This is a genomic window from Stenotrophomonas sp. MYb57 (assembly GCF_002966815.1).
Classification (GTDB): Bacteria; Pseudomonadota; Gammaproteobacteria; order Xanthomonadales; family Xanthomonadaceae; genus Stenotrophomonas; species Stenotrophomonas indicatrix.
Window position 1 is genome coordinate 4,460,527 of record NZ_CP023271.1, and the last position, 56,279, is coordinate 4,516,805.

Below are 56,279 nucleotides of genomic sequence, written 5' to 3' on the forward strand. Positions count from 1 at the left end.
CAGGCCGCGTTCGCCAACGCCATGACCCTGGACATCGCCATGGGCGGCTCGACCAATACCATCCTGCACCTGCTGGCCGCCGCGCAGGAAGGCGAGGTCGACTTCGACCTGACCCACATCGATGCACTGTCGCGGCGCGTGCCGCAGCTGTGCAAGGTGGCACCGAACACGCCGAAATATCACATCGAGGACGTGCACCGCGCCGGTGGTGTGTTCGGCATCCTCGGTGAACTGGATCGCGCCGGTCTGCTGGATACCTCGGTGCCGACCGTGCACAGCGCCACGCTCGGTGAAGCACTGGATCGCTGGGACGTGATGCGCAGCGACAACGACACCCTGCACACCTTCTTCAAGGCGGGTCCCGCCGGCATTCCCACCCAGGAGGCCTTCAGCCAGGCCACGCGCTGGCCGTCGCTGGACCAGGATCGCGCCGAAGGCTGCATCCGTGCGCTGGAACATGCCTATTCGCAGGAAGGCGGGCTGGCCGTGCTGCGCGGCAACCTTGCCGTCGACGGCTGCGTGGTGAAGACGGCAGGCGTAGACGAATCGATCCACGTGTTCGAAGGCAATGCGCGCGTGTTCGAAAGCCAGGACGCCGCCGTGGCCGGCATTCTTGCCGATGAAGTGAAGCCCGGCGACGTGGTGGTGATCCGCTACGAAGGCCCGAAGGGCGGCCCGGGCATGCAGGAGATGCTGTACCCGACCAGCTACCTGAAATCGAAAGGCCTGGGCAAGCAGTGCGCATTGCTGACCGACGGCCGATTCTCCGGTGGCACCTCGGGCCTGTCGATCGGCCACGTTTCGCCGGAAGCGGCCAGCGGCGGTGTGATCGGACTGGTGGAGGATGGTGACCGCATCCGCATCGACATCCCGGCGCGGCGCATCGACCTGCTGGTGGAGGAGGCGACGCTGGTCCAGCGCCGCGCCGACGCCGATGCACGGGGCTGGAAGCCGCGCGCACCGCGACCACGCAAGGTCACCAGCGCGCTGAAGGCCTATGCCCTGCTGGCCACCAGCGCCGACAAGGGCGCCGTACGCAACACCGCCCTGCTGGGCGACTGAAGACCGGTAGTGCCGGCCGCTGGCCGGCAGCTGCAGCGCACGTTGCCTGTCGTGCCGGCCAGTGGCCGGCACTGTCCATCCCAGGGGTGCATCATGTGCGGCCCCACACATGGACGTCCTGATGCGCCGTTTCCTCAGCCTGATATCGCTGGCACTGGCCACTGCGTCCACGCCGGCGTTCGCCGACGAATGCCGCTTCGACAATCGTGCCCAACTGCTGGCGATGTCTCCGGCAGCATTCGACCACGGCCCCGGCGAGGGTTGGGACGCGCTGGTCCGGCGCGCCGGCTGCCAGTTGGAACTGGCTGACCTGTTCGCCGCATACCGGCGCCAGGCCAAGGCAAGCGGCCACCCAGCGTTGGCCTGGCACGAGGCGCAACTGCGCGCCTACGCGGGGCAACGCGATCCGGCCAGCGCGCTGATGCGCTTGACGTACAAGCCGGCGGGCGCCGATCCGGAAGGATGGAACCTTTATGTGGATGCGACCATCGCCTTTCTCGACGACGACCTGCCGGCACTGCGACGTGCCCGCGCGCGGTTGGCGGCGCTGCCGCTGCCGCCGGGCGCCACGCTCAGCGACGGCATGGCCGGAATGCAGGCCAGGCAAGGCCCGCAGCGCGTCGCATGGCCGCCGCGGCTGCAGATCGTGGATGACCTGATCCGCTGCATGTACCAGCCCTACGCACTGGCATCCGAGTCGTGCCCGCAGTCGCAGGACTGAAAGGCGAAACGCCCTGCTCGCGCGGCCGGGTCAGAGCCCTTCCTGCGGAGGGGATCTGACCCCGCAGCTCAGCCGATGGTGCGCTTGAACGGCGGCAGCGCGTCGATGATGCGCTTGCCGTAACGGCGGGTCAGCAGGCGCGAGTCGAGGATGATCACCCGCCCGGTGTCGGTGGAGGTGCGGATCAGGCGGCCGGCGAACTGGGTCAGCGTGCGCAGCGCATGCGGGATCGCGATCAGGTTGAACGCATTGAGCCCACGCGCTTCCACCCATTCGCTCAGGGTGGCGGTCTGCGGATCGGTCGGCACCGCGAACGGCACCTGGGTGATCACCACCGTGGTGCAGGCCTCACCGGGAAGATCCAGACCTTCGCCGAACGAGTTCAGCCCGAACAGCACCGACCCCTCGCCGGCGTCGACACGGCGCAGGTGTTCGTCGATCATGCGCGTCTTCGACATCTCGCCCTGCACCAGCACCTGCTTGCGCTTGGCGGCCGGCATCAGGCCCGCCACCTTCTCCATCTTCCAGCGCGAGGTGAACAACACCATCGAGCCCTTCGTCCAGTCCAGTTCCTTGCCGATGTAGCGCGCCACTTCGCGCGGATGGCCTTCGCGGTCATCGGGCGTGACCGGGAACGGCGGCACGATCAGCTCGGCCTGGTTGGGCAGGTCGAACGGCGAGGACAGCGAGACCATCTCGGCGGTTTCGGGGATGCCGTTGTCGATCGCCAGCGCCTGGAAGTCGCCGCCACCGGTCAGCGTCGCCGAGGTCATCACCACCGAATCCACTTCATCCCACAACAGCTTGCGCAGCACGTGCGCGGCCGACACCGGCGAGCCATGCAGCACCAGGTCGCCATCGCGGGTGGCGGTCACCCAGCGTGCCATCGGTGGCGCGCCTTCCTTGTCTTCGCGGCGCCAGACCTGCCACAGGTTGTACTGCTGCTCGATCATCTCCAGGGCCATGCCGAGGTTGCGCTGCAGGCGCTCGCGCGCCGGATCGTCCGGCTTGCCCTTGGCGACCTGCGCGGTGGCCGCGTGCGCCCAGTTGTAAAGGCTGCGGGTATCGTCGGCCAGCGCCTCGATCGGCTCGCGCCAGGCCTCGGGCAGGCGTCCGTTGGCCGCGCGCCACATCGGCTCCTCGTCGGCCGGCGCCGGCATCCATACCGCCTCGACGTGGTCGCGGAACGCACGCAGGCCCTTGGCCACGTTGCTGGCCGCGTCGATGGCTTCGTTCAGCAGCAGGTTGCCGAGGCGATCCTTGTCGACCGCGCGGTAGGCACCGGCGATCAGGATCTGCAGGCGGCCGGTGCGCTTGGCCATTTCATCCAATGCCAGGCTGGCCGCGCCCTGGTCGATGGCCACGTTGCCCACGTGATGGCCTTCGTCGAGTACCAGCAGCATGTCCGACGGCGCGGCGATCATCGGCTGGCCGTTGTCGCTGTCACCAATGGACAGCGCCGACAGCAGCAGCGCGTGGTTGGTGACCACGATCTGCGCATCGCGCACGGTGTTGCGCGAGCGCAGTACCGCGCACTGCGCCGAGTACGCGCAGCGTCGCCCCGCGCAGCCTGAGGCCGGGGTGGTGATGCGGCTACGCAGGCCAGGGCTGATGGTTTCCGGTGCGTTGTCGATGTCGCCGTCCCAGCTGCCGCTGGTGAAGGCCACGGTGAGGCGCTTGGCGATGTCCATCTCGATCGGCGCCAGCGGGCGGTCGAACAGCGGCTGCTCGTCCTCGAACATGCCGTTCTGCGCGCCCTCGCCGTGCGCCTCGGCGGCGTTGCGCGTGCACAGGTAGCGGGTACGGCCCTTGGCCAGGGCAACGGTCGCCTCCAGGCCGGTGGCCTTGAGGAAGTTCGGAATATCGCGCTCGACCAGCTGCGACTGCAGCGCCACGGTACCGGTGCTGATCACCAGCTTCTTCTTGCTGGCCAGGGCAATCGGCACCCCGGCGGTCAGGTAGCCCAGGCTCTTGCCAACGCCGGTCGGTGCCTCGACCACGCCCACGCCACCGCTGGTGGACAGCGCACGCGACACCACGCCGATCATCTGGCTCTGCGAGCGGCGGGTGGAGAAGCCGGGGGTGTTGGCCTGCAGCGTCGTGTACGCCTTGCGGATCGCGTCCTTCAAGGTGTCATCGAGCTTGCGTGGAGCGGCGACGGTTTCGGTCACGCCAGAACTACCGTAGCGGGGTCAGGCCGGCCATTGTCGCATGGCCGGCCACGGGCTCCGAGGCGCGGGCGCTGAACAGGGTCAGCCGCGTCGCACGATGGCTGGATGCACGCCCCGCAACGCTACCGACGCGGCCAAGGCCGCCATCGGAGTCAGGGTGTAGCGGCGCGCAGCCGCAGCAACCGTACCAGCGCCCAGACCAGCAGGACCGTGCCGACGGCATCCAGCATCGCCAGGCCGAAGTGCACCACGCCCAGCACGGTGCTCAGCTGCGAGATCGCGCCGAAGTCACCGTTGCTGACCATCCACATCGGCACCAGGTTGGCCAGCAGGCTGCCCATGCTGGACGCCAGCAACAGCAGCAGGCCGGTCAGCGCGCCGGTGCGTGCCGGATCGCGCGGCGCGCCCATCACCCAGACCAGGCCGACGCACAGGGCAATCAGCACCGGCAGGCGTACGCCGACCATGGTCAGCAGGGAGACCATCAGAGCCTGGGTATCCATCGATCAGTCCTGCCCGGCGAAGGCGCCGGCACCGGCGCGCAGCTGCTGGTAGACCTCGTCGGTCTGCGGGCGTACGGCATGCCACTGCAGGAAGCTCTCCGCCGCCTGCTCGACCAGCATGCCCAGGCCATCGACCGTGTTGCGGCACTGCGCGGCGCGCGCCCAGGCCAGGAAGGCGATGGCGGCCTCGCCGTAGTTCAGGTCGACGGCCGTGGTCATCGAATTGACCAGCGACAGCGGCAGCTTGAACTCGGCGTCGCGATCGCGGCCGGCCGAGGTGGCGTTGAGGATCAGTTCGAAATCACCGAGGTCGCGCAGATCATCCCAGTAGCGGCTGAGCGCGCGGCCCGGCTCGCCCATGGCATCGATCAGTTCATCGGCACGTTCCGGCGTGCGGTTGACCACCACCAGTTCGGTGATGCCGGCATCCAGCAGCGCCGGAGCGACGCTGCGCGCCGAACCACCGGCGCCCAGCAGCAGCACGCGGCGGCCGCGCAGGTCCAGGCTGTGGCGGTCGGTGAGGTCGCGCACCAGGCCGATGCCATCGGTGGTGTCACCGTGCCAGCGGTCGCCCTTGCGCAGCAGGGTATTGACCGAGCCGGCGCGACGCGCGCGTGCGGTCAGCGTAGTGCACACCGAGAACGCCGCTTCCTTGTGCGGTGAGGTGACGTTGGCACCGACACCGCCTTCGGAGGCGAACGCCTCCAGCCCGGCCAGGAATGCATCCGGGGCGAGATCGATGCTGCGGTAGTCGAGGGAGATGCCTTCCTGGCGACCGAACGCCGCATGGATCTGCGGCGACTTCGAGTGGGCGACGGGGTGTCCGAAGACGGCGTAACGATCGGTCATGGAATCCTCAAGCTGGCTAGACTGGTGCTCTTTCGTGCATGGACCTGGATGATGCGTATCGCCCCGACCCTGCTGGTGCTCGCCGCCAGTCTACTCTCTGCCCCGGTGGCGATGGCGTTGAACGAGTACGGCATCGAAGGCATGGGCGTGGTCTCCACCCGTGCCGATGAAGGCCGGGCCACGATCAGCGCCGATGGCCAGCGCATCGTCTTCGCCCGCCGTGGCGAGGCCGGCTGGGGGCTGTGGCAGGCGAGCGTGGTCGACGGCCGCTGGCAGCAGGCGCAGGCGTTGCCGCTGGCGGTGTCCGGCGAGGTGCGCGATCCGTATTTCAGCCGCGATGGCCGCTGGCTGCTGTTCGCCGCAGGCCGCGAGGGCCGGTCGGGGCTGTACCGGGCGGCGATCGCCGCCGATGGCAGCGTGGGGGCGCCGCAAGCGCTGGCAGGCGATGGTGGCCGCCATGAAGAGCGCGGGCCGGCATTGAGCGCGGACGGGCGACAGCTGCTGTTTGCCCGCCAGCAGGGCCGTGGTGCCGGCTGGGACCTGTTCGTGGCCTCGTTGGACGCGCAGGGCGTGCGAGGCCCGGCGACGGCATTGCAGGCATTGAACAGCCCCGCCGATGAAGCCGATGGCGACTGGCTGGGCAGCGCTGGCGCGGTGGCCTTCAGCCGTGGCAGCGGTGACACCGCGCAGGTCTGGACCAGCGGTTGTGCATGGACGGGCGCTGCGCTGCAGCCGATCGGACTGTCGTTCAACCAGGCCAGCGGCTGGACCGGCGCGCCGGTGGTCGACAACGCCAAGCCGGGCGAAATGATGGTGGCCAGCAGCGCGGCGAAGTCGCCCCGCGCCGGTGGCGTGGATGTATACCGGCTGGCCGTGCCGAAGGTGGCGGCAGTGCCCGGGTGCATGCAGTAGATCCACGCCATGCGTGGATGAGCGTTTGGTGGATACCGACCGCCCCCCCGCTCCGGTAGGTGCCGACCTTGGTCGGCACAGAAACAAAACCGCCAACCAAGGTTGGCGGCTACCAGTAGATCCACGCCATGCGTGGATGACGCCTTCTGGCCGGTGCCAACATCGGCCGGCGCACGGAGCGCCAACCAAGGTTGGCGACTACCAGTAGATCCACGCCATGCGTGGATGACGCCTTCTAGCCGGTGCCGACATCGGTCGGCACACGGAGCGCCAACCAAGGTTGGCGACTACCAGTAGATCCACGCCATGCGTGGATGACGCCTTCTGGCCGGTGCCAACATCGGCCGGCGCACGGAGCGCCAACCAAGGTTGGCGACTACCAGTAGATCCACGCCATGCGTGGATGGCCCGGGTCCCGGGCCACGGCGCTCAGCGCGACAGCACCTTCGCGCGCTGCTGTTCGTACTCCGCTTCGCTGAGCTGGCCGTTGTCCTTGCGCCGGTTCAGTGCGGCCAGTTCGGCCTGCACGCTTTCCGGCACGGCCTGCTCGCGGGCAACCCGGGCCGCAGCGGAGAGCTGCTCCGGCGGGCGCCGCGCGGCGCGCCAGGCAGCAACGAACACGCCGACGATGATGGCCCCGAACACCAGCGTACCGGTGCCCCAGATCAACCATTGCATCCAACCCATTTCAGGTCCCATCGCGTGTTCCTCCGTCCGTCGTGGGCGCTATTGTCAGCGCTCGCGCAGCCAACGCGCCACCTGCGGCGCGAAATAGGTCAGCACGCCATCGGCGCCGGCACGCTTGAAGCCCAGCAGCGATTCCAGCACGCAGGCGCGCTCGTCCAGCCAGCCGTTGGCGAACGCCGCCTTCATCATCGCGTACTCGCCACTGACCTGGTAAGCGAAGGTCGGAACCCCGAAGGTTTCCTTCACCCGCCGCACCAGGTCCAGGTACGGCATGCCCGGCTTGACCATCACCATGTCCGCGCCCTCCTCCAGGTCCAGGGCGATCTCGCGCATCGCCTCGTCACCATTGGCCGGGTCCATCTGGTAGGTCTTCTTGTCGGCCTTGCCGAGGCTGGCCGCACTGCCCACCGCATCGCGGAACGGACCGTAGAACGCCGACGCGTACTTGGCCGAGTAGGCCATGATGCGCACGTTGAGGTGGTGGTCGGCGTCCAGCGCACGACGGATCGCACCGATGCGGCCATCCATCATGTCCGACGGCGAAATGATGTCCGCGCCTGCCTCGGCATGCGACAGCGACTGCTTGACCAGCGCTTCGACGGTGATGTCGTTGAGCACGTAGCCCTTGTCATCGATGATGCCGTCCTGGCCGTGCGTGGTGTACGGATCCAGGGCCACGTCGGTCATCACCCCCAGCTCCGGGAAGCGCGACTTCAGCGCGCGGATCGCACGCTGCGCCAGGCCGTCCTCGGCCCACGCCGCCGAGGCATCCAGCGACTTCTGCGAGGCATCCAGCACCGGGAACAGGTCGATCACCGGGATGCCCAGTTCCAGCGCTTCCTCGGCCACCTTCAGCAGCTCTTCGATCGACAGCCGCTCCACACCCGGCATCGACGGCACCGCCACGCGACCGGCCGGTTCGTGCACGAACACCGGATAGATCAGGTCGTCGGTGGTCAGCGTGTTCTCGCGCATCAGGCGGCGCGAGAATTCGTCATGGCGCATGCGCCGCGGGCGGTAATGGGGATGAGGCATGGCAGGCTCCGGGGAGTGGCTATTGCAACAGGTAGCCCTGCGGCAGCAGGGGTGCGGGCAACGGGCGTTCGCCGAGGGCGTCGAGCTGGTCGATCTCGATGGTGCGCACCAGCGCGTCCAGCGGCAGGTCGTTCGGCTCCAGGCCGAACGGGTCTTCCATTTCTTCACCCAGCTGGTCCAGTCCGAAGAAGGCGTAGGCCAGCACCGCCGACAGCACCGGCGTGGCCCAGCCCAGCGAGCTGGCCAGGCCGAACGGCAGCAGCACGCAGAACATCCACGCGCAGCGGTGCAGCAGCAGGGTGTAGGCGAACGGCAGCGGGGTGGTCAGGATGCGTTCGCAGCCAGCCTGGATCGAGGACATCGCGTGCAGGCGCTCTTCCAGCTGGACGTAAAGAATGGAATCGAGCGTGCCGGCGCGACGGGCCTGGGCCAGTTCGGCGGCGATCATCGCCAGCAACGCATCGGGCACGTTCTCGCGCTGGGCGAGCTGCCCGCGCTGTTCCTCGTCCAGCCATGGCACCGCCGCCAGCGCGACGTCGCGGGCGCGCAGGCGCGCGGCCAGTGCATGGGCGAAGGCGGTGGTCAGGTAGCCGATGCGCTGGCGGCGCGGTGCGTCATCGGCCAGCAGCACCTGTACCTGCCGCGCCAGCGAGCGCGATTCGAAGACCAGTTGGCCCCACAGCTTGCGGCCCTCCCACCAGCGGTCGTAGCAGGCGCTGTTGCGGAAGCTGAGGAAGATCGACAGGACCAGGCCGAGCAGGGTGAACGGGGTGACCGAGACGCGCTCGATGCCGATCGGCGGCGCCATTTCCACCACCGCGGCGACCGCGATGGACAGGACGAGGATGGCCAGCACCTTCGGCGCGATGGCCGGAACGATCGAGCCACGCAGGATGTACAGCAGTTGCCAGCCGTGGGGACGGGAACGAATGATCATGGGAGCAGCCGCGCAGGGCGCGGTTCGACAGGCACGCGGGGGGCTCGCGCAGCCGCCCATTCTACTCCCTGCCCGGCCGGCGGCCGTGTCCCTGCGACGCCCGGTCGCACCGGCCCGGCCGGCTCAGATCACGCCGCCGCCCAGCCCCAGGCGCAGGATGCCGACCACCACCACGATGCCGTTCAGGATCAGCCCGGTCCACGCCCGGCCGCGCTTGCTGGGGTGGGTGAACAGGATGCCGAGCGCGGCGATGATCGCGCCGACCGCGGCGAACGGGATCAGGAACCAGTTGCCCCAGCCCAGCAGCGGTATCAACGCCAGGATCATCCACAGCAGCGCCAGCACGCCCCACAACAGACTGATCACACCCATAGCGCCCTCCCGTGGTTGTTCATGCGCCAACCATAGCCGTTCCCGGCAGCGCCGCCTACCGCCGTTGCCGTCAGCCTCACCGGCCCCGTGCTAGCGTGCGGCCATGGGTCGAGCCCCGATGTTGGCGCCGATTCAGAGTGCCCGGCTGATGATCCGAACCAGTCCTACAGGGGTATACGCCATGAACATCCGTTGGGTCGCCTTGGCGGCCATGCTGCTGACCGTTGCCGGTTGCGCCAGTACCTCCAAGGTCATGCTGGGCCGCGCCCGCGCGCCGATCGATCCGTCCCAGGTGCAGATCTATTCGACGCCGCCCGCCGGTTCGCAGGAAATCGCCCAGCTGGAATCGTCTTCGGCGGTGGGCTTCGGCACGCAGGGCCAGACCGATGCCGCCGTGGCTCGCCTCAAGCGCGAAGCGGCTGCACTGGGTGCCAACGGCGTGATCCTGATGGGCGTGGGCAGCAGCGGCTCACCGGTCGGCATGTCGGTGGGTGCCGGCAGTTACGGTTCGCACGTGGGCGGCGGCGTGGGCATCGGCATACCGACGACGCAGAAGCGCGCCGCCGGCGTGGCGATCTGGGTACCGGATCCGGCGCCGCCGGCACGCCTGCCGACGCAGACGATCACCCCGCAGCGCTGACGTGGCGGTAGTGCCGGCCGCTGGCCGGCAACCGCAGGCAAAGGCAATGCCGGCCAGCGGCCGGCACTACCGGTCAGTTCTTCCTGTATTTCGGGACGAACTGCTGCTGCACGGCTTCGGCCAGCTGGTCCGGCGGCAACAGGCCCTGGTCGAGCAGGAAGTTGTTGAACGCCAGGCGGTCGAACTTCGCGCCCAGTGCCAGCTCGGTCTGCATGCGCAGTTCGAGGATGCGGGTGTAGCCGTAGAAGTAGCTGCCCGCCTGGCCCGGCATGCGCACCATGTAACGGTCCAGTTCCTGGGTGGCCATCGCCTTGGACAGACCCACCTGCTCGATCAGCACGCGCTCGCCGTTGGCACGGTCGGTCAGGCCGAGATTGAGCATCGGGTCCAGCATCGCGCGGGCGGCACGCAACAGGCGGAACTGCAGCGCGATCATCTGTCCGTCCAGCGGCTCGTACGGCACCATCTCCGCCTCGGCATACAGCGCCCAGCCTTCCACGTTCACCGAATTGAACGCGAACATGGTGCGCGCCAGCGACACGCCACGCTCGACCATCGCGGTGAACTGCAGCTCGTGGCCCGGGCGGCCTTCATGCGCGCTCAGCGTCCAGGCCGCCGAACCGAAGTTGAAGTCGTCGTACTGCGCACCCGCACCGGCGGCCGGGTTGCCCAGCGGCAGCACGAAGGTGCCCTGCTGCCCGGTGTTGTTGACCAGCGGCGCAGGCAGGAAGTGCGGTGCCGGGCTGGCAGCGCTTTCGGCGGCCGAGCCCAGGCGCATCTGCATCGCGCGCTGCGGCACGTCGACGATGCGGTGTTCGCGGATCAACGGATCGATGGCATCGATCACCTTGCGGTAGTGGCCTTCAAGCTGGTCATCGGCAATCTTCTCGCCCTTCAGCGCGCGGATCACCGCCACCGGGTCGCTCGGATCACTGACCTTCAGGCCCTTCTCTTTCACCACCAGCGGCGCCAGCTGGCGCATCGCCGAGCGGGTTTCCATGAACTCCAGCTGCGCGCGTTGCATCAGCAGCTTCGGGTCGATATCAATGCCGACCTGCTTGAGCTGGTAGGCGTACAGCGGAGCCGGCAGGCGCGCATCGGCACGTGCCTTCGGCAGCACCTCCTTGCGGGTCCATGCGGCGTAGTCCTTCATCTGTGCGGCAAGCGCCTTCATCGCCTCGTCGGCACCAGCGACCTGGTACTTCTTCAGCAGCGACTCGATGCCGGTGATGTAGGTCTCGACGTTGTCCAGCGACTGCTGCACTTCGATCTTCGTCGGCTGCAGCAGCGTGCTGTCCTTCAACCGCTCTTCGTAACGCTGGCGGGCCAGCGTGGTGAACGCGGTGCCGCCCGGCTGCAGGCCCGCATACGCCTTGAGGCGATCGACCGCCTTGGCCCGGCGCTCGGCCGGCACCTGGTCGGACAGCAGCAGGTTGAGGCCGCTGAACACGCTCTGCGGCGCATCACGCCACGGCAGCAGGTACTTCTGGTTGAGCCCGCTGCCTTCGATGCTCTGGTTGGCGGCGGCGATCATGATCTCCAGGTCCTGGCGGACGTTGGGATCCTTCTCGCTGGCCAGCTTGGCCTTCAGTTCGTCGCGGGCCTTGGCCATCGCGGCGCGGTAGCGCTGGTCGTTGTCCGGGCCGAGGTCGGCGACCTTGTCGTCATAGCCGGGCACGCCGAAGAAGCCGGTCTCCTCGGGCTGGAACGGCCCCTGCGCATCCAGCAGGATCTGCGCCAGCGCGTTGCTGCGCGCGACCCAGGCCGGGCTGGCCGGCGTGGAGGCCTTGGCGGCCGGTGCGGCCAGGGCCGGTGGGGCCGACAGCAGCGGGGCGGCGGTCAGGGCCAGGGCGATGGCAAGCGCGATCGGCTTCATGGAGCACTCCAGGACAGGGTTGCCCGCACCCTACGCGCTCACGGCGGTGGCGACAATCGGCCGGAGGTCACGCCATCTACAACGCTGCCGTCAGCGCGCATTCGCCACGATCGCGACAGGCCTGCAGTTCGCATTCGCCGGCCGCCTCGGCATCATCCAGCGCGCTCAGGTCGAAGGTCTGCTTGTCTTCGGCCAGCACGTACATCACCGGGTAATCCCACACGTCGTCGCTGCGGGTGCCCTTCACGAACAGGCGGCCGTGCGCATGCGGTCCTTCCAGCGCCACGGTCAGGCCAACGTCGCGCTCGCCGTTGATGGCGGTCTGCATGCTGCCCAGCGGCAGCGTGCCGGCCTGCAGCGGTTCCCCGAACACCTGCACCAGTTCGACGCTGCAGCCGGCGCGGCGCATGGCCTCGCGCATCGGCGCACTGTCGTGCGCGGCCTCGGTCCAGCGCAGCAGGCTCCAGGCGATGGCGCCGCCCAGTGCGGCCAGGAACAGCAGCACCGCCAACGGCATCGCCCAACGCCAATGCCGGCACCACCAGCCGGAAGCCAGGGTGGAGGGAGCAGGAATCGGCGGCGGCAGGGTCATGGGCGGGCTCCTTCCCGGATGATGATCAAGGTTTCAGGCAACGCCCCAGGAAAGCTTCGGCAACGCGGTAGCGATGCAGTGCGTCGGCACCGGACAGGCCGTGCTTGGCACCGGGGTAGGTCATCAGTTCAAACGGCTGGCCGCGCTTCTGCAGCGCGCTCATCAGGCTGGTCGAATTGGTGAACAGCACGTTGTCGTCGGCCATGCCGTGGATCAGCAGCAGCGGCGAGCGCAGGCCCTCGATGTGGGTCAGCACGCGTGCTTCGCGGTAACCGGCGTCGTTGCGCGACGGCAGGTCCATGTAGCGCTCGGTGTAGTGGCTGTCGTACAGGCCCCAATCGGTGACCGGTGCGCCGGCCACGCCACAGGCGTAGCTGTCCGACGCCTTGGCCAGCAGCATCAGGGTCATGTAGCCGCCGTTGGACCAGCCCTGCACGCCGATGCGCGCCGGGTCCACCCACGGCTGCTGCTTCAGCCAGGCCACGCCGCGCAGCTGGTCGGCCACTTCCACCGTGCCCTGCTTGCCATACAGCGCGCCACCGAAGTCACGGCCGCGGCGCGGGGTACCGCGGTTGTCCAGCGAAAACACCACATAGCCCTGCTGGGCCAGGTACTGGTTGAACAGATGGTCGCCACGGCCAGGCCAGCTGTCGGTGACGGTCTGGCTGGCCGGGCCGCCATACACGTACACAGCCACCGGATAGCGCTTGGCCGGGTCAAAGCCTGCCGGCTTGATCACGCTGTAGTTCAGCGGCGTCCTGCCGTCGGCCGCGGTGAGCGTGCCGAATTCGACCGGGCGCTGCGCGTCGCGGTAGCGTGCATACGGATGCTTGGGATCGGCCAGATCGTTCTCGACCAGGGTGGCGATCTTCTCGCCATTGGCGCGGAACAGTTCGATCTGCGGCGGCGTGCTGCTGTTGGACCAGCTGTCCACGTACACGCTGGCGTTGCGCGCGAAACTGGCGCTGTGCATGCCCGGTGCCTTCGACAGGCGCTGCGGCTGGCCGCCCTGCAGCGGCACGGCGTAGATCTGGCTTTCGCGCGCCGATTCGATGCCGGCACGGAAGTACGCCAGGCCGGCCTTTTCATCGACCGCCAGCAGTTCATCCACCGACCAGTTGCCGTGGGTCAGCGCGGTGGCCTTGCCCTTGCTGTCGATGCGGTACAGATGCTGGAAGCCAGTGCGCTCGGACGACCACAGCACGATGCCGTCGTCGAGGAAACGCAGGCTGTTGTGCAGCGGCACCCAGGTCGGGCTGGTCTCGTGGGCCAGCACGCGCTGCTGGTTCGAGGCCAGGGTGACTTCCACCAGGTCGAGCTTCTTCTGGTCGCGCGACTGGCGCTGGAAGCTCAGGTGCTGCGGATCGCGCCAATCGACGCGGGCCAGGTAGATGTCCTGTTCCTTGCCAAGGTCGATCCACTGCGTCTGCGCATGTTCGGCCGGCGAGATCACGCCCAGCTTCACCTGCACGTTGGCATCGCCGGCGGCCGGGTAGCGCTGTTCGATCACATCGGTGCGGTCGGCATAGACCTCGTAACGCTTCTGCACCGGCACCGGGCTTTCATCGATGCGGGCGTAGGCGATGGCCGAATCGTCGGGTGCCCACCAGTAACCGGTATGGCGATCCATCTCCTCGTCGGCGACGAATTCGGCGATACCGTTGCCGATGGTCGTGCTGCCATCCCCGGTCAGCTGCATCTGCTTTCCGCTGGCCAGGTCGATCACCCACAGGTTGCGGCCGCGGATGAAGCTGACGAAGCCGCCCTTGGGCGACAGCTTGGCGTCGGTGGCAAAGCCTTCGCCGTGGGTCAGCTGGCGCACCGCGGCCTTGCCTTCCTGCTTGAGGTCGTACAGGTACAGCTCGCCGCCCAGCGGGAACAGCAGGCGCTGCGCGTCCGGCGACCACTGGTAGTCGACGATGCCGGTCATGGCGGCGATGCGCTGGCGCTCGCGGCGGGCCTTTTCCTCGTCGCTGAGGGTTTCGGTGCCGGGCAGCACCACCTTCGAATCCACCAGCAGGCGGGTCTGGCCGCTGCCGATGTCATAGCTCCACAGGTCCAGCTGGTTGCGGTCGCTGTCCTTGCCGCGCAGGAAGGTCACGCGCGAACCATCCGGCGCCACCTTCGGCTTCATCAGGGTCGGGCCGGACAACGGCAGCGGGCCGGTGATGGCTTCCAGGGTGAGTTTTTCAGCGTGGGCGACGGTACTGGTGGCAAGCATGAGGGCGAGCGAGGCGAACAGATGGCGCATGGAGGATCCCGGCAAACGGCAGGTCCGCCACCGCGACAGGCGCGGGACGGTCAGCGTCCATCCTAACCAAGGCGGTGCAGGAAGACAGCATGACCTTCTGCCCATGAGGTCTTCCCATAATGAGTGCCGACCAACGGTCGGCACCCACCTTCCCGGGTCAGCGCTTGCCGAACAGGTGCCTGCGCTCTTCGTCGCTGAGCGGCTTGCCCGCGTCCGGGTTTACCTGCTGGCGCAGCGCATAGGCGCGCTGGGTCGCCGGGCGGGCGGCGATGGCCTGGTGCCAGCGCTTGAGGTTCGGGAACGCGTCGAAGTCCGCCGGCAGCTTGTCGTAGGCGCCAACCCACGGGTAGCTGGCCATGTCGGCGATGGTGTACTCCTCGCCGGCCAGGAAGGCGTGCTCGGCCAGGCGCTTGTCCATCACCCCGTGCAGGCGGCGCACTTCATTGTCGTAGCGCTCGATCGCGTACGGGATCTTCTCCGGCGCGTACACATTGAAGTGGCCCATCTGCCCGCTCATCGGGCCCAGCCCGGCCATCTGCCAGAACAGCCATTCCAGGGTGGTGACGCGGCCACGCAGGTCGGCTGGCAGGAAGCGGCCGGTCTTCTCGGCCAGGTACAGCAGGATCGCACCGGACTCGAACACGCTCTGCGGGGCACCGCCGTCGGCCGGGGCGTGGTCGACGATGGCCGGCATCTTGTTGTTGGGGGAAATGGCCAGGAATTCCGGCTTGAACTGGTCGCCCGAACCGATGTTGACCGGATGGATGCGGTACTCCAGGCCGGCTTCTTCCAGCAGCAGGGTCACTTTGTGGCCGTTCGGGGTAGGCCAGTAATACAGGTCGATCATGGCGGCGGCTCTGGGGTACGGAAAGGAACCTGAAGTCTAGTGCGTGCGTTGGCTTGGCACCGTCATGGCGGGCCGGTAACCTCGCCTCTCCCCCGAAACGCAGCATCCTCCGCATGAGTGCAAACCGACCGCTACTGTCCCCGCTGTCCAGCCTGATCTTCGCTACCCGCTGGCTGCAGCTGCCGCTGTACCTGGGTTTGATCGTTGCCCAGTGCGTTTACGTGTTCCTGTTCGGCAAGGAACTGTGGCACCTGATCTCGCACTCGGTGTCGATGGGCGAGCAGCAGATCATGCTGATCGTGCTGGGCCTGATCGACGTGGTGATGATCTCCAACCTGCTGGTGATGGTGATCGTCGGCGGCTATGAAACCTTCGTCTCGCGCCTGCGCCTGGAAGGCCACCCGGACCAGCCGGAATGGCTGAGCCACGTCAACGCCAGCGTGCTGAAGGTGAAGCTGGCGATGGCGATCATCGGCATCTCCTCGATCCATCTGTTGAAGACGTTCATCGCAGCCAGCCCGCTGAACGGCCTGCCGCTGTGCAAGCCGGAGCAATGGGCTGCGGCGGCTTCGTCGGCATCGGCAAGCTTCTACAACGCCGGCGCCGATACCTGCACCACCCTGACCCCCGATGGCGTGCTGTGGCAGACCATCATCCACTGCGTGTTCATCCTCTCGGCCATCGGCATCGCCTGGACCGACAAGCTGATGTCCAACAGCCACAGCAAGGCTGTCGCGCACTGACATCAACGCCGGCGGCGGCACGACTGCCGTTGCCGGCTCCGCTCCCGGCCCTTGTGCGCAAGGGTGGCCGGGATGCTAGATTGCACCCTCGCTACAGGCGACGGTGACGCTGGGAAACGTCCCCCGCCACGCCCGGACCTTGCGTCCCGGCCATGCGTATCTACGTTTTTCGTAACGTCGTCTTCTTAGAGGGGAGCAGGATGTCGCACGTCGCAATGATCGCTGCCGCGCGCCGGTGGTTGCCGGTCGCTCTGGCTTTGGCCCTGGCTGCCTGCTCGGGCAAGGATGAAACACCGGCTCCGGCCGCGCAGGGCGCCGCCGCTCCCGCCGCTGCAGCACCAGCCGCACCGGCAGTGGCCGCCAAGGTGCAGTCGATGGGTACCGAGCAGCTGCGCGAATCGGCCAGCCAGGCACTGCGCGAGAACCGCATGTACGCCCCGGCCGGCGACAACGCGATCGAGTACTACCTGGCACTGCGCGACAAGACGCCGGACGATGCCTCGGTGAAGAGCGCGCTGACCGATCTTCTGCCGTACACCCTGATCGCCGCCGAGCAGCATCTGGGTCGCGAGGATTTCACTGAAGCGCAGCGGCTGGTCGCCCTGATCGAAAAGGTCGATGCCTCGGCCCCGGCCCTGCCGCGCCTGAAGGAAGGCCTGACCAAGGGCGTGCAGGTTGCCGCCAAGCGCACCGAAGACGAGACCGAGAAGGTCAAGAAGGACGCTGAAGACCGCACCAAGCAGCTGGCCGAGCAGCAGCGCCTGACCGAACAGCGTGCCAAGGAAGCCGAAGCGGCCAAGCAGATTGCTGCGCAGCAGGACGTTGCCCGCCGTGACAGCGAGCGCCAGGAAGCCGAGCGCCAGGCTGCCGCGCGTCGCGATGCCGAGCAGAAGCAGCAGCAGGCCGCTGCGCAGCAGGCCAACGCCGCCCGCCAGGTCGCGACCGCCGCTGCACCAAGCCTGCGCCCGGTCAGCACGCCAGCCCCGCGTTACCCGGCCGAAGCACTGCGTTCGGGTACCTCCGGCGAAGTCCTGGTGGAGATCACCGTCGGCACCGACGGCTCGGTGACCAATGCGCGCGTACTGCGCGCCACGCCATCGCGTGTCTTCGATCGCGAAGCCCTCAACGCGGTCAAGCGCTGGCGCTTCGAGCCGGTCACGGCCCCGGTCACCACCCGCCGCACGCTGGTGTTCGCACCGGGCGGCTGATGCCCAAGGCGGTAGCGCCGGGCCGCGCCCGGCGGTTCTGGAGCAAGGCCCGGCATGTCCGGGCCTTGTGCGTTTCAGGCTGCGCTGTCGATCAACCGTTGCAGCGCAGGATCACGCGCGGTCAGCACCTGGAACAGGCCCAGCGCGTGCAGCCCGGGCAGCAGGCCGCGCAGATCAGCTTCGGCGGCGGCTCGGAGGTCGGCATCACGGGCCGGGTCCTGCCACTCCCGCACGGTGGCGAGAAAGGCGCCGACGCTGCCCTTGCGTACGGTGAGGCCGTTCACCTGCACCTCGTTCTGGTGGTCGGGAAGGATGTCGTGCGGCTGCATGGCTTGCTCCTGGGGGGTGGGCGCCCAGTGTCAACGCTCGTCACCTACCGTTCTGCCGTATAACTGCCAATGGATATGGCAGAACAGACATTCCAGACACCACTGATCGACCCTGCGTTGGCTGAGGCCAGCGGCGGGCCGGCCCTGCTCGGCACGCAGCTGGCGATGCCGGGTTCACGGCGCACCGCCCGCCACCAGCACGCGCGCGGGCAACTGCTGGGTGCCCACACGGGTCTGCTGCGGATCGAGGTGGGCAACACCCACTGGCTGCTTCCGGCCGGGCACGTGGCATGGCTTCCGCCGCAGCACCCGCATGCGCTTTCCAGCATCGGCAGCTTCGATGGCTGGAGCCTGTACTTCAACAAGGAGTCCTGCGCGGGACTGCCCACCGCACCCCGCATCTTCCAGCCCAGCGACCTGCTGCAGGTGGCGGTGCCGCGGGCACTGCACTGGTGCGGGCAGGCGTTGGATGCGGGGCAACAGCGCTTGGCTGGGGTGATCATTGATGAGATCGCCGCCGGCACGCCATTGCCGCTGGCACTCCAGCAACCCAGCGACCGCCGCCTGCGCCGCATCGCCGCCGCCCTGGCACGTGCGCCACATGACACCCGCACCGTCGAGGACTGGGCAGTCGCCAGCGGCCTGTCCAGTCGCAGCCTCGCCCGCCGCTGGCAGGCCGAAACGAACATGACCCTGACCCGCTGGCGGCAGCGCCTGCGCGTGCTGCTGGCCCTGCCGCGATTGCTGGCCGGTGAATCCGTCACCACCGTGGCGCTGTCATTGGGCTACGACACGCCCAGCGCTTTCATCGCGGTATTCAAGCGCGAGATGGGAGTGACGCCGGCGCGGTATGCAGACGGAAACGCTTCACAGCGCTGAAATGCACGAGGCCCGGCATGACCGGGCCTCGTGCCACATCCGCCGGGCATGGCCCGGCGCTACCGGTTCCACTCAGCCGGAAATCGCCAGCCGCTCGTTGTGGTAGCGGCGCACGGCGGCGAACCACAGCACGGCGGCCAGCGCCAGGCTGGCGCCGAGGTAAATCGCCCAGATGGTCGGGCTGATGTCCTCGTGGCGGATCACCTTCAGCAGCATCTGGTTCTGCGACAGGAACGGCACCGCGTACTGCCACAGCTCGCTCTTCACCGGGTAAGCCATCAGCGCGTAGCCGGGCAGCATCGGCAGCAGCACCAGCCAGGTCATGTGGCTCTGCGCTTCCTTCATGCTCTTGGCCGCAGCCGAGAGGAAGGTCAGCAACGAGGTGCCGATCAGCAGCATCGGCACCATCACCAGCAGCATCTGCAGCATCGAGCCGATGTTCATGTTGAGCTGCCGGCCGACGTTGCCGGGCGCGATCTGTGCGCTGGCCTTGAACGCGATCAAGGTCAGCAGCAACGAGGCGAAGCCGACCACGCAGGCGGCGGCGATCTTGCCGCTGACGATGGCACTGCGCGATCCCGGGGTCGCCAGCAACGGCTCCAGCGATTGCCGTTCGCGCTCGCCGGCGGTGGCATCCATCACCAGGTACGCGCCGCCGATGAACGAGGTCAGCGTCAGCAGCACCGGCAGCAGCATCGACAGCATCATGCCGCGCTTGGCCTCGGCGCTGGCCATGTCCTGGGTGGCCACATCCAGCGGTCGTGCAACCTGTGCGTCGACGCCACGCGCCATCAGCCGCAGCGCACCAACCTGGCCGTTGTAGGTTGCCAGGGCCGCCTGCAGCCGCGCACTGGGCACTTCGGCGGCACGACGGGTGCTGTCACGGATCACTTCCACCAGCGCGGGCTTGCCATCGGCCCAGTCCTTGCCGAACTCAGGGCTGATGCGCAGGGCGACGTCGATCTCCTGCGAGCGGATCGCTTCGGCCAGATCCTTCGGTGCCGGCGCGGCGTTCAATCCCTGCGCCGCCAGGAAGCGCACCAGGTTCGGCGCATTCTCCGCACCGATGGTCGGGATCTGCAGCGGCTGTTCGATCTGGATCCGCACGCGGCTTTCCGCCAGCTTGCCCATGCCCAGGATCAGCAGCGGGTACAGCACGGGGCCGAACAGCAGGGTCAGCAGCAGTGTGCGGCGGTCACGCGAGAGGTCGCGCAGTTCCTTGCGCATCACCGTCATCAGGGTCGACATCATGCTCATACGTGCAGGCCCTCTTCGCTGCCGATCAGTTTCACGAACGCATCTTCCAGGTTGGGCTCGCCGGACTGCGCGCGCAGTTCATCGGCACTGCCGGCGGCCATCACCGTACCCTTGGCGATGATCACGATGTGGTCACACAGCGCGCCGACCTCCTGCATGATGTGGCTGGACAGGATCACGCAGCGCCCTTCCTCGCGCAGGCCCAGCAGGAAGCGGCGCAGCGCGCGGGTGGTCATCACGTCCAGGCCATTGGTGGGTTCATCAAGGATCACGTTGCGCGGGTCGTGCACCAGCGCGCGGGCAATGGCGGTCTTGGTGCGCTGGCCCTGCGAGAAGCCATCGGTCTGCCGATCGAGGATGTCGGCCATGTCCAGCGCATGGGACAGCACTTCGATGCGTTCGCGGATGCGCGACGCCGACAGGCCATGCAGCTCGCCGAAGTAGGCGATGTTCTCGCGTGCGGTCAGCCGCTTGTAGACGCCACGTGCATCCGGCAGCACGCCGAGGTGGCGACGCACTTCCACCGGATCGCGGGCTGCGTCGATGCCATCGACGGTGATGCTGCCTTCATCGGGCGTCATCAGCGTGTACAGCATGCGCATGGTGGTGGTCTTGCCGGCGCCGTTCGGCCCGAGCAGGCCGGTGATGCGGCCATCCTCGGCGCGGAAGCCGACATCGGCCACCGCCTGGATGCGACCGGTGCGGGTATTGAAGGCCTTGTGCAGGTTGTCGGCGACGATCATGGGGCCCATCCGTTGAACGAGGTGAACGCCGGCACGTAGCTCAGCGTGTCCAGGCAGCTGGCATCCAGCGCCTTGGCATCGGTGGTGTCGATGAACTGGCCGATCAGGCGTGGCATGCAGCCGGCGGTGAGGGTGCCGTGGCCTTGGCCGCGGGCAACCAGCGCGCGTCCCTTCGGCAGGCCCTTGAGCACCTGCTCGGCGTAACGCGGCGGCGTCACCGGGTCCAGTTCGCCGGACAGCAGCAGCACTGGCAGGTCGCTGTGCAGCGGCACTGCCGCAGCCGCCGCAGCCGGTTGGTGCGGCCACACCGGACAGGCGGCGAAGAACGCGCGCGCCACTTCCGGGCCGACCAGGCTGTCGCTGCTTTCGACCGGCGCCTGGTAGCGCGGAGCGTCTTCGCTGCAGATCACCGACCACTGCATGCCGCGGTTGATCTGGAAATCCATGCTGCGGGTCGCACCGCGCGCCAGCGACGCCAGTGGTGCATAGCGACCCTGTGCCGCTTCATCCAGCACCAGCGGCAACAGCGAGGAGTACTGCGGTACGTAGGAGAAGGCGAACGCCAGGCCGACCACGCTGTCCGGGGTCAGCACGTCCTGCCGCGGTGCGTTGGTGCCGGGGTCGCGGTAGTCGACCGTGACCGGCGCGCGGCGCAGGGTTTCCACCACGCTGCGCAGCTGCGCACGGGTGTCGACCGGGAAGCGCTTGCTGCAGACAGCATCCTTGCGGCACTGCTCGGACTGCAGGGTGATCGCGTTGTCGAAGGTCGTGGCGAAATCGCCTCCGACCACCAGCTCGTTCGGTACCACGCCATCGATCACGATGCTGCGGGTGTGCTGCGGGTACGCGGCCGCGTAGCGCTGGGCAACGCGGGTGCCGTACGAGCCACCGACCAGGTTCAGCGTGTTGGCGCCCAGCGCCTGGCGTACCGCGTCCAGATCGGCGATGGCTTCGGCGGTGGTATAGAAGCGCGGATCGGCACGGCCCTTCAGCGACGCAGCGCAGCGCTCGGCGTACTCGCGCAGCAGCGCCTCGCTGGGCGCAGCGTCTTCATCCATCGGCAGCTCCTTGCCGTCCGCGCCCAGGCAGCTGAGCGGATTGGAGCCGCCGGTGCCGCGCTGGTCGATCAGGAAAATGTCGCGCTGCTTGCGCACCTGGCGCAGTGCCGTATCGACGATGACGGCCACCTCGCTGGCCGCCTGGCCAGGTCCGCCGGCCAGGAAGAACACCGGGTCCGGCAGGCCCGAACCGCTGTTGCCCGACTCCAGCCAGGCCACGCGCAGATCGATCCTGCGGCCATCCGGCCTGCTCCGGTCTTCGGGCACCTGGAACGTCGCGCACTGCGCCTCGACGTTGGCATTGGCGCCTTCGGTGGCCAGCGTGCAGGGGCGGAAATCGATCTGGCCGTAGCGGCGGCTGGGTGTATCGCCCGCGCCGTCGGACCCTGCCTGCGGCGGTGCACTGCAGCCGGCAATCAGCATGCTGGCCAGCAACCCGGCCCGCGCGAAATGGTGTCTTTGCATCGTGCGTGATTCCCCTGGGGATGTTCCTGTCCACCACGACGGTGTGCCGCGGCAGATGTGACCAATCGAATGTGACCCAACTTACACGCGCCGGACGCTGGCGGCGACAGGCGGATGTCCTGGGCCGGCGTCGGCACGGCCACCAGGCGGTTGCGACCCTCGGCCTTTGCCCGGTACAGGGCGGTATCGGCCAGCGCGATCAGGTGGCGGAAAATGGCGAGCAGGCGGCCCGTGGCGCCGGCAGAATGCGCGCAGAACCGGGAGACACTCCATGCATCCGTGGCAACTCAGTGGCATCGACCACCAGCCGTTCGAGGCGCTTTTCGAATCCAGCGACGATGCGCTGGCCGCGCGGGGAATCGTGCGCCGGCGCGCCGGCGACAGCGGCGGCTACCCCTGCAGGGTCAGCCTGACCGACGCGCCTGCCGGTGCAGAACTGCTTCTGCTGCCCTACACACACCTGGCCACGCATTCGCCATACCGCGCCTCGGGCCCGATCTTCGTGCAGCGCGGTGCAACCCGCTGCATGCTGCCAGCGGGCGTGGTACCTGCCTACGTGCAGCGGCGGCTGATCTCGGTGCGCGCCTATAACAGCGCGGACTTCATGCTGAGCGGCCTGGTCTGCCAGGGCACCGAGGTTGCCACGCACCTGGACCGGCTGTTCGCCGATACAACGGTGGCCTTCGTGCAGCTGCACAACGCAGGACATGGATGCTTTTCGTGCCAGGTGAATCGGGTCGGCCCCCCGCGGCAATGACGTTGCACGGGAACGTGATCGTCGCCGCGCCGCAGGCGTGACCGCCAGCGTGTTCGTTCAGTGTGGCGTGAAGCCTGCGGGAAGGGCTTCACACACGTAGTCACGGATCGGCATTGACGTGGTTTCCCACTGCGTGTTGCAGCTCGATACTCGCGGCGGTACCGCTCATCGTCCGTCGCGCGATACGGCGTGGGTGCTGCGGTCACCGCTCCCTTCGACGACCACAAGGATGCGCCATGTCTCTGCGATACACCCCATTGCTGTTGGCCACCGTCTTCGTTGGCGCCGGTGTTGGCGTTGCCGGCAACGCCGCTGCACACGGCACGATGATCACCCCGGTCAGCCGCGTCTATGCCTGCTTCCAGGGCAACCCGGAGAACCCCACCAACCCGGCCTGCGCGGCCGCCAAGGCAGTGGCCGGCTCGCAGGCGTTCTACGACTGGAACGGCATCAACCAGGCCAATGCCAACGGCAACCATCAGGCCGTGGTGCCCGACGGCAAGCTGTGCAGCGGCAACAACCCGACCTTCCGCGGCCTGGACCTGGAGCGCAGCGACTGGCAGACCACACCGATCCAGCCCGATGCGAACGGCAGGTTCACCTTCGTGTTCAAGGCGACCGCCCCGCACGCTACGCGCGACTGGAAGTTCTACGTCACCCGCGCCGGCTGGCAACCGGGCAGCCCGCTGCGCTGGGCCGACCTGCAGGAATTCTGCTCGCTGGGCAACACGCCGCTGTCGGCCGATGGCACCTACAAGCTGCAGTGCACGCTGCCGCAGCGCAGCGGCCAGCATGTGATCTACAACACCTGGCAGCGCGCCGATTCCACCGAAGCGTTCTATACCTGCATGGACGTGCGCTTTGAAGGCGGCGGCGGTACCACGCCGGTGCCGCAGTGGCAGGATGCCGGGCCGGTGACTGCACGTACCGAGCTGCCGGTGGGCACCACCCTGGCGCTGCGTGTGTTCAATGCCAACGGCAACGACGTGGAACGCGTGGAAGCCACCTTGGCCGCAGGCCAGACCACGCCGGCGCAGTGGCCGTTGGCGCTTGCGCGCAAGGTCAACGCCAGTGCCCAGCATGCGCGCGTCGGCGTACTCAGCAACGGCGCGATCACGCCCACCGCCTCGGCCACCGACAACCGCGTGTACCTGAAGGATGGCAATCGCTTCCAGCTGGACACCAAGGTGCCAGATCCGGGTACGCCGTCACCCGGCGGTGATTTCGACCATGTGTATCCGGCCGGTATCGGCAGCTACGTGCCCGGGCAGACCGTGGTGAAGAGCAGCGACGGCAAGCTGTACGCCTGCCGCCCGTTCCCGGAAGGCGCGTGGTGCAACGTCAATGCCGAGGCGTACCGGCCGGGTGTGGGTTCGGCCTGGCGCGATGCCTGGGTGCCGTACTGAGTGACTGAGTGACTGAGCGGGGGCGGCGCGCGCGTGCCGCCCCGCTTCTGCAATGGGGCAGAGGCAGGCCTGCGGGTCCGGCTTGAAGTGTTAACCCGTTCGCGCAGGCACTGCACATCCCGTCGCAGCCTGCAGCTTTTCGGAATCGTTGAATGGTTAGCGCTGTGCATCGTGTGGAGACTCGCTGGACCTTCCACCGTCCACAGGACCCCATCATGCAACCGCTCAATCGACTTGCTCTCGCGGTGGCTGCCATCGCCAGCCTGGGCGCCTCTGCCAGCGCGCTGGCACACGGCACCATGTCCAAACCCACCAGCCGGGTGTACGCCTGCTACCAGGGCAATCCAGAGCAGCCGACCAACCCCGCCTGTGCTGCGGCCAAGGACATCGGCGGCGCACAGCCCTTCTACGACTGGGCCGGCATCAACCAGGCCAATGCCAATGGCAACCACCAGGCAGTCGTTCCCGACGGCGAGCTGTGCAGCGGTGGCAACAGCAAGTACCGCGGCCTGGATGTGGACCGGTCCGATTGGTCGACCACGCCGATCCGCGCCGATGGCAACGGCCGTTACACCTTTGAATTTCTTGCCTCCGCCCCGCATGCCACCCGCGAATGGAAGTTCTACGTCACCCGCGATGGCTGGCAGCCGGGCAGCCCGCTGCGCTGGGCCGACCTGCAGGAGTTCTGCACGCTGGGCGACGTCCCGTTGTCCGCGGGCGGTGTCTACAAGCTGGACTGCCCACTGCCCCAGCGCAGCGGCCAGCACCTGATCTACAACACCTGGCAGCGCTCGGATTCGGCCGAGGCCTTCTATACCTGCATGGACGTGCGTTTCGAGGGAGGCGGTGGCGTCGAGCCGCCACCGCAATGGCAGGATGCCGGTCCGGTCACCGCCCGCGGCGCGCTGGAAGTGGGCACCACCCTGACCCTGCGCGTGTTCAACGCCCAAGGCAACGATCTGGAGCGCCCGGAGATCACCCTGGCCGCCGGCCAGACTGCGGCGAACCAGTGGCCGCTGGCTCTGGCCCATGCGGTCAACGCCAGTGCACAGCAGGCGCGCGTTGGTGTGATGAACAATGGTGTGATCAGGCCGATCGCCTCGGCCACCGAGAACCGCGTCTATCTGAAGCCGGGTCATCGGTTCCAGCTCGACACGCGCGTTCCGGATCCGGTCGATCCTGTGGATCCACCGCCGGGTGGCGACTACGACTTCGTGTACCCGGCCAGACTTGGCAGCTACAAGCCCGGCGAGACCGTGGTGAAGGGCACCGACGGCAAGCTGTACGCCTGCCGCCCGTTCCCGGAAGGCGCGTGGTGCAACGTCAACGCCGAGGCCTACCGGCCGGGCGTGGGTTCGGCCTGGCGCGATGCGTGGGTGCCGTACTGAGGCATGGTCCCGGGGGCGGCGTGATGCCGCCTCCGGTGTGCGGGGTTGCCGGCCAGCGGCCGGCACTACTTGCTGCTGACGTACTTCTCGCGGCGGATCTGCGGATTACCCAGGCCCGCCGCCTTCAGCGCTTCGGCGCAGGCGTCGACCATGTCCGGGTTGCCGCACAGGTAGGCGATGTCGGTGGCCGGGTCCGGCGTGAACGCCGCCAGCGCCTGCTGCACATAGCCATGGTGTACGTCCGGGTGCGGCTCGGCCGGCAGTTCCCGCGACAGGCAAGGCACATAACGGAAGTTCGGGTACTTTTCGGCGAAGCTGTGGAAGTCTTCGCTGTACAGCAGTTCCCCCGGGCTGCGTGCGCCCTGCAGCAGGACCACCTGCACGCCACGCTCGGCCATCGCCGTTGCCAGCAACGGCAGCATCGAGCGGTACGGGGTGACGCCGGTACCGGTGGCGATCAGCAGGTAGCGGCCGTTGTGGTCGCCCGGGTTCAGGCAGAACCGACCGTAGGGACCGGACGCGCTGACCTGGCCGCCGATGTCCAGCGCCTCGAACAGCGCCGTGGCGGCGCCACCGGGTACGAAGCTGACCGCGATATCCACCGCCTCGCCTGGCCCCAGCGCGTGGTCATGGATGGTCGCCAGCGAATAGCTGCGCTTGGTTTCGGTGCCATCGGCGTAGCTGAAATGGACCTGGATGAACTGGCCGGGCTGGAAATCCAGCGGCTGGCCGTCGTCACGCACGAACTGGTAATGGCCGATGGAGGGCGCCAGCATGCGGCGGTCGACCAGTTTGATGGGGAATTGGACAGGCACGACTTTTCGGGACAGTGTGTAGCCGGGGCAAGCCCTCGGGGTCTTCTATAATAGACCTTCCCCGCCCCTCTCCAGCGCCAGCCCATGGGCGCGAAGGCTTCGAGCTTGGCTTCCCTGAACGATACGGCGCCCGCCCTGCGCGTGCGCGACCTGCGTAAAACCTATGACAACGGCACCCAGGCCCTGAAAGGGGTCTCGCTGGAAGTGGCCCCGGGCGACTTCTTCGCCCTGCTGGGCCCGAACGGTGCTGGCAAGTCCACCCTGATCGGCATCATCAGTTCCCTGGTCAACCTCAGCGAGGGCCAGGTGGAAGTGTTCGGCAGCGACCTGGTGCGCAACCGCAGCGCCACCATGCGCCTGATCGGGCTGGTGCCGCAGGAGATCAACTTCAACCTGTTTGAAAAGCCCTTCGACATCCTGGTGAACTACGCCGGCTTCTACGGCGTGCCGCGCGCCGAAGCCGAGCAGATGGCCGAAGTCGAGCTCAAGCGCGCCCACCTGTGGGAGAAGGCGCAGGTGATGAGCCGCACCCTGTCCGGTGGCATGAAGCGCCGGCTGATGATCGCCCGCGCGATGATGACCCGGCCGCGCCTGCTGATCCTGGACGAACCGACCGCTGGCGTGGACATCGAGATCCGCCGCGACATGTGGCGGGTGCTGAAGGAGATCAACGCCGCCGGCACCACGATCATCCTCACCACCCACTACCTGGAAGAGGCCGAGCACCTTTGCCGCAACCTGGCCATCATCGACCACGGCCAGATCGTCACCCAGGGCCCGATGCGCGAACTGCTGGCCAAGCTTGACGTGGAAGGCTTCCTGCTGGACATCGACGGCACCCTGCCCGCCCAGTTGCCGGTGATCGAGGGGGCAACCCTGACCGCCACCGACGGCCATACGCTGGACATCGACATGCCACGTGCGATGGACCTCAACCGCGTGTTCGAGGCACTGAACGCGGCGGGCATCCGCGTGCGCTCGATGCGTACCAAGAGCAACCGCCTGGAGGAACTGTTCGTGCGCCTCACCGGCAACCAGGAGACGTCCGCATGAGCAGCACCCCGACCCCGGTCCTGACCGACGGCCAGCGCAACCGCATCGCACTGATGACCATCGTGCGCCGCGAAGTCGCCCGCATCATGCGCATCTGGGGCCAGACCCTGGTACCGCCGGCGATCACCATGACCCTGTACTTCCTGATCTTCGGCGGCCTGATCGGTTCGCGCGTGGGCGACATGGGCGGCTACACCTACATGCAGTTCATCGTGCCGGGCCTGGTGATGATGAGCGTGATCCAGAACAGCTACGGCAACATCAGCTCCTCGTTCTTCGGCGCCAAGTTCGGCCGCCACGTGGAAGAGCTGCTGGTCAGCCCGATGCCGAACTGGGTGATCCTGTGGGGCTACGTGGCCGGTGCGGTGCTGCGCGGCCTGATGGTGGGCGTGATCGTGCTGATCATCGCGATGTTCTTCACTCCGGTGCGCATCCCGCATCCGCTGGTGACGCTGACCACGGTGATCCTGGGCGCGACGATCTTCTCGCTGGCCGGCTTCATCAACGCGGTGTATGCGAAGAAGTTCGATGACGTGGCGATCGTGCCGACCTTCATCCTGACTCCGCTGACCTACCTGGGCGGCGTGTTCTATTCGGTGAAACTGCTGCCGCCATGGGCGGAGGCGGCCACGCACGCGAACCCGATCTTCTACATGGTCAACGCGTTCCGCTATGGCCTGCTGGGCAGCAGCGACGTGCCGGTGGTGGTGGCGTATGCGCTGATGATCGGTTTCGTGGTGGTGCTGACGGCGCTGGCGCTGTGGTTGTTGCGCCGTGGCGTGGGCATGCGCAGCTGAGGATGTTCTGCAGGGCCTGCGGCCCTGCACCCGCAGTGGTAGTGCCGGCCGCTGGCCGGCAACAGCAACAGCAACGTCAACAGCAACGTCAACGTCAAAAGCGAGATATCCGTGGGATGGCGGGATGGTGTCGGGTTGCGGGGACGCCGCAAGTACGTCCTTGTAGGCTTGGCCGCGCCATCCATGGCGCGGACACCCCGCAACCCGACACCACCCCACCTTCGACAGTTTTCCGCTGCTGTCGGAACGGCGTCTGTGCTGCTGTTGGTGGGTGTCGACCCTGGTCGACACAGTAGATCCACGCCATGCGTGGATGAAGCATTCGCGATGGAGCCGAGCATCTGCTCGGCTCTTTTCGTTTGTGAACTGATGGATGGGGATCCATCGGAAAGATGATCGCGTGGAACGAGCGAAGCGACCCGCTGTTGCTTTTCTTCTTTGTTTTCCGTGGTGGACGCACACGGAAACCGTCAGGGGTCGGGCGGGGTGGGCTCGCGGGGGTGTCCGCGCCATGGATGGCGCGGCCAAGCCTACACGGACGTACTTGCGGCGTCCCCCGTGAGCCCACCCCGCCCGACCCAAACACAGCTTGCGCTTCAAACCACCACGAGGGGCTCAGCCGTTGGCCGCAAACTCCGGCACAATCGCTGCAGTGAATCCCCCAACTGCAGTGAGCGTGCAATGCGTATCCTGATCCTCGGCGCCGGCGGTACCGGCGGTTACTTCGGTGGTCGCCTGGCCCAGGCTGGCGTGGACGTGACCTTCCTCGTGCGCCCCGCGCGCGCCGCGCAGCTGGATCGTGATGGCCTGGTGCTGCGCAGCCCGGTGGGCGATGCCACGTTCCCGGTGCAGCACGTCACCGCAGATGCCCTGCCTGCGCTGGCTGCGGACAAGCCGTTCGATCTGGTGATCCTCAGCTGCAAGGCCTACGATCTGGACAGCTCGATCGATGCCATCGCCCCGGCGGTGGGCGCGGGTACCACCGTGTTGCCGATCCTCAACGGCCTGCATCACTACAACGCGCTCGACGCGCGCTTCGGTCGCGACGCCGTGCTCGGCGGTCTGTGCTTCATCAGTGCGACCAAGGCGCCTGATGGGGCCGTGCTGCACCTGGGCAAGCCGGCCAAGCTGACCTTCGGCGAACGCGATGGCGGTGCGATCTCCGCGCGCGTGCAGGCGTTCGCAGCAGCGTGTGCGCAGGCCAATCTCGATCATCTGGCCAGTGAGCACATCGGCCAGGAACAGTGGATCAAGTACACCTTCCTGACCGCGTTGGCGGCGGCCACCTGCCTGCTGCGTGCGGACATCGGCACGATCGTGGCCACCGACGACGGCGACGCCATCGTGCGTGGGCTCTATGACGAATGCCTGGCGGTGGCCGAAGCAGCGGGTGAGCCGGTGCCGCAGGCGGCGCAGGACACCGCGCGTGGCACCCTGACCCAGGCCGGTTCGGCGTTGAAGGCGTCGATGCTGCGCGACCTGGAGGCAGGCCAGCAGGTGGAAGCGGCCCAGATCGTCGGCGACATGCTGGCGCGTGCGCGCGCCGCGGGCCAGGAAGCGTTGCTGCTGCAGGTCGCCTACAGCAGCCTGCAGGCCTACCAGGCCCAGCGCTCGGTGTGATCCGATGAACATGCCTGGCCCGTTGCCGAAGCGCGTACTGATCCTCGGCATGGGCTGGAGTGGCCGCGTGTTGGCCGCGCGCCTTCAGGCCCAGGGCGTACACGTGGAAGGCACGGTGCGCGATCCGGCGTCGGCACCTGACGATGGCCTGCTGCGTCATCAGCTACGTGCTGACGCCGCGCTTGCCCCGAGCCTGCTCGCTGCGATTGCCCATGCCGACGCGGTGCTGTGCAGCGTCCCTCCCGATGCCGAGGGCGACCCGGCGCTGCGCCTGCTGCATGCCGCGTTGCGCGACAGCAGTTCACTGCGTTGGCTCGGTTACCTGTCGTCGACCTCGGTCTACGGCGACCGCGACGGTGGCTGGATCAATGAGCACAGCGTGGCCGATGCCACCGGGCCGGCAGGCATGCAGCGTCGCCTCGCCGAAACGCAATGGCGTGCGCTGGCGGATGCGCGCGGTATCGCCTCGGCGATGTTCCGCCTGCCGGGCCTCTACGGACCCGGGCGCAACGCGCTGCTGCAGCTGGCGCAGGGCCGCGCGCGGCACGTGGTGCGGCCAGGGCTGGTGTTCAATCGCCTGCACGTGGACGACCTGGCTGCGGTGGTGATCGCCGCGATGCAACGCCCCATGGCCAACGCACTGTATCTGCCGAGCGATGACCAACCGGCGCCACCGCAGGATGTACTGGCCTTCGCCGCGCAGCTGGGGGGATTTACCCTGCCGCCCGCGGTGGCCTGGGACGATCCATCAGTCAGCGCGACATTGCGGCGCTTCTACCAGAGCAGCAAGCGCATCGACAGCCGCAGCACGCGCGACGCGCTGGGCTGGACGCCGCGGTTTCCAACGTATCGGGAAGGGCTGACGGATCTTGCCGCTTCGCTCGCCGGGCATGGCCCGGCGCTACCGGATCCGGGCGTTCCCGGCTGACGGGTGGTGCCGGCCGCTGGCCGGCAGCAGGGTTCGATTGCCGGCCAGCGGCCGGCACTACCGTTTGCCGATCAGGCGGCGTCCGGCAACCGGAAGAACGCACGCGTGGCAGCCGTGGCGTTTGCGGCCGTGGTCTGCACATCCTCGCCACGGTCCCGCGCCAGCTCTTCCACGATGTGCGACAGGAACACCGGTTCGTTGCGGCGGTCCTTCGGCATCGGCTTCAAGGTGCGCGGCAGCAGGTACGGTGCGTCGGTCTCGATCATCAACCGGTTGGCCGGAATGTTCTTCACCAGCTCGCGCAGGTGACCGCCACGGCGCTCGTCGCACAGCCAGCCGGTGATGCCGATGTACCAGTCCTGGTCGAGATAATCGAACAGCTCCTGGCGCTCGCCGGTGAAGCAGTGCACCACGGCCGGACCGATGCGGCCTTCGAAATTCTTCATCTGCGCCATGAAATCGGCATGCGCGTCGCGCTGGTGCAGGAACAGCGGCTTGCCGTTGTCTGCAGCCAGCTGCAGCTGGCGCTCGAACGCGCGATGCTGCGCCGGGCGCGGAGAGAAATCGCGGAAATAGTCCAGCCCGCACTCTCCCACCGCCACCACTTCGGCATGGGCGTGCAGTGCGCGCATCTCCGCATCGCACTCGTCGGTGTACTCCACCGCGTGGTGCGGGTGCACGCCGGCAGTGGCGTACAGGAAGCCCGGGTGCTGCTGCGCCAGCTGCAGGGCCAGCGGCGAATGCTCGCGGCTGGCACCGGTGATGATCATCTGCACCACACCGGCCTGGCGTGCGCGGTCCAGCACGGCGTCGCGGTCGCGGTCGAAGGAGTCGTGGGTCAGGTTGGCGCCGATATCGATCAGATGCATGGGGGCAGCAGAGGCAGGAAAACCCGCGCATTGTACCCGTGCCCGCCATGGCCCCTTATCCTTTGCAGATGAACGCCCCGCAATTCCCCATCTCTCCGCTGCTGCCGCAGATCCAGCAGCACCTGGCCGTGCACCCGCGGCTGGTGCTGGAAGCCCCGTCTGGCGCGGGCAAGACCACCCAGGTGCCGTTGGCGCTGCTCGATGCGCCGTGGCTGGAGGGTCGCAGGATCATCCTGCTGGAACCACGCCGGGTGGCCGCGCGCAGTGCCGCGATGTTCATGGCACGCCAGCTCGGTGAGGAGGTCGGCGGCATCGTCGGCTACCGCATCCGCTTCGAGAACAAGGTATCGGCGCGCACGCGCATCGAGGTCGTCACCGAGGGCATCCTGACCCGGATGCTGCAGGACGATCCAATGCTGGAGACCGTGGGCGCGATCCTGTTCGACGAATTTCACGAGCGCCACCTCAGTGGCGACCTGGGCCTGGCGCTGGCGCTGGACGTGCAGTCGCAGCTGCGCGATGACCTGCGGTTGCTGGTGATGTCGGCGACGCTCGATGGCGAACGCCTGGCGCGCTTCCTCGATGCACCACGACTGAGCAGCGAAGGCCGCAGCTATCCGGTGGCGATCAGCCACTTCCCTGCCCGGCGTGACGAGGCGCTGGAACTGCAGGTGCGGCGCGCGGTGCAGCAGGCGCTGGCCGAGCACCCCGGTGACCTGCTGGTGTTCCTGCCCGGCCAACGTGAGATCGCACGCGTGCAGGCAGGCCTGCAGGACAGCCTTGCTGGCGCTGCGGTGGACGTACTGGCCCTGCACGGTGAACTGCCGGTGGAACAGCAGGCGCGCGTGCTGCAGGCCGCGAGCGACGGCCGCCGCCGCGTGGTGCTGGCCACCAACGTCGCCGAATCCTCGGTGACCCTGCCCGGCGTGCGCGTGGTGATCGACAGCGGCCAGGCGCGCGAGCCCCGCTACGACCCCAACAGTGGATTCACCCGCTTGGACGTGGTCGCCATTGCGCAGGCCTCGGCCGACCAGCGTGCCGGCCGTGCCGGGCGCGTGGCCGAGGGCGTGGCCTGGCGGCTGTGGCCGCAGTCGCAGCGGCTGGAACCGCAGCGTCGCGCCGAGATCGACCAGGTTGAACTGGCCGGCCTTGCGCTGGAACTGGCCGCCTGGGGCAGCAGCGACCTGCGCTTCCTCGACCCGCCACCGACCGGGCCGATGGCCGCCGCACGCGAACTGCTGCAGCGCCTGGGCGCGTTGTCGAGCAGCGGCGCGATCACTGCACTCGGCTGTCGCGTGCTGGCGCTGGGCACCCACCCGCGGATGGCCGCGATGCTGCTGGCCGCAGCTGATGCCCGCGCGCAGGCGTTGGCCGCCGATCTAGCGGCATTGCTGGAAGCTCGTGACCCATTACGCCAGGGCGGTGATGCACTGGCCGCACGCTGGCGCGCACTGGCGGCCTTCCGCAACGGCCGTGCGCCGGCCGATGCCAATCGCAGTGGCCTGGCCGCCATCGATGCCGCTGCCAAACAGTGGCGCCGTCGCCTGCGTTGTGACGCTACACCGCCCGCCAGCATCGAGGCCCACGAACTGGCCGACCTGCTGGCCCATGCCTTCCCCGACCGCATTGCCTTCCAGCATCCGAACGACCCGCTGCGTTACCTGCTGGCCAACGGCCGCAGCGCCCGCCTGCATGAACTGAGCGACCTGCGGGGCGAACCGTGGCTGGTGGCCAGCGAACTGCGCTTCGAGGCGCGCGACGCGCTGCTGCTGCGCGCCGCACCGGTGGATGAAGGCTATCTGCGCAGGCACTGGCCCGAGCGCTTCGTGACCGAAGACGCGGTGCGCTGGGATGACACCCGCCGCGCCTTGGTCGCGCTGCGCGAAACACGCTTCGACCGCATCGTGATGGACAGCCGTTCGGCTGGCCGGGTTGATCCGCAGCTGGCGGCGCAGGCACTGACCGACGCCGTTGCGGAGCTCGGCCTGCAGGCATTGCCATGGACCGACGGTCTGCGCCAGTGGCAGGCACGGGTGGAATCGCTGCGGTGCTGGATGCCCGAGCTGGGCTTGCCCGACTGCAGTGATGCCGCATTGCTGGCCAACCTTGCGCAGTGGCTGCAGCCGGCGTTCGCGGGCAGGACACGGCTGGATGCACTGGACGAGGCCAGTTTCGGCGAAGCCCTGAAGTCACCACTGGAATGGTCGCAACGGCAGCTGGTCGAGCGCCACGCGCCCACCCGGATCACCGTGCCGTCGGGGCTGGAGCGGCCGATCAGCTACGCGCTGGACGGCGAAAGCGGCGAGCCGCTGCCGCCGGTGCTGGCGGTGAAGCTGCAGGAGTTGTTCGGCCTGGCCGATACGCCACGCATCGCCGATGGCCGGGTGCCGCTGACCCTGCACCTGCTGTCGCCGGGTGGCCGGCCGTTGCAGGTCACCCAGGATCTGCGCAATTTCTGGGAGAACACCTACGCCGAGGTGAAGAAGGAGATGAAGGGCCGCTACCCGCGCCACCCGTGGCCGGACGACCCTTGGACGGCTACGGCGACCCACCGGGCCAAGCCGCGCGGGACGTAATGCGCGCCGACACCCCGCCCGTTCCTGAATGGCTGCGGTAGAGTCACACCACGCGCCCGCCTGACTGACATACCGTTTACGGGCAACAGGCGACACTGGACTTCGACCCGAGGCAAGGACACCCCCGCATGAGCAAGCTGACCGTAATCACCGACCGCGCCCTGGAGCGCGCCCTCGACCTGGCCCATACCGCAGGCGATGGCCTTAAGAGCGCGGGCGGCAGCCTGCGTCACCTCGGCCCGCAGGCCAGCGACTGGATCAAGACCGGTGCCGCCCTTGGCGCGGTGAAGACCGGCGGCAAGGTCGCCACCAAGTTCGCCCGCCGCAATCCGGCGGTGACCATCGCGGCAGCTGCCGTGGGCGTAGGCCTGCTGGGCTATGCGCTGTACCGCAAGCAGCAGAAGAAGAAGGCCGCCAATGGCCATGTGGTCAACGGCCAGGCCCAGCGCATCAACGCGCGCGATCGCCGCAACGACACCGTGGTCGACGAGCACAGCGATATCGGCAGCGACGCCTGATTGACCGGGGTCGGATCCCTTCCGCAGGAAGGGCTCTGACCCCATGACGCTGCACGAGGGTCGGACGCCGCAAGGCCTCCGGCCTTTTTTTCAGCCGATCTGCCGCCACTGCCCGGGCTGCAGGTCATCCAGCCGGTATGGCCCCATTGCAGCGCGTACCAGCCGCAGCGTCGGCAGGTTCACCGCAGCGGTCATCCGCCGCACCTGGCGGTTACGCCCCTCGCGGATCGTGATCGCCAGCCAGCTGTCGGGCACCGTCTTGCGGAAGCGCACCGGCGGATCGCGCGGCCACAGTTCAGGCGCAGGATCGAGGCGCTCGATTTTCGCCGGCAGCGTCGGCCCGTCATTGAGCACCACGCCATCGCGCAGCTGCTGCAGCTGCCCATCGCTGGGCGTGCCTTCCACCTGCACCCAGTAGAGCTTGTCCGCCTTGTGCTTCGGGTCGGTCAACTTATGCGCCAGCGTACCGTTGTCGGTCAGCAGCAGCAGGCCTTCACTGTCATGGTCGAGGCGGCCGGCAGCGTAGACGCGCGGCGGCAAACCGAAGCCGGCCAATGTCGGCCGCGGCGGCACGCTGCGGTCGGTGAACTGGCAGAGCACGTTGAACGGCTTGTTGAAGGCAATCAGCATCGCGGGGACGGCAGGCGGCGGGCAGGGCATTGTCCCATGCCACGCCGCGTGCTCGCCGGGCATGGCCCGGCGCTACCGGGTCACGGCTTCACGAAACGCAGGGTCATGCGATCGCTTTCACCGATGGCCTGGTACTTGGCGTCATCCGCCTTGTCATGCTGGTTGGTCGGCGGCAGGGTCCACACGCCATTCGGATGGTCCTTGGTATCGCGCGGGTTGGCATTGACCTCGGTGCGCGCGTCGAGCTTGAAACCGGCGGCCTCGGCCATCGCGATCACCTGCTGCTGGCCCACATAACCGGTGTCGTCAGCGTCGGCCACGTCGGCCTTGGCGCGGTGCTCGACCACGCCGAGCACGCCGCCCGGCTTGAGCACGTTGAAGAAGCCCTGGAACATGCCCTGCGCCTGGCCGGCCTTGCGCCAGTTGTGCACGTTGCGGAAGGTCAGCACCACGTCCGCCGAGTTGGCTGCACCGAACACCGGCTTGGCCGGGTCGTAGGCAACCACGGTGGTTTTGTCGAACTGTGCCGGTGCGGCGGCGTACTTCTTTTCCAGGCTGTCGCGGCTGCGCTGCTGGTAGTCGCGGCCACGACCTTCAGCCACGGCCTGCGGATCGACCACCGCGGCAATGTAATGACCCTTGTCGCGCAGCAGCGGCGCCAGGATCTCCGAGTACCAGCCATTGCCCGGGGTGATCTCGATGACGGTCTTTTCCGGCGCGACGCCAAAGAAGCCCAAGGTCTGCGCAGGATGACGGAAACCGTCGCGCTTGACGTTGGCGGGGTCGCGGGTCGAGGCCTTCACCGCGGCATCGATCGCGGGCGACACCTGGATCTTTGCCGGTGCGACCGTGGCCGGCGCGGCGAATGCGGGAACGGCAACCAGCAGGGCCGAAGCAAGCAGCAGGCGGCAACCACGCAGGGATGAGGCAGCAATCATCGGGGCGACTCCAGCGGAAGATGCGGCGAGACTAGCAGCCGCCGCGCCGCAGGTGTTCACAAAACGTTAGCCGCGTGCGCGGTGCGGAACACAGTTTTGTGGTCAGCGCCGCAGCGCGGTCACACATCGCGTTCTATCCTGAAGGACTTCCCCCAAGGAGTCCGTGCCCATGACGGCAAACCGCGAACTGGGCCGTTCAGGCCTGCATGTAGCTCCGCTCGCCTTCGGTGGCAACGTGTTCGGCTGGAGCGCCGATGAGAAGGCCAGCTTCGCCCTGCTGGATGCCTTCGTCGATGCCGGCTTCAACCTGGTCGACACCGCCGACGTGTACTCGGCGTGGGTGCCGGGCAACCAGGGTGGCGAGTCGGAGACACTGCTGGGCAAGTGGTTCGCGCGCAGCGGCAAGCGCGACAAGGTGGTGCTGGCGACCAAGGTGGCCAAATGGGCCGAGCGCCCCGGCCTCACCCCGGACAACATCAATGCGGCGGTGGAGGATTCGCTGCGTCGCCTGCAGACCGAGGTGATCGATCTGTACCAGGCTCACGAGGACGATGAATCCACGCCGCTGGAAGCGACCCTGGCCGCGTTCGGTCGCCTGATCGAGGCGGGCAAGGTGCGCGCGATCGGCGCGTCCAACTACAGCGCCACGCGTCTGGCCGATGCCTTGAAGGTCTCCACCGACTACGGGCTGCCGCGCTATGAAACCCTGCAGCCGGAGTACAACCTGTACGACCGCGCCGGCTACGAGAAGGAACTGGAACCGCTGGTGCAGCGCGAGCAGATCGGCGTGATCAACTACTACGCACTGGCCAGCGGCTTCCTCAGTGGCAAGTACCGCACGCCGGACGATGCCGGCAAGAGTTCCGCGCGCGGCGCCACCGTGGTCAAGCGTTACCTGAACCCGCGCGGCCTGCGCATTCTGCAGGCACTGGATGACGTGGCCAGCAAGCACAACGCCACTGCCGCGCAGATCGCGCTGGCATGGCAGATCGCACGGCCGTCGATCACCGCACCGATCGTCAGTGCCACCAGCGTGGAGCAGCTGCACGACCTGCTGGCGGCGGCGAACGTGGCGTTGAGCGTGCATGACGTGGCACAGCTGGATGCGGCCAGCGTGGAAGGTTGAAGGCGGAGGGTGCCGGCCAACGTCGGCACCCTTCAACGGATCCGCGCCATGCGTGGATGCATTGCCTCAGCGCGGCAGGCTGTCCTCGGCCACCAGCGCATGGTGCATGCCGATGCCCGCGCGCACGCCTTCTGCCATGGCCAGGGTGATGTTGCCGACCGTGGTCGCATCACCGGCGGCGTACACGTTCGGCACCGAGGTCTGTTTCATCATGTCCACCTCGGCCAGCACGCCCAGCGGACTCTCCACCAGCGCGCAACCCAGCTGCTGCACCAGCGGCGTGGCCATCTGCTGCATGGCCGGCACGAACAGCGCACGCTGGGCGACACGGCGACCGTCGGCAAGTTCCACTTCCAGCCACGTCGGCTGCTCGCCGTGCACACCTACCACCGGCGTGGTTTCCACCTGCACGCCGCGTTGCTGCATGGCGGCCAGCTCCTCGTCGCTGATCGGCAGGCCCTGGCTGAAGAAGGTGACGTTGCCCCAGTCGGCGAACAGCGGCGCCTTGCCGGCCGACATCGGATGGCCGCCGAGCAGGCCGATCGAACCGCCACCCACTTCATAACCATGGCAGTACGGGCAGTGCAGCACGGTGCTGCCCCAGCGCTCGGCCAGGCCGGGCAGATCGGGCAGCTGGTCGGCGATACCGGTGGCCAGCAGCAGCTTGCGTGCGGTCAGTACCTGGCCGTCGGCGGTACGCACCTCCACACCTTCGGTGCGGAGCGTGGCCTGCACCGCTTCGGCATTCAGCCAACGCACGGTCGGGTAGTCCAGCAGTTGCTGGCGCGCGTTCTTCAACAACTCGGCGCCACTGACGCCGTCCAGGCCCAGCACCCCGTGCGAATGGCTGGCGAAACGGTTTCGCGGCGAACCCGCATCGATGATTGTGACCGGCCGGCGCGCACGCGCCAGGATCAGTGCGGCGGCGATGCCGGCGTAGCTGCCGCCGACGATGAGGACATCAGGATTCATGGTGACCTTCCAGGGAACGGTGATGGGCAAGATGGCGGGCGAAGTCGGCGCCAAGCTGGTCGAGGGTGGTTGCCTGCAGCCGCTGCTCGAGCAGGCGCTGCGCTTCGCGGGCACTCTCCAGCAGGGCCTGGTTGACCAGCTGCTGGATCGGGCAGCCGCCCCTGCCTTCGCGGGTACCGACCTGGACCATCGGCGGCGCGCCGATGGCCTGGTAGACGTCGTGCAGGGAGATCGTCGCCGCATCGCGGGCGAGCTGGCTGCCGCCACCGTGGCCGCGCGTGCTGCGTACCAGGCCGGCCTTGTGCATCTGCGCCAGCAGGCGGCGGATCACCACTGGATGGGTCGGCAGGCAGGTCGCCAGCTGTTCGGAGGTTCGCGGCCCGTGCTGGCCGACCAGATGGGCCATCACGTGCAGGGCGTCGGAAAGCGGGTCTGCGGATTTCATGTAACAACAATAGTTACATTTAAACCACCTGTCGAGGGTCTTCTTTCGTTCCATATGGACACATTTGTCCAATGAAACACATTCTTCACATCACTAAACAGAACGGGAATGTGACACGCATCGCACTTCAGAGCGCTAAAGGACGGTCGATACCGCATCGCACCCCTTCCGAGATCTCGTCCCATGAAAGCCTCTTCCCATGCGCCGCGGCTGCAGTCGAAGCTGCTCGGTGCCGTTTCTGTTGGTCTGGCTGTTGTCCTGGTATGCGCCCTGGCGGGCCTGGCGTCGGCCTGGTTGAAGCTGTCCACCGACGTACCGCCGGAGGTTGCCCACAGCCGTGACGCCGAGCGCCTGCAACGCGAATTCCGCGGACAGGTACAGGAGTGGAAGAACGTGCTGCTGCGCGGCCACGATGACGCGCTGCGCCAGCATCACCTGCAGGCCTTCGACAACGAAGGCCGCGTCGTTGCCGAACTGGCCACGGGCCTGGCCGCCAGCCCCGATGCGCGCACGCGCGAACTCGCGCAGGCGTTTTCCGGCCTGCACGCACAGTTGCAGCAGGACTACCACGCCGCACTGCAGGCCTTCGCTGACGCCAACTACGACCCGGCGGTTGGCGATTCCCTGGTGCGCGGCAAGGACCGTCCGGTGGCCAGTGCGCTGGATGCCCTGAGCGTGCGTGCCACCGAGGTAGCCGAGGCTGCAGTGACCGCGCTTTCGCAGGATTCCCGACAGGTGCTGGTGGTGTGCGCCGCGCTGACCATCGGCGCCGCCGTGCTGCTGCTGATCGCCCTTGGCTGGTGGCTGCGGCGCGCCGTGGTGCAGCCGGTGCTGGCGGTGGAAGCGGCCGCGCGTGCGGTTGCCGCCGGTGACCTCGACCACGTGGTGCAGGTGCGCAGCCGCGACGAGATCGGTCGCCTGGCACAGGCGATGCAGGCCGTGCAGAGCACCCTGCGTGGCGTGCTTGATGCGCAGACCGCGATGGCCAGGGCACACGACGCCGGCACGATCAGCCACCGCATGGACAGCAGCGCCTTCCCCGGCGCCTACGGCACGATGGTGGCCGACACCAACACCCTGGTCGATGCGCACATCCAGGTGAAGATGCGTGCGATCACGATCATGGGCCGCTATGCAGTGGGCGATCTCAGCCTGGACATGGAGCGCCTGCCCGGCGAGAAGGCCGTGATCACCCAGGCGCTGGATGCGGTCAAATCCAACCTGGGCGCGATCAACGGCGAGATCCGCCGCCTGGCCGAAGCTGCGGCGGCGGGCGACTTCAGCCAGCGCGGCGACAGTGCGCGCTTCGAGCATGATTTCCGCGCGATGGTCGATGGCCTGAACCGCTTGATGCAGACCACCGAACAGAACCTGGGGGAGGTCTCGGCCATGCTGCGTGCCATTGCCGAGGGTCGCCTGGGTGCGCGTATGGACGGCGACTTCCAGGGCGTGTTCGCCCGCATTGCGGGGGATGCCAACGCCACCGCTGCACAGCTGGCGACCATCGTCAGCGACATCAAGCACGCCTCCGGCAGCATCCACACCGCCGCTGCGGAAATTTCCGCCGGCAACAACGACCTGTCGCGCCGCACCGAACAGCAGGCGGCGAACCTGGAAGAAACCGCCGCGTCGATGGAGGAACTGACCTCCACCGTGCGCCAGAACGCCGAGCATGCGCGGCAGGCCAACCAGCTGGCGATCGGTGCGCACAGCGTGGCCTCGCACGGCGGTGAAGTGGTCGGCCAGGTCGTGGCGACGATGGATGCGATCGAAGGCTCGTCGCGGCAGATCGCCGACATCATCAGCGTCATCGACGGCATCGCGTTCCAGACCAACATCCTGGCGCTGAATGCCGCGGTGGAAGCGGCGCGTGCCGGCGAGCAGGGCCGCGGGTTCGCAGTGGTCGCCAGTGAAGTGCGTACGCTGGCACAGCGGTCGGCGGCGGCGGCCAAGGAAATCAAATCGCTGATCGAGGCGTCGGTGGAACAGGTTGGCCACGGTGCGCAGCGCGTGCGACAGGCCGGCGACACCATGGCCGAGATCGTCGCGTCGGTGCAGCGCGTGACCGACATCATGGCCGAGATCTCCGCTGCGTCGCAGGAGCAGTCGGCCGGCATCGAGCAGGTCAGCCAGACCATCATCCAGATGGATGGCACCACCCAGCAGAATGCCGCGCTGGTGGAAGAAGCCAGCGCCGCGGCACGCAGCCTGGAACAGCAGGCGGATCGCCTGATCGAAGCGGTGGATGTGTTTGATCTGGGAACCGCGACGGCGAGCAAGGGTGCGCTGGCGCGCGCGGCCTGACGGATCCACCGGGCAGTGTGGGGGTTGCCGGCCAGCGGCCGGCACTACCATGCGTGCGATTCCCGGTAGTGCCGGCCGCTGGCCGGCAACCCGGACACTCCATCAGCGCAGGTAATCCGATGCGGCCATCGCCTCGCCCAGGTAATCCAGGAACGAGCTGATCCGTGCCGATACGGCCGTGTTGCGGTAGTACACCGCATGGATCGGCTGGTACACATCCAGCGTCTGCGCAGCCAGCACCGGCACCAGGGTGCCGGCCGCGCGGTCGCGTTCGGTCACGAAGTCGGACAGGCAGGTGATGCCCACGCCCTCCACCGCCAGCGTGCGCAGGGTCTCGCCGCTGGACACCGCGATGTCCGGGCGCACCAGCAGCTGCCCCTCGGCATCGCCCGGCAGCGGCCAACGGTTCAATGACTCCGGCTCGTTGAACCCCAGCAGCGTGTGCTGACCCAATGCCACCACGCTGGCCGGCTCGCCGTGCGTGGCCAGATAGGCCGGGCTGGCCAGCACCTGCAGCCGGCAGCGCCCCAGCGGCCGCGCATGCAGGGTGGAATCGGCCAGCGGGCCGATACGGATCGCCAGATCGGTGCGCCGTTCCAGCAGGTCGATGTAGCGCTCGGAACTGTTCAACTCCAGCTGCACGTCCGGATAGCGCGCGCGGTAACCAGCGACCAGCGGCGCGATCACGTGCAGCACGAACGGCATCGCTGCATCCACCCGCAGCCGGCCAGCCGGACGCTCGCGCCGCGCCGCCATCTGTTCCTCGGCCGATTCCACCGCATCGATGATCGCCCGCGCATGGCGCAGGTAGGCCTCGCCCTCGGCGGTCAGGTGCAGGCGGCGGGTGGTGCGGGTCAGCAGGGTCGTGCCCAGCTTGTCCTCCAGACGGCCCAGCGCGCGGCTCACGCCCGAAGGTGTCTGCCCCAGCTGCTCGGCAGCCGCGCTGATCGAACCGCTGTCGATCACCGCCAGGAAGGCCTGCATTTCGTCGAGGGTGGTTTTCATGGCGCCATTATTGACCACGCGGCAAGAGTGATTGGCGTGAAGACCGGTTTTTCGGCAAAGGTCGGCCGCGCACACTGCGCGCCTTCCTTCCCTCTGGACACTGTCATGATCCGTGGCATTCCGCTCGCCCTGCTGGCGCTGACCCTCGGTGCCTTTGCCATCGGCACCACCGAATTCGTCATCGTCGGCCTGATCCCGACCATCGCCGCCGACCTGCAGGTCAGCCTGCCCTCGGCCGGCCTGCTGGTCTCCCTGTATGCCCTGGGCGTGGCCGTCGGCGCGCCGGTGTTGACCGCGCTCACCGGCCGCGTGCCGCGCAAGACCCTGCTGGTGGCGCTGATGGTGCTGTTCACCCTCGGCAACGTCATCGCATGGATGGCACCGGGCTACACCTCGCTGATCGTCGCCCGCATCCTCACCGGCCTGGCCCACGGCGTGTTCTTCTCCATCGGCTCGATCATCGCCACCGCCGTGGTGCCGAAAGAGAAGGCCGCCAGCGCGATCGCCATCATGTTCACCGGCCTGACCGTGGCGCTGGTGACCGGCGTGCCGCTGGGCACCTTCGTCGGCCAGCACCTGGGCTGGCGCGCCACGTTCCTGGCCGTGGCCGGCCTGGGCGTGATCGCGCTGCTGGGCAGCCTGCTGTTCGTGCCGCGCGGCCTGGCACAGAGCGCGCCGGCCACCTTCCGCCAGCAGCTGGGCGTGCTTGCGCAGCCGCGCCTGCTGATGGTGTATGCCATCACCGCGCTTGGCTACGGCGGCACCTTCCTGTCCTTCACCTACCTGGCGCCGATCCTGCAGGACGTCACCGGCTTCTCGGCCAACGCGGTCAGCCTGGTGCTGCTGGTGTATGGCGTGTCGGTGGCGATCGGCAACCTGTGGGGCGGCCGCATGGCCGACCGCATGGGCCCGATTCCCGCGCTGAAGCGCATCTTCGCGCTGCTGGCCATCGTGCTGCTGGTCATGACCTTCACCGCCCACAACACCTGGCTGATGCTGCTGACCGTGCTGGCACTGGGCGCGGTGGCGTTCGGCAACGTGCCCGGCCTGCAGGTATATGTGGTCAAGCAAGCCCAGCGCTACGCACCGCAGGCGACCGATGTGGCCTCGGGCCTGAACATCGCCGCCTTCAACATCGGCATCGCGCTGGGTGCGTCGCTGGGCGGCCTGGTGGTCGAGCACATCGGCCTGATGCATACGCCGTGGCTGGGTGCGCTGGTGGTGGTCGGTGCGTTCGCACTGACGGCACTCAGCGGCCGCCTGGACCGTCGCGACGGTATCGACGATCGCGCCGAAGGCATTGCGGTGAGCGCGCACTGATGCATGCAATGCACCGTTGCCGGCATGCACACGGCCCCTGCCCTACCCTTTGCGATCACCTCCTTCCCCCGCTTTGGAGTTCCCCATGACTGTCCCCGCTTTCGGCCTCGGCACGTTCCGCCTGAAAGACCAGACCGTGATCGACTCGGTGCGCAACGCGCTGGACGTCGGCTACCGCGCCATCGACACCGCGCAGATCTACGGCAACGAAGCCGAGGTCGGCCAGGCCATCGCCGAGTCCGGCGTACCGCGTGACGAGATCTACCTGACCACCAAGGTGTGGATCACCGAGTTCAAGCGCGATGCGCTGCTGGCCAGTCTGCGCACCAGCCTGGAAAAGCTGCGCACCGACCACGTCGACCTGGCATTGATCCACTGGCCGTCACCGAACGACAAGGTCGATACGCCGATGGAGGAATACCTGCCTGCCCTGGCCGACGCCAAGGCACAGGGGCTGACCCGGGAGATCGGTATCTCCAACTTCACCATCGCCCAGACCCGCAAGGCGATCGAGATCCTCGGCGCCGATGCCATCGCCACCAACCAGATCGAGATCCACCCCTACCTGCAGAACCGCCTGCTGGTGAAGTTCCTGCAGGACAACGGGATCCGCGTCACTGCCTACATGAGCCTGGCCTACGGCGAGGTGATCAAGGACCCAGTGATCCAGGCCATCGCCGGCCGTCATCAGGCCAGCCCGGCACAGATCGCGCTGGCATGGGCGCTGCAGCAGGACTACGCGGTCATTCCGTCGTCGACCAAGCGCGAGAACCTGGCCAGCAACCTGGAAGCGGCAGCGATTCGCCTGACCGAGGACGACATGGCGCAGATCGCCAAGCTGGACCGTGGCCACCGCCTGGCCAATCCGGAAGGCATCGCACCGGCCTGGGATTGATCCCCCCCGGGGACGGACGCCTGCTGTGGTAGACGCCGACCTTGGTCGGCGCTGACCTCTGGTCGACCGATGAAACAACGTGCCGACCAAGGTCGGCACCTGCCAGAGCCACCGCACCGGGGTCGGAACGGGTAGGGCCTTGCGCACGCGTGGCCCTACACCGTTGCACCGGAACCACCGCGTCCCGCAACATCGCGCAACCTATCCAGGACCTCCTGGATGTCCAGTGGCTTGCACAGAAAGCCGGCCGCACCCAGCGCACGCGCCCTCTCGATCACCTGTACCCGGGTATCTGCGCTCATCACCAGAACGGGGGGCGACTCAGGGTCCCTGACCAGTACCTCCAGTACATCCCATCCGCTGCAGCCAGGCATATGCAGATCAAGCAGAACGACGTCGGGCGCCAGTGCCTTGATGATGGCCTGCGCATCGTGACCATCATGGCGGCAGCTGAGGCGATGGCCGGCACACTGCAGCAGGTGCCGCACCACGTCGCGGTTGGTCTCCACGTCCTCGAACAGCAGGCAGTGCAGCGGACGAACCAACGCCGCGTGCGACTGGAAGAGCTGTTCCAGGGAAGGAAGCGGATCAGCCTCATCGGCCGCGGCCACAGTGAAGGACCACACGAATGAGGCGCCCCCGGCGTCGCTGCGGCCTACGTTGATCGTTCCGCCCATGGCATCAGAGATCAGCCGAACGATGTACAGCCCGAGCCCGACCCCCTGCTCGCAGCGCGCTTCGCCCTGGCTGACCTGCACGAAGGGCGAGAAAATCATCTCTCTCTGCGCATCATCGATGCCCGTCCCGGAGTCGCAGACCGAGATCCGCACCAGCCAGTCCTCTGCCGATCGAACGGCGCCAACCGAGACCTTCGCCTCTCCCGCCATGGGGCTGAACTTGATGGCATTGCAGAGAAGATTGGTCACCACCTGTTCGATGCGACCGCCATCTGCCAGCATCCATACGTCCGGCCTCCCTGCGTCCACCTGCAGAACCACGCCTTTGTCGGCAGCCGCAGGCATACAGCTGGCCTGCGCCGCCTCGATGATGGAAAACAGCGAACAAGGATGTGGCCGCAGCTGCAGCTTGCCACCATCAATGCTGGCAACGTCGAGGACATCATCGATGCGATGCCTGAGCGCCTGTGCCTGCCTGGCAACCGTGGCCAGTGCATGTCGCTGGGCAGCACTTGCCGTATCGACTTCCAGAAGCTGGATACCGCTGATGATCGCATTGAGCGGTGTGCGAAGCTCATGGCTCATTGTGCCGACGAATCGCCCCTGCGCCTCGCGCGATGCAATGGCACGCAACGCGATTTCGCGCATTGCAGCCACCAGTGACGCCACGACCAGCGGCAACAGGATGGTCAGTGCCAGCGCATAGGCCAGATAGGCGGGCCGCGAAAACCAGTAGCCTTCGGGTGCTGCCCACAGCAAAGCCAACGCCGTTACCGCGATTGCCGGCGCCATGGCCTTGCGTCCGTAAGCCACCGTCGCAGCAATGACGAGGAACGGCAGGATTGCATTGAGCGCCATCAACAGGATGAAGGCCGAGTGCACCTGGATGGCCACCATGACCAGACTGAGCAGAAGACCCGCCGCGTCGTACCACGTACGGCGACGCTGCGAGCAGAGATTTATAAAGAGAGCCCAAGCCACAGACACTGCCAGAAGTACGATGGCGACCGGCAACACGCGCGCGGCCTCATCGGCCAGAACCCGCTGCGGGCCATCCAGCCAGAGCCAGCACCACAGCACCGCAAGCGCCTGCAACAGCACCCGGAACCCGCTGGCGCGCGGCTCCTGCAGGCACGACAGCAACATAGCCAGGCGGTGCATCTCCAACGCACGCGCGGCATGCAGCAGCGCTGCTGGGGACGAGGTGTGCAAAGACGTGTGCGGACCATGCATGTCAGCGTCCCCTGGTCAGTGATTGACCCGTCGTGCGCCGCAGCAGGCGCTGTGCCGAGATCGCCAGTGCGCAGCCGCGCAGACGCACGGTGCCGATGACTTCACCGGAGCGGAGAGCGTCAGCCAGGCCTTCGCAGGCATCGGCGATCCTGCGGCTGCCCAGCGCCGAAGTTACGCTTTTCAATGCATGCACGCGCGAGAGTTCCTGTTCCAGACAACCAGAGGATTCATTCTCCGCAGCGTTCACCCAACGCGAGATCGCCTCGTCCAGGGCGGCGGTGAATGATGAGAGCTGGTCTGGCGCAGCCACTGCAATCAGGCTGAGCATAGATCGCTCGCCGAGCTCAGGACCGTCTGCAGGGTACTGCCGCGACTGTGCCCCTTGCGTTGTGTTCAAGCGCCGCATTGCGTTCCTCCGCCTGTCGCATTCAACACCTGGAGAGATGCTTATCCGCGTTCCGCAACGCTCGACCAGAGGCCTGAAGCGACAGCGTGCGAGACATACGAACTACTGCATCCGTTGATGGATCTGCAGGAACAGCTGCGGAAACGTGCTACCGAGAAGAAGCCCGACAGCAACCGCGAGCAGGATGGCGCCCACGATGGCAGCACATCTGACCGGGAGTGACATTCGCTTCAGATCCATGGCATCCAGCATGGAAGCGCCCATCGCGCAACGCCATCGGAATCCATTCAAATTGTCCTGAGGTTCGTCATGCTGGCCTTGACACTTTTCCTGCTGCTTTTGTGCGCTGTTCTTGTCCGAAAGCAACACGTACGCAGCGCCGCCGCGCTGGCCTTGGCGCCGCTGGCGATCCTGGCCAGCGCGAGCCCGCCCATCACGCAATGGCTGCTGGACCTGGCACAGGACGCACCTTCAAGCATTGCACCGGCGCCGCATCCACGCACGGCCATTGTCGTGCTGGGCGCTGGCATCGATCAGGATGCTCACAGCTCTAGGCCAAGCCTGGCTGGCAATAGCCGGTTGATGGCCGCAGCGCAACGCTACCTCGCCTGCGAGCGCAACGGCGAAACCTGCGCGGTGCTGGTCAGTGGAGGTGCCACGACGCCGGACAACGCCACGGAAGCCGACGTCTACGCGCGTGAACTGATTGCGCTGGGCGTGCCTGCGGGCCACATTGTCCGCGAGCAGGCCAGCGTGAACACCTGGCAGAACGCCAGGAACAGCAGCCGAATCATCCAGCACGACAGTCTCCGGGTGGTGCTGGTGACTTCAGGCCTGCATCTCAAGCGCAGCCTGATCTACTTCCGGCACTTCGGTGTCGTGGCCGAGGGCCTGCCCAGTGATCGCCTCCGCGCCGCAGCAGGATGGCTTCCCTCCGCATACAACCTGCTGCTGATCGAAGTGATGGTGCACGAATACATCGGCGTGCTGCGCTACCGCGTTTACAACGGCATGGGGTGGAACGAGGAATCCATCAGGCAGGACAGTGTCACACCTGCAACAACCATCCGCGCATTGCCGCACTCACCTCGTCCGGTTTCTCCATCGGCGCCAGGTGCCCACAATCGGGCACCACCACCAGCTGCGAATGCGGCACCAGCGCGTGCATCTCCTCGCTCACCGCCAACGGCGTGATGCGGTCGTTCGCACCACAGACGATCAGCAGCGGATCGCGGTAGCCGGCCAGCACATCGTGGCCATCACTGCGCTCCAGCGCGCTCTGGCGCAGGAACACCTCCGCACCCAGCCGTGCGGTCATGTCACGCACGCGCTGCACCAGCACGTAGTCGTCCAGCCGCGAGGCGTCGATATAGCTGCGCATCAGCGCGTCACCAAAGCCGTGGAATTTACCGGGCAGGCGCACGCTGGCGCGCTGGCTGCGGCGCTGTTCGGCACGTTCCGGGGAGTCGGCATGAATCGAGGTGTCGATCAGGGCCAGCTGCAGCACACGCTCCGGCGCGGTGCGCAGGATCTGCTGGGCGACGAAGCCGCCCAGTGAGAAACCGGCCAGCGCAAACCGTTCCGGCGCCTGCGCCAGTACCTCCTCGGCAACGGCCTGCAGGGTCTCGCCGCGGGTCTGGTCGCCCACGGTGCAGTCGGCGATATCGGCCAGGTCGGCCAGCTGGGCGCGCCAGAGTTCGGCGTCGTTGAGCAGGCCCGGGAGCAGCAGCAGGGGAATGCGGTCGGTCATGCGGGTATTGTGGCGTCTTCAAACCCACAACACGACCAGACACCCATGGCCGACCCCTACAACAGCGCTACCCCGACCATCTCCGCAGCGCGCTTCGAGGATTCGATGGTGACCACCGCCTTCGAGCTGCCCGGCTACCGCATCGCGCGCAACCTGGGCGTGGTACGCGGCATCACCGTGCGCTCGCGCTCGATCGTGGGCAACTTCCTTGGCGGCATCCAGACGATCTTCGGCGGCAACATCACCATCTACACCGAGCTGTGCGAGCAGGCGCGCGAGGAAACCTATCGTGACATGGTCAAGCATGCGCGGCAGCTGGGTGCCAACGCGGTCATCGGCATGCGCTACGACGCCACCGATGTGATGACCGGCCTGACCGAAGTGCTGTGCTATGGCACGGCGGTGGTGGTCGAGCCGCTGCGTTGAATCCGATGTTCCGCCGGGCATGGCCCGGCGCTACCGTCACGGTCACGCCGCTGGCGGGACGTCGGGGACTTCCACCTGCTGCACCGGCAACGTCACCATCATCACCGTCGGGTCGTCCGGGTCCAGCCGGGTCTTGAAGCCCAGGCTCTGGCACATCGCCAGCATGGTGCTGTTCTCGCGCAGCACCTGGCCTTCCACCACGTCCAGGCCCAGCCACTTGGCGTACTCGATCATGATCGCCATCAGGCGCCAGCCGATGCCGTGGCCCTTCAGATCCGAACGGATCAGGATGCCGTACTCGCCACGGTGGTAATCCGCATCGGCATGCAATCGCACCGCGCCGAGCATCTCGCCGCTGCGCGGTTCGAGCGCCACCAATGCGATCGAGCGGGCGTAGTCCAGCTGGGTCAGGCGGGCGATGAACTCGTGGCTGAAATGCTTCACCGACTGGAAGAAACGCAGACGCAGATCCTCGTCGCTGACACGCGCGAAGAACGCACGGAACAGCGCGTCATCTTCCGGCCGCACCGGGCGCACGAACGCGCGACCGCCATCGGACAGCTCGATGGTGCGCTCCCATTCCTTCGGATACGGGAACACGGCGAAGCGTGGATGGCCACGGCCCTTGTGCAGGATGCGCGACGGCGCAACCGCAACGCGCGCGTCCAGCGCGAGGATGCCCTTGCTGTCCACCAGCAGGGGATTGATGTCCAGCGTGCGCACTTCGGGAATGTCCGCCGCCAGCTGCGCCAGTTTGACCAGCGCCAGTGCCAGTGCGCGCTCGTCGGCGGCGGGCACGTCGCCATAGGCTTTGAGAATGCGCGAAGCCCGGGTCTGGCCGATCAGCTCGTGGGCCAGGCGCAGGTCCAGCGGCGGCAGCGCCAGTGCCTTGTCGTTGATCACTTCCACCGCCGTGCCACCGCGCCCGACCACGATCACGGGTCCGAACGTGGCGTCGTCGGCGATGCCGACGATGATCTCGCGCGCCTTCGGGCGGACGATGGTCGGTTGCACCAGCAGGCCGTCGATGCGCGCGTCCGGCCGCAGCTGGCGTGCACGGGCAAGGATCGCCTTGGCCGCACTCTGCACCGCCGGCAGCGTCGCCAGATTCAGGCGCACGCCATCCACTTCGGATTTGTGCGGAATATCGGGCGACAGGATCTTCAGCGCGACCGTCGCACCACGCTCCAGCAAGGGTTGCGCCAGGTCCATCGCCTCGTGCGCATCGCGCGCGTGCATCACCGGCGCAGAGGGGATGCCGTAGGCCTTCAGCAGTTCATGGGTGGCCAACGGGTCCAGCCAGCCCTGGCCATTGGCCAGCGCGGCTTCGACCAGCGCGCGCGCACGCGCGGTATCCACGCTGAAATCCTGCGGCAGGCTCGGCGGCGTTTCCATCAACGCACTCTGTGCTTCGCGATAACGCACCAGATGCTGGAAGCCGCGCACGGCCTCCGCTTCGGTGGGATAGGTCGGCACGCGTGCGGCATTGAGGGTGGCGGTGGCCTGGTCGTCGTTGCCCAGCCACACCGCGAATACCGGCTTGTCGCGGTGGTGGCGCGGGCGCAGGCCGAGCGTACGGGTCAGTGCCTGCGCCGCATCGGCCGACGAGGTGAACGCGGTCGGCACGTTGACCACCAGCACCGCATCGTTCTCGCTGTCGGCCAGCAACGCTTCGATGGCAGTGGCATAGCGATCACCATCGGCGTCGACCACGATGTCGACCGGGTTGCTGCGCGTCCAGCCCTGCGGCAGTACAGCATCCAGCTTCTGCACGGTGCTGTCGGACAGTTGCGCCAGCGTGCCCTGCAGGGCGATCAGCTGGTCCACCGCCAGGTGGCCGACGCCACCGCCGTTGCTGAGGATGGCCAGGCGACGACCGGGGAAGGTGCCAAGCCGGCCCAGCGACTCGGCCGCGGTGAACAGTTCGTCCAGCGCGCTCACCCGCAGCAGGCCGGCACGGTTGAATGCCGCGCCGTACACATCATCGGCGCGCGCCAGTGCCTGCACGTGGGTATCGGCGCTGCCCGGCTGTACCCGTTCGGCGCGCCCGGACTTCACCACCACCACGGGTTTGGCACGCGCAGCGGCGCGCGCGGCCGACATGAACTTGCGCGCGTCCTTGATCTGCTCGACATAGAGCAGGATGGCGCGGGTACGGTAGTCGGTGGCGAAATAATCCAGCAGATCGCCGAAGTCCACGTCCATGGTGTCGCCCAGCGAAACCACGGCGGAGAACCCTACCGAGCGCGCCACGCCCCATTCCACCAGGGCGGCGGCGATCGCCGAGGATTCGGAGATCAGCGCGAGGTCGCCGGCCTGTGGGAAATGCGCGGCGATGCTGGCATTGAGCCGTGCATGTGGTGCGATCACGCCCAGGCAGTGCGGGCCGAGGATGCGCAGGCCATGCGCGCGCGCGGCGGCCTCCACCTGTGCCCATGGCGAACTCGGGCCTTCTCCCAGGTGCGCGGTGAGGATGATCGCGGCCTGCACGCCACGTTCGGCAGCGGTGCGTACCACCTGCGGCACGATGGCGGCCGGTGCGGTGATCACCACCAGTTCCGGCACCCAGTCCAGGTCCTTCAGCCGCTTCACCGTGCGGATGCCATCGATCTCCGCATGGCGCGGGTTGATCCATGCCACTTTGCCGGGGAAGCCGGTGCCGCGCAGGTTGCGCATCACTGCGCGGCCCGCCGAGCGCTCACGCGGGCTGCCGCCGATCACCGCGACCGACTGCGGACGGAACACGGACTGCAGGTGGTAGGTACTCATGTGCCTACGTTACACGGACCGGCGCTGCGGCGGCATGATCGGCGCAGGATCCTGGCATCGCATCCACGCAGGGCGTGGATCTGCTACGCCGGCCAGAACCAGTAGATCCACGCCATGCGTGGATGACGCCCCCCTTACAGTAGATCCACGCCATGCGTGGATGACGCCCCCCGTTACAGCAGCGTCCCGTGCAGGATCATCGCGGCGATGCTGAAGTAGATGACCAGGCCGGTCACATCCACCAGGGTGGCCACGAACGGGGCCGAGGCGCTGGCCGGGTCGAAGCCCAGCCGCTTGAGGATGAAGGGCAGCATCGACCCGGACAGCGAGCCGAACGTGACGATACCCACCAGCGCGGCGCCGATGGTGATCGCCAGCAGGATCCAGTGCTCGCCGTAGTCATGGAAGCCACCGAGCTGCCAGATCACGATGCGTACGATGGCCAGGCAACCGAGGATGGCGCCGAGCACCATGCCGGTGGGCACTTCGCGCAGGGCCACCTTCCACCAGTCGCGCAGGCGCAGTTCGCGCAGCGCCAGGCTGCGGATCAGCAGCGAGGTCGCCTGCGAACCGGAGTTGCCACCCGAGCTCATGATCAACGGAATGAACAGGGTCAGCACCACCGCGCGCGCCAGTTCGTCCTCGTAGTGCTGCATCGCGCTGGCGGTCAGCATCTCGCCGACGAACAGCACGCTCAGCCAGCCGGCGCGCTTGCGCAGCATCTCGAAGAAGCCGATCTGCATGTACGGCTTGTCCAGCGCTTCCATGCCGCCGAACTTGTGCGCGTCTTCGGTGGACTCTTCGATCAGCGCATCGAGGATGTCATCGACGGTGACGATGCCGAGCATGTGCTGCTGCGCGTCCACCACCGGAATGGCCAGCAGATCATGGCGGCGGATCAGCCGCGCCACGTCTTCCTGGTCCATCTGCGCATCCACCATCACCGGCGGATTGACCTGGGCCACATCCAGGATCGATTCCTCCGGCAGCCCGGTGATCAGCCGGCGCATGGTCACCACCTGCTGCAGCTGCTGGTTGGCCGGGTCGAGCACGTAGATCGCATACACGGTCTCGCGCGTGCGTTCGACCTGGCGGATGTGCTGCAGGGTCTGGGCCACGGTCCAGGTGGCGGGCACGGCGACGAACTCGGTGGTCATCAGCGCACCGGCGGTGTTCGGCGGGTAGCTCAGCAGCTTCTGGATGGTCTGCCGGGCTTCGTTGCCCAGCAGCGGAATCAGCCGCGCGCGTTCTTCTTCATCCAGCTCGTGGACGATATCGGTGGCACGGTCGTCGGCCATCAACCCCAGCAGCGCGGCGGCGCGTGCCGGCGGCAGTGCGGCAACCAGTTCGCCACTGCGGTGCAGCTCCGGCGCCTCGAGCATCTTCACTGCACGCGGCAGCGACAGCGCGGCCAGCGTCTCGGCGGCGCGCTGCAGTTCGAGCGTGTTGAGGAATTCGACCGCGTCGGCGGTGTTGTAGTTCGCCAGCGGTGCCGACAATGCTGCGGCATCGGCCACCGGACGCAGCAATTGCTTCTGGTTCATGGTGATTCGCCTTCATGGGGTGCGACCTCGCGCAACGCCAACGCAGGCAAACCGTCCCGGTGTCAGGCGGTGGCCATCGCTGGCGTCGACCGAGGTCGACTTCTACTGTCGCTGGACATGGGTTGGGGACTCCGGAGGGGTGTACTGCCGGACACGCCGGCAGCGGCGGGCAGTCTGGACCTGCGGTCGGTGCAGGTCAACCCGCCACGCTGACCGGACAATGGGCCCGCTGCCGTTCTCGTGCGTACACAGCGGCGCGCGCATAATGACCAGGTGGCATCCGCCGCGCTTCCCCTCCCCGCCGAACGGACGCACAGCCGGCCTCCCGATGACCAGGTATTCCCATGCATAGCGGTGGTCTGGAACTGGCACTGGTGCTGCTGCTGGCCGCGGTGATCGCGGTGCCGGTGTTCAAGAAGTTCGGCTTCGGCGCGGTGCTGGGCTACCTGGCGGCCGGCGTGGTGTTGGGTCCGGACGGTCTGGGCTTCGTACAGGACGCCGACCGCATCCTCGGCGCGGCCGAGATCGGCGTGGTCATGCTGCTGTTCGTGATCGGGCTGGAGCTGTCCCCGGCCCGGCTGAAGGTGATGCGGCGCTCGGTGTTCGGTGCGGGCGCGGCGCAGGTGGCGCTGTCCGGGCTGGTGCTGGGCGGCCTGCTGCTGCTCGATCACTTCCAGTGGAAGAGCGCGCTGGTGGTGGGCGTGGCGCTGGCGCTGTCGTCGACTGCGGTCGGCCTGCAGCTGCTGTCCGAACACAAGGCGATCAACAGCGACCATGGCCGGCTGGGGTTTGCCATCCTGCTGTTCCAGGACCTGATCGCCATTCCGCTGCTGGCCGCGATTCCGCTGCTGGGCGGGGTCAAGAACGAGACGCTGCGCTGGGAAGATGCGGCCGTCGCGCTGGGCGCGCTGGCGGTGGTGATCCTGTGCGGGCGGCCGGTGCTGCGCCGGGTGTTCGGCATCATCGCCCGCACCCGCAGCCCGGAGGTGTTCACCGCCACCGCACTGCTGGTGGTGCTGGGCACCGCCTGGTTCATGCAGGAAGCCGGCCTGAGCCCCAGCCTGGGGGCATTCCTGGCCGGCGTGCTGCTGTCCGATTCGGAATTCCGGCATGAGCTGGAATCGCAGATCGAGCCGTTCAAGGGCCTGCTGCTGGGCCTGTTCTTCATTGCCGTGGGCATGGGCATCGACCTGGACCGCATCGCCGCCGAACCGTGGATGATCGCTGCGGGCGTGGCGATCCTGCTGGTGGTGAAGTTCAGCCTGCTGTACGCCATCGGCCGCATCGCCAGACTCAGCTCGCGGCAGTCGTTGCTGCTGGGCAGCGTGTTGTGGCTGGGCGGCGAGTTCGCCTTCGTGGTGTTCAACGAAGCACAGCGTGCGCATCTGCTGGGCAATGCCAACCATGACCGGCTGGTGGCGATCGTCGGCCTGTCGATGGCGATCACCCCGTTGCTGATGATTGCCCTGATGCGCCTGCTCGGCGAGGAGAAGGTCGCGCCCCGCCAGGCGGCGGAGGCCGACAAGGTGGCGCCGGACAATCGCCCGAAGGTGCTGATTGCCGGCATGGGCCGCTTCGGCCAGGTGATCGCGCGCCTGCTCACCGCGCAGAAGGTGCCGTTCGTGGCACTGGAGGCGAACCCGGACACGGTGGCCGACCTGCGCCGCTTCGGCAACCAGCTGTACTACGGCGATCCGACCCGGCCGGAGATGCTGCGCGCCGCCGGTGGCGAGCACATCGACGTGTTCGTGATCACCGTGGACGACCCGGAAACCAACCTGCGGGCGGTGCGCATGGTGCGCCGCCTGTACCCGGACGCGACGGTGCTGGCGCGTGCGCGCAACCGCCAGCATGCCTGGCGGTTGATGGACATGTCGGCCGAACCGTTCCGCGAAGTGTTCGGTACCAGCCTGGAAATGAGCGGGCGCGTGCTGACCGCGCTGGGCGTGGCACCGAACGTGGCCGAGCGCCATGTGCAGCAGTTCCGCGAACACGACGAGAAGCTGCTGCGCGACCAGTACCTGGTCTACGACGACGAGGCCGCCGTGATCCAGACCTCGCGCGATGCCCGCAACGACCTGATGCACCTGTTCGAAGCGGACGCGGAAAGCGACGGCGACAAGGAGCGCTGATCGCGGGCCGGTGTGCCGACCAACGGTCGGCACCCACCCAATGGAAGGCGACCTTCAGCCGTTGTCGCGCAGGAACCTGGCCATCGAAGAGACACCCGGCACGCGCGGCTCGAACGCGGAAAGCGACGGCGAAAAGGAGCGCTGACAGCGGGCCGGTGTGCCGACCAACGGTCGGCACCCACCCAATGGAAGGCGACCTTCAGCCGTTGTCGCGCAGGAACCTGGCCATCGAAGAGACGCCCGGCACGCGCGGCTCGAACTCGGCGGCGACGTCGATGAAGCCGCGCATCACCGCGATCTCGCGCGGGCTGCGGTTCAAGCCATCGCGCGCTTCCGGGTCGGCACCGGCGCGCAGCAGGCGCTGCACCAGCAGCGGCAACCCGTGCAGGGCGGCCAGGTGCAGCGGGCCGAAGCCGCGCGGATCGCGCACGTCCAGGCTGACGTCTTCATCCAGCAGGCGCTCGACGGCGGCCATCACCACCTGCTCGTCGCAGGCGGTTCCCGGTTCGGCGCGCGCGCCCAGCAGCAGCAGCAACGGCGTGACCGCACCGGCGGCGGCCTGGTCCGGCTCTGCACCAGCCAGCAGCAGGGTATCGAGCAGCGCCAGCAGGCGCGAACGGTCGCGCGCACTGAAGCCATACAGGGCTGCGCAGTGCAGCGGCGCCAGCTGCTGGGCATCGCCGGCATGCACGTCGGCACCGGCGGTGAGCAGGCGCGCCACGATGTCCGGCAGGCCCAGCGCCGAGGCCAGCATCAGCACGGTGACCCCGCCTGGCAGGCGGTGTTCGAGCTGCGCACCGGCGTCGAGCAGGGCCGAGACGATCTCGACCTGGCGCATGCTGA

At 67.6% G+C, this 56,279-nt stretch carries 50 protein-coding genes and 1 pseudogene (2 of these 51 only partly in view); 23 read left to right on the forward strand and 28 right to left on the reverse strand.

Annotated elements, in window-relative coordinates:
• Together ilvD and CLM74_RS20390 are read left to right on the forward strand one after the other, a co-directional pair.
• A protein-coding gene (gene ilvD, locus CLM74_RS20385; protein ID WP_025877530.1) for a dihydroxy-acid dehydratase crosses the window boundary here: on the forward strand, positions 1-1,062 show its 3' portion. 777 nt of this gene lie to the left of the window's left edge; 1,062 of the gene's 1,839 nt are visible here — the last part of the coding sequence; the start codon falls outside the window, past its left edge; its stop codon occupies positions 1,060-1,062.
• A 121-nt stretch (positions 1,063-1,183) separates the two neighbouring features.
• Positions 1,184-1,783: a hypothetical protein gene (locus CLM74_RS20390; RefSeq protein WP_105164836.1), complete on the forward strand. Its 600-nt coding sequence runs from the start codon at positions 1,184-1,186 to the stop codon at positions 1,781-1,783.
• Between the two features lie 68 nt (positions 1,784-1,851).
• Here the strand turns inward: CLM74_RS20390 and dinG are convergent, their stop codons facing one another.
• From dinG to aroE, 3 genes are all read right to left on the reverse strand, one after another.
• Positions 1,852-3,954, reverse strand: a complete 2,103-nt coding sequence (dinG, locus tag CLM74_RS20395) for an ATP-dependent DNA helicase DinG (RefSeq protein WP_105164837.1) — start codon at positions 3,952-3,954, stop codon at positions 1,852-1,854.
• A 152-nt stretch (positions 3,955-4,106) separates the two neighbouring features.
• Positions 4,107-4,457: a hypothetical protein gene (locus CLM74_RS20400; protein ID WP_088101842.1), complete on the reverse strand. Its 351-nt coding sequence runs from the start codon at positions 4,455-4,457 to the stop codon at positions 4,107-4,109.
• A gap of 3 nt (positions 4,458-4,460) precedes the next feature.
• Complete coding sequence (gene aroE, locus CLM74_RS20405) at positions 4,461-5,306, reverse strand: shikimate dehydrogenase (RefSeq protein WP_033832490.1); 846 nt, start codon at positions 5,304-5,306, stop codon at positions 4,461-4,463.
• Between the two features lie 48 nt (positions 5,307-5,354).
• Between aroE and CLM74_RS20410 the strand changes: the two genes are divergently transcribed.
• Positions 5,355-6,218 carry a PD40 domain-containing protein gene (locus tag CLM74_RS20410; protein WP_105164838.1) on the forward strand — a complete coding sequence of 288 codons (864 nt, stop codon included), beginning with the start codon at positions 5,355-5,357 and terminating at the stop codon, positions 6,216-6,218.
• Between the two features lie 429 nt (positions 6,219-6,647).
• Here CLM74_RS20410 and CLM74_RS20415 read toward each other — a convergent pair whose 3' ends face one another.
• The 4 genes from CLM74_RS20415 to CLM74_RS20430 all read right to left on the reverse strand — a co-directional run bounded on the left by CLM74_RS20415 (position 6,648) and on the right by CLM74_RS20430 (position 9,249).
• The gene (locus CLM74_RS20415; RefSeq protein WP_025877541.1) at positions 6,648-6,917 is read right to left on the reverse strand and encodes an SHOCT domain-containing protein; all 270 of its coding nucleotides are present in this window, start codon (positions 6,915-6,917) and stop codon (positions 6,648-6,650) included.
• Positions 6,918-6,950: 33 nt separating this feature from the next.
• Positions 6,951-7,940, reverse strand: a complete 990-nt coding sequence (gene hemB / locus CLM74_RS20420; protein WP_025877543.1) for a porphobilinogen synthase — start codon at positions 7,938-7,940, stop codon at positions 6,951-6,953.
• A 19-nt stretch (positions 7,941-7,959) separates the two neighbouring features.
• Positions 7,960-8,877, reverse strand: a complete 918-nt coding sequence (locus CLM74_RS20425; protein WP_033832492.1) for a bestrophin family ion channel — start codon at positions 8,875-8,877, stop codon at positions 7,960-7,962.
• A 123-nt stretch (positions 8,878-9,000) separates the two neighbouring features.
• The gene (locus CLM74_RS20430) at positions 9,001-9,249 is read right to left on the reverse strand and encodes a hypothetical protein (RefSeq protein WP_032952021.1); all 249 of its coding nucleotides are present in this window, start codon (positions 9,247-9,249) and stop codon (positions 9,001-9,003) included.
• A 181-nt stretch (positions 9,250-9,430) separates the two neighbouring features.
• Here CLM74_RS20430 and CLM74_RS20435 point away from each other — a divergent pair, with 181 nt between their 5' ends.
• Positions 9,431-9,889, forward strand: a complete 459-nt coding sequence (locus CLM74_RS20435) for a hypothetical protein (RefSeq protein ID WP_025877548.1) — start codon at positions 9,431-9,433, stop codon at positions 9,887-9,889.
• A gap of 73 nt (positions 9,890-9,962) precedes the next feature.
• On the opposite strand, the gene CLM74_RS20440 is transcribed toward CLM74_RS20435, so the two are convergent.
• The 4 genes from CLM74_RS20440 to CLM74_RS20455 all read right to left on the reverse strand — a co-directional run bounded on the left by CLM74_RS20440 (position 9,963) and on the right by CLM74_RS20455 (position 15,455).
• On the reverse strand, positions 9,963-11,765 hold the full coding sequence (locus tag CLM74_RS20440) for a DUF885 domain-containing protein (RefSeq protein ID WP_105164839.1): 1,803 nt from the start codon (positions 11,763-11,765) through the stop codon (positions 9,963-9,965).
• A gap of 76 nt (positions 11,766-11,841) precedes the next feature.
• Positions 11,842-12,357: a cytochrome c oxidase assembly factor Coa1 family protein gene (locus tag CLM74_RS20445; protein WP_032976843.1), complete on the reverse strand. Its 516-nt coding sequence runs from the start codon at positions 12,355-12,357 to the stop codon at positions 11,842-11,844.
• A 25-nt stretch (positions 12,358-12,382) separates the two neighbouring features.
• A complete protein-coding gene (locus CLM74_RS20450; protein WP_105164840.1) occupies positions 12,383-14,608 on the reverse strand; it encodes a DPP IV N-terminal domain-containing protein in 2,226 nt (741 codons plus the stop codon).
• 157 nt (positions 14,609-14,765) lie between these two features.
• Complete coding sequence (locus CLM74_RS20455) at positions 14,766-15,455, reverse strand: glutathione binding-like protein (RefSeq protein WP_099844093.1); 690 nt, start codon at positions 15,453-15,455, stop codon at positions 14,766-14,768.
• Positions 15,456-15,568: 113 nt separating this feature from the next.
• On the opposite strand from CLM74_RS20455, the gene CLM74_RS20460 reads away from it, so the two are divergent.
• Both CLM74_RS20460 and CLM74_RS20465 read left to right on the forward strand, forming a co-directional pair.
• Positions 15,569-16,198 carry a TIGR00645 family protein gene (locus CLM74_RS20460; protein ID WP_025877555.1) on the forward strand — a complete coding sequence of 210 codons (630 nt, stop codon included), beginning with the start codon at positions 15,569-15,571 and terminating at the stop codon, positions 16,196-16,198.
• Between the two features lie 200 nt (positions 16,199-16,398).
• Positions 16,399-17,406: an energy transducer TonB gene (locus CLM74_RS20465; protein ID WP_033832495.1), complete on the forward strand. Its 1,008-nt coding sequence runs from the start codon at positions 16,399-16,401 to the stop codon at positions 17,404-17,406.
• 74 nt (positions 17,407-17,480) lie between these two features.
• Here CLM74_RS20465 and CLM74_RS20470 read toward each other — a convergent pair whose 3' ends face one another.
• Positions 17,481-17,735: a hypothetical protein gene (locus tag CLM74_RS20470; protein WP_105164841.1), complete on the reverse strand. Its 255-nt coding sequence runs from the start codon at positions 17,733-17,735 to the stop codon at positions 17,481-17,483.
• A gap of 75 nt (positions 17,736-17,810) precedes the next feature.
• Between CLM74_RS20470 and CLM74_RS20475 the strand changes: the two genes are divergently transcribed.
• Complete coding sequence (locus CLM74_RS20475; RefSeq protein ID WP_105164842.1) at positions 17,811-18,614, forward strand: helix-turn-helix transcriptional regulator; 804 nt, start codon at positions 17,811-17,813, stop codon at positions 18,612-18,614.
• Positions 18,615-18,686: 72 nt separating this feature from the next.
• Here CLM74_RS20475 and CLM74_RS20480 read toward each other — a convergent pair whose 3' ends face one another.
• From CLM74_RS20480 to CLM74_RS20490, 3 genes are read right to left on the reverse strand one after another with little or no spacing between them, the layout of a single operon-like run.
• On the reverse strand, positions 18,687-19,871 hold the full coding sequence (locus tag CLM74_RS20480) for an ABC transporter permease (RefSeq protein ID WP_025877563.1): 1,185 nt from the start codon (positions 19,869-19,871) through the stop codon (positions 18,687-18,689).
• Positions 19,868-20,614 (reverse strand): ATP-binding cassette domain-containing protein, encoded by a 747-nt coding sequence (locus CLM74_RS20485; protein ID WP_105164843.1) that lies wholly within the window; start codon positions 20,612-20,614, stop codon positions 19,868-19,870. Before CLM74_RS20485 ends, CLM74_RS20480 begins: the two co-directional genes overlap by 4 nt.
• Positions 20,611-22,137 (reverse strand): alpha/beta hydrolase, encoded by a 1,527-nt coding sequence (locus tag CLM74_RS20490; protein WP_105164844.1) that lies wholly within the window; start codon positions 22,135-22,137, stop codon positions 20,611-20,613. Before CLM74_RS20490 ends, CLM74_RS20485 begins: the two co-directional genes overlap by 4 nt.
• Positions 22,138-22,408: 271 nt before the next feature.
• Between CLM74_RS20490 and CLM74_RS20500 the strand changes: the two genes are divergently transcribed.
• The 3 genes from CLM74_RS20500 (at position 22,409) to CLM74_RS20510 (ending at position 25,688) form a co-directional block, all read left to right on the forward strand.
• Positions 22,409-22,894, forward strand: coding sequence for a DUF1203 domain-containing protein (locus CLM74_RS20500; protein ID WP_105164845.1), 486 nt, complete (start codon positions 22,409-22,411; stop codon positions 22,892-22,894).
• Between the two features lie 236 nt (positions 22,895-23,130).
• Positions 23,131-24,300, forward strand: coding sequence for a lytic polysaccharide monooxygenase (locus tag CLM74_RS20505; RefSeq protein ID WP_033832501.1), 1,170 nt, complete (start codon positions 23,131-23,133; stop codon positions 24,298-24,300).
• Between the two features lie 215 nt (positions 24,301-24,515).
• Entirely contained in the window at positions 24,516-25,688 is a 1,173-nt protein-coding gene (locus CLM74_RS20510; RefSeq protein ID WP_105164846.1) for a lytic polysaccharide monooxygenase, read from the forward strand.
• A gap of 65 nt (positions 25,689-25,753) precedes the next feature.
• Here the strand turns inward: CLM74_RS20510 and CLM74_RS20515 are convergent, their stop codons facing one another.
• Complete coding sequence (locus CLM74_RS20515) at positions 25,754-26,503, reverse strand: ferredoxin--NADP reductase (protein ID WP_105164847.1); 750 nt, start codon at positions 26,501-26,503, stop codon at positions 25,754-25,756.
• An 84-nt stretch (positions 26,504-26,587) separates the two neighbouring features.
• On the opposite strand from CLM74_RS20515, the gene CLM74_RS20520 reads away from it, so the two are divergent.
• The 4 genes from CLM74_RS20520 (at position 26,588) to CLM74_RS20540 (ending at position 30,901) form a co-directional block, all read left to right on the forward strand.
• Positions 26,588-27,556 (forward strand): ABC transporter ATP-binding protein, encoded by a 969-nt coding sequence (locus CLM74_RS20520; RefSeq protein ID WP_051501690.1) that lies wholly within the window; start codon positions 26,588-26,590, stop codon positions 27,554-27,556.
• Complete coding sequence (locus tag CLM74_RS20525; RefSeq protein ID WP_088101854.1) at positions 27,553-28,353, forward strand: ABC transporter permease; 801 nt, start codon at positions 27,553-27,555, stop codon at positions 28,351-28,353. The genes CLM74_RS20520 and CLM74_RS20525 overlap by 4 nt, the downstream gene beginning before the upstream one ends.
• Positions 28,354-29,034: 681 nt before the next feature.
• A complete protein-coding gene (gene panE, locus CLM74_RS20535) occupies positions 29,035-29,973 on the forward strand; it encodes a 2-dehydropantoate 2-reductase (RefSeq protein WP_025877580.1) in 939 nt (312 codons plus the stop codon).
• Positions 29,974-29,977: 4 nt separating this feature from the next.
• The gene (locus tag CLM74_RS20540; RefSeq protein ID WP_105164848.1) at positions 29,978-30,901 is read left to right on the forward strand and encodes an NAD-dependent epimerase/dehydratase family protein; all 924 of its coding nucleotides are present in this window, start codon (positions 29,978-29,980) and stop codon (positions 30,899-30,901) included.
• Between the two features lie 71 nt (positions 30,902-30,972).
• Here CLM74_RS20540 and CLM74_RS20545 read toward each other — a convergent pair whose 3' ends face one another.
• Positions 30,973-31,770: a TatD family hydrolase gene (locus tag CLM74_RS20545; RefSeq protein WP_025877584.1), complete on the reverse strand. Its 798-nt coding sequence runs from the start codon at positions 31,768-31,770 to the stop codon at positions 30,973-30,975.
• 68 nt (positions 31,771-31,838) lie between these two features.
• On the opposite strand from CLM74_RS20545, the gene hrpB reads away from it, so the two are divergent.
• Both hrpB and CLM74_RS20555 read left to right on the forward strand, forming a co-directional pair.
• The gene (hrpB, locus tag CLM74_RS20550; RefSeq protein WP_105165063.1) at positions 31,839-34,346 is read left to right on the forward strand and encodes an ATP-dependent helicase HrpB; all 2,508 of its coding nucleotides are present in this window, start codon (positions 31,839-31,841) and stop codon (positions 34,344-34,346) included.
• Positions 34,347-34,474: 128 nt separating this feature from the next.
• The gene (locus CLM74_RS20555) at positions 34,475-34,864 is read left to right on the forward strand and encodes a hypothetical protein (protein WP_025877588.1); all 390 of its coding nucleotides are present in this window, start codon (positions 34,475-34,477) and stop codon (positions 34,862-34,864) included.
• A 90-nt stretch (positions 34,865-34,954) separates the two neighbouring features.
• On the opposite strand, the gene CLM74_RS20560 is transcribed toward CLM74_RS20555, so the two are convergent.
• Together CLM74_RS20560 and CLM74_RS20565 are read right to left on the reverse strand one after the other, a co-directional pair.
• Complete coding sequence (locus CLM74_RS20560; protein WP_025877589.1) at positions 34,955-35,494, reverse strand: pseudouridine synthase; 540 nt, start codon at positions 35,492-35,494, stop codon at positions 34,955-34,957.
• Positions 35,495-35,574: 80 nt separating this feature from the next.
• Positions 35,575-36,432, reverse strand: a complete 858-nt coding sequence (locus CLM74_RS20565; protein ID WP_025877590.1) for a class I SAM-dependent methyltransferase — start codon at positions 36,430-36,432, stop codon at positions 35,575-35,577.
• Between the two features lie 169 nt (positions 36,433-36,601).
• Here CLM74_RS20565 and CLM74_RS20570 point away from each other — a divergent pair, with 169 nt between their 5' ends.
• On the forward strand, positions 36,602-37,558 hold the full coding sequence (locus CLM74_RS20570) for an aldo/keto reductase (RefSeq protein ID WP_105164849.1): 957 nt from the start codon (positions 36,602-36,604) through the stop codon (positions 37,556-37,558).
• Positions 37,559-37,624: 66 nt separating this feature from the next.
• On the opposite strand, the gene CLM74_RS20575 is transcribed toward CLM74_RS20570, so the two are convergent.
• Together CLM74_RS20575 and CLM74_RS20580 are read right to left on the reverse strand one after the other, a co-directional pair.
• Entirely contained in the window at positions 37,625-38,530 is a 906-nt protein-coding gene (locus CLM74_RS20575) for an NAD(P)/FAD-dependent oxidoreductase (protein ID WP_105164850.1), read from the reverse strand.
• Positions 38,520-38,975, reverse strand: a complete 456-nt coding sequence (locus CLM74_RS20580; RefSeq protein ID WP_105164851.1) for an Rrf2 family transcriptional regulator — start codon at positions 38,973-38,975, stop codon at positions 38,520-38,522. The genes CLM74_RS20575 and CLM74_RS20580 overlap by 11 nt, the downstream gene beginning before the upstream one ends.
• A 183-nt stretch (positions 38,976-39,158) precedes the next feature.
• On the opposite strand from CLM74_RS20580, the gene CLM74_RS20585 reads away from it, so the two are divergent.
• Complete coding sequence (locus tag CLM74_RS20585; RefSeq protein ID WP_105164852.1) at positions 39,159-41,279, forward strand: methyl-accepting chemotaxis protein; 2,121 nt, start codon at positions 39,159-39,161, stop codon at positions 41,277-41,279.
• A gap of 102 nt (positions 41,280-41,381) precedes the next feature.
• Here the strand turns inward: CLM74_RS20585 and CLM74_RS20590 are convergent, their stop codons facing one another.
• Entirely contained in the window at positions 41,382-42,284 is a 903-nt protein-coding gene (locus CLM74_RS20590; protein ID WP_025877600.1) for a LysR family transcriptional regulator, read from the reverse strand.
• A gap of 105 nt (positions 42,285-42,389) precedes the next feature.
• Here CLM74_RS20590 and CLM74_RS20595 point away from each other — a divergent pair, with 105 nt between their 5' ends.
• Both CLM74_RS20595 and dkgB read left to right on the forward strand, forming a co-directional pair.
• Positions 42,390-43,604, forward strand: coding sequence for an MFS transporter (locus CLM74_RS20595; protein WP_105164853.1), 1,215 nt, complete (start codon positions 42,390-42,392; stop codon positions 43,602-43,604).
• Between the two features lie 85 nt (positions 43,605-43,689).
• The gene (dkgB, locus tag CLM74_RS20600; protein WP_100437066.1) at positions 43,690-44,499 is read left to right on the forward strand and encodes a 2,5-didehydrogluconate reductase DkgB; all 810 of its coding nucleotides are present in this window, start codon (positions 43,690-43,692) and stop codon (positions 44,497-44,499) included.
• A gap of 155 nt (positions 44,500-44,654) precedes the next feature.
• Here dkgB and CLM74_RS20605 read toward each other — a convergent pair whose 3' ends face one another.
• Both CLM74_RS20605 and CLM74_RS20610 read right to left on the reverse strand, forming a co-directional pair.
• Complete coding sequence (locus CLM74_RS20605) at positions 44,655-46,409, reverse strand: ATP-binding protein (RefSeq protein ID WP_059065574.1); 1,755 nt, start codon at positions 46,407-46,409, stop codon at positions 44,655-44,657.
• 1 nt (position 46,410) lies between these two features.
• On the reverse strand, positions 46,411-46,737 hold the full coding sequence (locus tag CLM74_RS20610) for a hypothetical protein (RefSeq protein ID WP_229655649.1): 327 nt from the start codon (positions 46,735-46,737) through the stop codon (positions 46,411-46,413).
• Between the two features lie 387 nt (positions 46,738-47,124).
• Here CLM74_RS20610 and CLM74_RS20615 point away from each other — a divergent pair.
• Positions 47,125-47,739 (forward strand): annotated as a pseudogene (locus tag CLM74_RS20615) (YdcF family protein); the annotation flags it as partial.
• 124 nt (positions 47,740-47,863) lie between these two features.
• Here CLM74_RS20615 and CLM74_RS20620 read toward each other — a convergent pair.
• Positions 47,864-48,565, reverse strand: a complete 702-nt coding sequence (locus CLM74_RS20620; RefSeq protein ID WP_032976818.1) for an alpha/beta hydrolase — start codon at positions 48,563-48,565, stop codon at positions 47,864-47,866.
• Between the two features lie 45 nt (positions 48,566-48,610).
• On the opposite strand from CLM74_RS20620, the gene CLM74_RS20625 reads away from it, so the two are divergent.
• On the forward strand, positions 48,611-48,991 hold the full coding sequence (locus CLM74_RS20625; protein WP_105164854.1) for a YbjQ family protein: 381 nt from the start codon (positions 48,611-48,613) through the stop codon (positions 48,989-48,991).
• Positions 48,992-49,033: 42 nt separating this feature from the next.
• On the opposite strand, the gene CLM74_RS20630 is transcribed toward CLM74_RS20625, so the two are convergent.
• Both CLM74_RS20630 and mgtE read right to left on the reverse strand, forming a co-directional pair.
• Complete coding sequence (locus CLM74_RS20630; RefSeq protein ID WP_105164855.1) at positions 49,034-51,760, reverse strand: bifunctional acetate--CoA ligase family protein/GNAT family N-acetyltransferase; 2,727 nt, start codon at positions 51,758-51,760, stop codon at positions 49,034-49,036.
• 173 nt (positions 51,761-51,933) lie between these two features.
• Positions 51,934-53,304 (reverse strand): magnesium transporter, encoded by a 1,371-nt coding sequence (gene mgtE / locus CLM74_RS20635; protein ID WP_025877611.1) that lies wholly within the window; start codon positions 53,302-53,304, stop codon positions 51,934-51,936.
• A 344-nt stretch (positions 53,305-53,648) separates the two neighbouring features.
• Here mgtE and CLM74_RS20645 point away from each other — a divergent pair, with 344 nt between their 5' ends.
• On the forward strand, positions 53,649-55,436 hold the full coding sequence (locus CLM74_RS20645; RefSeq protein WP_032976814.1) for a monovalent cation:proton antiporter-2 (CPA2) family protein: 1,788 nt from the start codon (positions 53,649-53,651) through the stop codon (positions 55,434-55,436).
• A 199-nt stretch (positions 55,437-55,635) separates the two neighbouring features.
• On the opposite strand, the gene CLM74_RS20650 is transcribed toward CLM74_RS20645, so the two are convergent.
• Positions 55,636-56,279: the 3' portion of an ankyrin repeat domain-containing protein gene (locus tag CLM74_RS20650; protein ID WP_059065581.1), read on the reverse strand. The gene runs 2,695 nt beyond the window's last position; 644 of the gene's 3,339 nt are visible here — the last part of the coding sequence; the start codon falls outside the window, past its right edge — the gene reads right to left on this strand; its stop codon occupies positions 55,636-55,638.

Coding starts and splice junctions, on each gene's coding strand:
- panE (WP_025877580.1), top strand. CDS start 29,035: ATGCGTATCCTGATCCTCGGCGCCGGCGGTACCGGCGGTTACTTCGGT.
- CLM74_RS20455 (WP_099844093.1), bottom strand. CDS start 15,455: ATGATCGACCTGTATTACTGGCCTACCCCGAACGGCCACAAAGTGACC.
- CLM74_RS20450 (WP_105164840.1), bottom strand. CDS start 14,608: ATGCGCCATCTGTTCGCCTCGCTCGCCCTCATGCTTGCCACCAGTACC.
- CLM74_RS20565 (WP_025877590.1), bottom strand. CDS start 36,432: ATGATTGCTGCCTCATCCCTGCGTGGTTGCCGCCTGCTGCTTGCTTCG.
- CLM74_RS20560 (WP_025877589.1), bottom strand. CDS start 35,494: ATGCTGATTGCCTTCAACAAGCCGTTCAACGTGCTCTGCCAGTTCACC.
- CLM74_RS20595 (WP_105164853.1), top strand. CDS start 42,390: ATGATCCGTGGCATTCCGCTCGCCCTGCTGGCGCTGACCCTCGGTGCC.
- CLM74_RS20465 (WP_033832495.1), top strand. CDS start 16,399: ATGTCGCACGTCGCAATGATCGCTGCCGCGCGCCGGTGGTTGCCGGTC.
- CLM74_RS20400 (WP_088101842.1), bottom strand. CDS start 4,457: ATGGATACCCAGGCTCTGATGGTCTCCCTGCTGACCATGGTCGGCGTA.
- aroE (WP_033832490.1), bottom strand. CDS start 5,306: ATGACCGATCGTTACGCCGTCTTCGGACACCCCGTCGCCCACTCGAAG.
- CLM74_RS20605 (WP_059065574.1), bottom strand. CDS start 46,409: ATGCATGGTCCGCACACGTCTTTGCACACCTCGTCCCCAGCAGCGCTG.
- CLM74_RS20480 (WP_025877563.1), bottom strand. CDS start 19,871: ATGAGCATGATGTCGACCCTGATGACGGTGATGCGCAAGGAACTGCGC.
- CLM74_RS20510 (WP_105164846.1), top strand. CDS start 24,516: ATGCAACCGCTCAATCGACTTGCTCTCGCGGTGGCTGCCATCGCCAGC.
- CLM74_RS20415 (WP_025877541.1), bottom strand. CDS start 6,917: ATGGGACCTGAAATGGGTTGGATGCAATGGTTGATCTGGGGCACCGGT.
- CLM74_RS20575 (WP_105164850.1), bottom strand. CDS start 38,530: ATGAATCCTGATGTCCTCATCGTCGGCGGCAGCTACGCCGGCATCGCC.
- CLM74_RS20435 (WP_025877548.1), top strand. CDS start 9,431: ATGAACATCCGTTGGGTCGCCTTGGCGGCCATGCTGCTGACCGTTGCC.
- CLM74_RS20490 (WP_105164844.1), bottom strand. CDS start 22,137: ATGCAAAGACACCATTTCGCGCGGGCCGGGTTGCTGGCCAGCATGCTG.
- CLM74_RS20645 (WP_032976814.1), top strand. CDS start 53,649: ATGCATAGCGGTGGTCTGGAACTGGCACTGGTGCTGCTGCTGGCCGCG.
- CLM74_RS20545 (WP_025877584.1), bottom strand. CDS start 31,770: ATGCATCTGATCGATATCGGCGCCAACCTGACCCACGACTCCTTCGAC.
- CLM74_RS20555 (WP_025877588.1), top strand. CDS start 34,475: ATGAGCAAGCTGACCGTAATCACCGACCGCGCCCTGGAGCGCGCCCTC.
- CLM74_RS20590 (WP_025877600.1), bottom strand. CDS start 42,284: ATGAAAACCACCCTCGACGAAATGCAGGCCTTCCTGGCGGTGATCGAC.
- CLM74_RS20470 (WP_105164841.1), bottom strand. CDS start 17,735: ATGCAGCCGCACGACATCCTTCCCGACCACCAGAACGAGGTGCAGGTG.
- CLM74_RS20460 (WP_025877555.1), top strand. CDS start 15,569: ATGAGTGCAAACCGACCGCTACTGTCCCCGCTGTCCAGCCTGATCTTC.
- CLM74_RS20505 (WP_033832501.1), top strand. CDS start 23,131: ATGTCTCTGCGATACACCCCATTGCTGTTGGCCACCGTCTTCGTTGGC.
- CLM74_RS20485 (WP_105164843.1), bottom strand. CDS start 20,614: ATGATCGTCGCCGACAACCTGCACAAGGCCTTCAATACCCGCACCGGT.
- CLM74_RS20425 (WP_033832492.1), bottom strand. CDS start 8,877: ATGATCATTCGTTCCCGTCCCCACGGCTGGCAACTGCTGTACATCCTG.
- CLM74_RS20625 (WP_105164854.1), top strand. CDS start 48,611: ATGGCCGACCCCTACAACAGCGCTACCCCGACCATCTCCGCAGCGCGC.
- CLM74_RS20580 (WP_105164851.1), bottom strand. CDS start 38,975: ATGAAATCCGCAGACCCGCTTTCCGACGCCCTGCACGTGATGGCCCAT.
- hrpB (WP_105165063.1), top strand. CDS start 31,839: ATGAACGCCCCGCAATTCCCCATCTCTCCGCTGCTGCCGCAGATCCAG.
- CLM74_RS20570 (WP_105164849.1), top strand. CDS start 36,602: ATGACGGCAAACCGCGAACTGGGCCGTTCAGGCCTGCATGTAGCTCCG.
- CLM74_RS20525 (WP_088101854.1), top strand. CDS start 27,553: ATGAGCAGCACCCCGACCCCGGTCCTGACCGACGGCCAGCGCAACCGC.
- CLM74_RS20445 (WP_032976843.1), bottom strand. CDS start 12,357: ATGACCCTGCCGCCGCCGATTCCTGCTCCCTCCACCCTGGCTTCCGGC.
- CLM74_RS20630 (WP_105164855.1), bottom strand. CDS start 51,760: ATGAGTACCTACCACCTGCAGTCCGTGTTCCGTCCGCAGTCGGTCGCG.
- CLM74_RS20610 (WP_229655649.1), bottom strand. CDS start 46,737: ATGCTCAGCCTGATTGCAGTGGCTGCGCCAGACCAGCTCTCATCATTC.
- CLM74_RS20500 (WP_105164845.1), top strand. CDS start 22,409: ATGCATCCGTGGCAACTCAGTGGCATCGACCACCAGCCGTTCGAGGCG.
- CLM74_RS20620 (WP_032976818.1), bottom strand. CDS start 48,565: ATGACCGACCGCATTCCCCTGCTGCTGCTCCCGGGCCTGCTCAACGAC.
- CLM74_RS20585 (WP_105164852.1), top strand. CDS start 39,159: ATGAAAGCCTCTTCCCATGCGCCGCGGCTGCAGTCGAAGCTGCTCGGT.
- CLM74_RS20540 (WP_105164848.1), top strand. CDS start 29,978: ATGAACATGCCTGGCCCGTTGCCGAAGCGCGTACTGATCCTCGGCATG.
- mgtE (WP_025877611.1), bottom strand. CDS start 53,304: ATGAACCAGAAGCAATTGCTGCGTCCGGTGGCCGATGCCGCAGCATTG.
- CLM74_RS20475 (WP_105164842.1), top strand. CDS start 17,811: ATGGCAGAACAGACATTCCAGACACCACTGATCGACCCTGCGTTGGCT.
- CLM74_RS20410 (WP_105164838.1), top strand. CDS start 5,355: ATGATGCGTATCGCCCCGACCCTGCTGGTGCTCGCCGCCAGTCTACTC.
- CLM74_RS20520 (WP_051501690.1), top strand. CDS start 26,588: ATGGGCGCGAAGGCTTCGAGCTTGGCTTCCCTGAACGATACGGCGCCC.
- CLM74_RS20390 (WP_105164836.1), top strand. CDS start 1,184: ATGCGCCGTTTCCTCAGCCTGATATCGCTGGCACTGGCCACTGCGTCC.
- hemB (WP_025877543.1), bottom strand. CDS start 7,940: ATGCCTCATCCCCATTACCGCCCGCGGCGCATGCGCCATGACGAATTC.
- CLM74_RS20440 (WP_105164839.1), bottom strand. CDS start 11,765: ATGAAGCCGATCGCGCTTGCCATCGCCCTGGCCCTGACCGCCGCCCCG.
- dkgB (WP_100437066.1), top strand. CDS start 43,690: ATGACTGTCCCCGCTTTCGGCCTCGGCACGTTCCGCCTGAAAGACCAG.
- CLM74_RS20430 (WP_032952021.1), bottom strand. CDS start 9,249: ATGGGTGTGATCAGTCTGTTGTGGGGCGTGCTGGCGCTGCTGTGGATG.